This window comes from Desulfosporosinus meridiei DSM 13257, assembly GCF_000231385.2.
GTDB classification, from domain to species: Bacteria; Bacillota; Desulfitobacteriia; order Desulfitobacteriales; family Desulfitobacteriaceae; genus Desulfosporosinus; species Desulfosporosinus meridiei.
Window position 1 is genome coordinate 1 of record NC_018515.1, and the last position, 57,671, is coordinate 57,671.

53 protein-coding genes, 5 tRNA genes and 1 other RNA gene (1 of these 59 running past the window's edge) are annotated in these 57,671 nt (G+C 40.0%); 53 read left to right on the forward strand and 6 right to left on the reverse strand.

The features are described 5' to 3' along the window. Positions 1-103 precede the first annotated feature (103 nt). A complete protein-coding gene (gene rpmH / locus DESMER_RS22750) occupies positions 104-238 on the reverse strand; it encodes a 50S ribosomal protein L34 (protein ID WP_007777819.1) in 135 nt (44 codons plus the stop codon). A gap of 360 nt (positions 239-598) precedes the next feature. Between rpmH and dnaA the strand changes: the two genes are divergently transcribed. The 15 genes from dnaA to DESMER_RS00075 all read left to right on the forward strand — a co-directional run bounded on the left by dnaA (position 599) and on the right by DESMER_RS00075 (position 14,312). After that, positions 599-1,960 (forward strand): chromosomal replication initiator protein DnaA, encoded by a 1,362-nt coding sequence (gene dnaA, locus DESMER_RS00005; RefSeq protein WP_014901041.1) that lies wholly within the window; start codon positions 599-601, stop codon positions 1,958-1,960. 441 nt (positions 1,961-2,401) lie between these two features. Beyond that, positions 2,402-3,505 (forward strand): DNA polymerase III subunit beta, encoded by a 1,104-nt coding sequence (gene dnaN, locus DESMER_RS00010; RefSeq protein ID WP_014901042.1) that lies wholly within the window; start codon positions 2,402-2,404, stop codon positions 3,503-3,505. An 8-nt stretch (positions 3,506-3,513) separates the two neighbouring features. Continuing rightward, positions 3,514-4,608 carry a DNA replication/repair protein RecF gene (gene recF, locus DESMER_RS00015; protein WP_014901043.1) on the forward strand — a complete coding sequence of 365 codons (1,095 nt, stop codon included), beginning with the start codon at positions 3,514-3,516 and terminating at the stop codon, positions 4,606-4,608. Continuing rightward, the gene (gene remB, locus DESMER_RS00020) at positions 4,609-4,869 is read left to right on the forward strand and encodes an extracellular matrix regulator RemB (RefSeq protein ID WP_014901044.1); all 261 of its coding nucleotides are present in this window, start codon (positions 4,609-4,611) and stop codon (positions 4,867-4,869) included. 146 nt (positions 4,870-5,015) lie between these two features. Further along, positions 5,016-6,950 (forward strand): DNA topoisomerase (ATP-hydrolyzing) subunit B, encoded by a 1,935-nt coding sequence (gyrB, locus tag DESMER_RS00025; RefSeq protein ID WP_014901045.1) that lies wholly within the window; start codon positions 5,016-5,018, stop codon positions 6,948-6,950. Between the two features lie 14 nt (positions 6,951-6,964). Beyond that, complete coding sequence (gene gyrA, locus DESMER_RS00030) at positions 6,965-9,445, forward strand: DNA gyrase subunit A (RefSeq protein ID WP_014901046.1); 2,481 nt, start codon at positions 6,965-6,967, stop codon at positions 9,443-9,445. 106 nt (positions 9,446-9,551) lie between these two features. Then, the gene (gene pdxS / locus DESMER_RS00035) at positions 9,552-10,436 is read left to right on the forward strand and encodes a pyridoxal 5'-phosphate synthase lyase subunit PdxS (RefSeq protein ID WP_014901047.1); all 885 of its coding nucleotides are present in this window, start codon (positions 9,552-9,554) and stop codon (positions 10,434-10,436) included. Positions 10,437-10,438: 2 nt separating this feature from the next. Then, positions 10,439-11,017: a pyridoxal 5'-phosphate synthase glutaminase subunit PdxT gene (pdxT, locus tag DESMER_RS00040; RefSeq protein ID WP_014901048.1), complete on the forward strand. Its 579-nt coding sequence runs from the start codon at positions 10,439-10,441 to the stop codon at positions 11,015-11,017. A gap of 253 nt (positions 11,018-11,270) precedes the next feature. Beyond that, complete coding sequence (serS, locus tag DESMER_RS00045; RefSeq protein ID WP_014901049.1) at positions 11,271-12,536, forward strand: serine--tRNA ligase; 1,266 nt, start codon at positions 11,271-11,273, stop codon at positions 12,534-12,536. 123 nt (positions 12,537-12,659) lie between these two features. Further along, positions 12,660-12,749: transfer RNA gene (locus DESMER_RS00050), tRNA-Ser, on the forward strand. A 34-nt stretch (positions 12,750-12,783) separates the two neighbouring features. After that, positions 12,784-12,860, forward strand: a tRNA-Arg gene (locus tag DESMER_RS00055). A gap of 70 nt (positions 12,861-12,930) precedes the next feature. Then, positions 12,931-13,008: transfer RNA gene (locus DESMER_RS00060), tRNA-Arg, on the forward strand. A gap of 15 nt (positions 13,009-13,023) precedes the next feature. Continuing rightward, positions 13,024-13,470 carry a tRNA adenosine(34) deaminase TadA gene (gene tadA, locus DESMER_RS00065; protein WP_014901050.1) on the forward strand — a complete coding sequence of 149 codons (447 nt, stop codon included), beginning with the start codon at positions 13,024-13,026 and terminating at the stop codon, positions 13,468-13,470. 40 nt (positions 13,471-13,510) lie between these two features. Further along, positions 13,511-13,601, forward strand: a tRNA-Ser gene (locus tag DESMER_RS00070). Between the two features lie 189 nt (positions 13,602-13,790). Then, on the forward strand, positions 13,791-14,312 hold the full coding sequence (locus DESMER_RS00075; protein ID WP_014901051.1) for a hypothetical protein: 522 nt from the start codon (positions 13,791-13,793) through the stop codon (positions 14,310-14,312). A gap of 158 nt (positions 14,313-14,470) precedes the next feature. Here DESMER_RS00075 and speD read toward each other — a convergent pair whose 3' ends face one another. Further along, on the reverse strand, positions 14,471-15,283 hold the full coding sequence (gene speD / locus DESMER_RS00080) for an adenosylmethionine decarboxylase (RefSeq protein WP_014901052.1): 813 nt from the start codon (positions 15,281-15,283) through the stop codon (positions 14,471-14,473). A 213-nt stretch (positions 15,284-15,496) separates the two neighbouring features. Here speD and DESMER_RS00085 point away from each other — a divergent pair. The 17 genes from DESMER_RS00085 (at position 15,497) to rsmI (ending at position 33,388) form a co-directional block, all read left to right on the forward strand. Next, positions 15,497-15,588: transfer RNA gene (locus DESMER_RS00085), tRNA-Ser, on the forward strand. Between the two features lie 166 nt (positions 15,589-15,754). Then, positions 15,755-16,020, forward strand: an RNA gene (gene ffs / locus DESMER_RS22755) — signal recognition particle sRNA large type. Between the two features lie 98 nt (positions 16,021-16,118). After that, entirely contained in the window at positions 16,119-17,783 is a 1,665-nt protein-coding gene (dnaX, locus tag DESMER_RS00090) for a DNA polymerase III subunit gamma/tau (protein WP_014901053.1), read from the forward strand. 94 nt (positions 17,784-17,877) lie between these two features. Further along, positions 17,878-18,204 (forward strand): YbaB/EbfC family nucleoid-associated protein, encoded by a 327-nt coding sequence (locus DESMER_RS00095; protein WP_014901054.1) that lies wholly within the window; start codon positions 17,878-17,880, stop codon positions 18,202-18,204. 7 nt (positions 18,205-18,211) lie between these two features. Next, positions 18,212-18,808 carry a recombination mediator RecR gene (gene recR / locus DESMER_RS00100; protein ID WP_014901055.1) on the forward strand — a complete coding sequence of 199 codons (597 nt, stop codon included), beginning with the start codon at positions 18,212-18,214 and terminating at the stop codon, positions 18,806-18,808. 710 nt (positions 18,809-19,518) lie between these two features. After that, complete coding sequence (gene nifJ / locus DESMER_RS00105; protein ID WP_014901056.1) at positions 19,519-23,049, forward strand: pyruvate:ferredoxin (flavodoxin) oxidoreductase; 3,531 nt, start codon at positions 19,519-19,521, stop codon at positions 23,047-23,049. Positions 23,050-23,182: 133 nt separating this feature from the next. After that, entirely contained in the window at positions 23,183-23,437 is a 255-nt protein-coding gene (locus tag DESMER_RS00110; RefSeq protein ID WP_014901057.1) for a pro-sigmaK processing inhibitor BofA family protein, read from the forward strand. Between the two features lie 214 nt (positions 23,438-23,651). Further along, positions 23,652-25,223, forward strand: a complete 1,572-nt coding sequence (locus tag DESMER_RS00115) for a spore germination protein (protein WP_014901058.1) — start codon at positions 23,652-23,654, stop codon at positions 25,221-25,223. Positions 25,224-25,225: 2 nt separating this feature from the next. Further along, entirely contained in the window at positions 25,226-26,317 is a 1,092-nt protein-coding gene (locus DESMER_RS00120; protein ID WP_042333203.1) for a GerAB/ArcD/ProY family transporter, read from the forward strand. Positions 26,318-26,321: 4 nt separating this feature from the next. Beyond that, positions 26,322-27,416, forward strand: coding sequence for a GerAB/ArcD/ProY family transporter (locus DESMER_RS00125; protein WP_014901060.1), 1,095 nt, complete (start codon positions 26,322-26,324; stop codon positions 27,414-27,416). After that, complete coding sequence (locus DESMER_RS00130; RefSeq protein ID WP_042333205.1) at positions 27,413-28,639, forward strand: Ger(x)C family spore germination protein; 1,227 nt, start codon at positions 27,413-27,415, stop codon at positions 28,637-28,639. The genes DESMER_RS00125 and DESMER_RS00130 overlap by 4 nt, the downstream gene beginning before the upstream one ends. 29 nt (positions 28,640-28,668) lie before the next feature. Further along, positions 28,669-28,923 carry a sigma factor G inhibitor Gin gene (locus DESMER_RS00135; protein WP_014901062.1) on the forward strand — a complete coding sequence of 85 codons (255 nt, stop codon included), beginning with the start codon at positions 28,669-28,671 and terminating at the stop codon, positions 28,921-28,923. 151 nt (positions 28,924-29,074) lie between these two features. Next, on the forward strand, positions 29,075-30,493 hold the full coding sequence (locus DESMER_RS00140) for an aminotransferase class I/II-fold pyridoxal phosphate-dependent enzyme (RefSeq protein WP_014901063.1): 1,419 nt from the start codon (positions 29,075-29,077) through the stop codon (positions 30,491-30,493). A 28-nt stretch (positions 30,494-30,521) separates the two neighbouring features. After that, positions 30,522-31,400, forward strand: coding sequence for a hypothetical protein (locus DESMER_RS00145; RefSeq protein ID WP_014901064.1), 879 nt, complete (start codon positions 30,522-30,524; stop codon positions 31,398-31,400). Then, on the forward strand, positions 31,393-32,205 hold the full coding sequence (locus DESMER_RS00150) for a PSP1 domain-containing protein (RefSeq protein WP_014901065.1): 813 nt from the start codon (positions 31,393-31,395) through the stop codon (positions 32,203-32,205). Before DESMER_RS00145 ends, DESMER_RS00150 begins: the two co-directional genes overlap by 8 nt. After that, complete coding sequence (locus tag DESMER_RS00155; protein ID WP_014901066.1) at positions 32,202-32,507, forward strand: initiation-control protein YabA; 306 nt, start codon at positions 32,202-32,204, stop codon at positions 32,505-32,507. Before DESMER_RS00150 ends, DESMER_RS00155 begins: the two co-directional genes overlap by 4 nt. A 35-nt stretch (positions 32,508-32,542) precedes the next feature. Further along, positions 32,543-33,388 carry a 16S rRNA (cytidine(1402)-2'-O)-methyltransferase gene (rsmI, locus tag DESMER_RS00160; RefSeq protein ID WP_014901067.1) on the forward strand — a complete coding sequence of 282 codons (846 nt, stop codon included), beginning with the start codon at positions 32,543-32,545 and terminating at the stop codon, positions 33,386-33,388. Between the two features lie 94 nt (positions 33,389-33,482). Here the strand turns inward: rsmI and DESMER_RS00165 are convergent, their stop codons facing one another. Beyond that, on the reverse strand, positions 33,483-33,761 hold the full coding sequence (locus tag DESMER_RS00165; RefSeq protein ID WP_034599323.1) for an AbrB/MazE/SpoVT family DNA-binding domain-containing protein: 279 nt from the start codon (positions 33,759-33,761) through the stop codon (positions 33,483-33,485). Positions 33,762-33,987: 226 nt separating this feature from the next. Between DESMER_RS00165 and metG the strand changes: the two genes are divergently transcribed. The 9 genes from metG to DESMER_RS00210 all read left to right on the forward strand — a co-directional run bounded on the left by metG (position 33,988) and on the right by DESMER_RS00210 (position 43,387). Further along, positions 33,988-35,937, forward strand: coding sequence for a methionine--tRNA ligase (gene metG / locus DESMER_RS00170; RefSeq protein WP_014901069.1), 1,950 nt, complete (start codon positions 33,988-33,990; stop codon positions 35,935-35,937). Beyond that, positions 35,934-36,710, forward strand: a complete 777-nt coding sequence (locus DESMER_RS00175) for a TatD family hydrolase (RefSeq protein WP_014901070.1) — start codon at positions 35,934-35,936, stop codon at positions 36,708-36,710. Before metG ends, DESMER_RS00175 begins: the two co-directional genes overlap by 4 nt. Before the next feature lie 52 nt (positions 36,711-36,762). Next, positions 36,763-37,722 carry a 3D domain-containing protein gene (locus tag DESMER_RS00180; RefSeq protein ID WP_014901071.1) on the forward strand — a complete coding sequence of 320 codons (960 nt, stop codon included), beginning with the start codon at positions 36,763-36,765 and terminating at the stop codon, positions 37,720-37,722. 73 nt (positions 37,723-37,795) lie between these two features. Further along, positions 37,796-38,971, forward strand: a complete 1,176-nt coding sequence (locus DESMER_RS00185) for a resuscitation-promoting factor (RefSeq protein ID WP_014901072.1) — start codon at positions 37,796-37,798, stop codon at positions 38,969-38,971. A gap of 163 nt (positions 38,972-39,134) precedes the next feature. Further along, positions 39,135-39,842, forward strand: a complete 708-nt coding sequence (locus tag DESMER_RS00190; protein ID WP_014901073.1) for an N-acetylmuramoyl-L-alanine amidase family protein — start codon at positions 39,135-39,137, stop codon at positions 39,840-39,842. Between the two features lie 108 nt (positions 39,843-39,950). Next, positions 39,951-41,117 carry a glycosyl hydrolase family 18 protein gene (locus DESMER_RS00195; RefSeq protein WP_014901074.1) on the forward strand — a complete coding sequence of 389 codons (1,167 nt, stop codon included), beginning with the start codon at positions 39,951-39,953 and terminating at the stop codon, positions 41,115-41,117. A gap of 100 nt (positions 41,118-41,217) precedes the next feature. After that, a complete protein-coding gene (gene rnmV / locus DESMER_RS00200; RefSeq protein WP_014901075.1) occupies positions 41,218-41,766 on the forward strand; it encodes a ribonuclease M5 in 549 nt (182 codons plus the stop codon). After that, on the forward strand, positions 41,750-42,574 hold the full coding sequence (rsmA, locus tag DESMER_RS00205; protein WP_014901076.1) for a 16S rRNA (adenine(1518)-N(6)/adenine(1519)-N(6))-dimethyltransferase RsmA: 825 nt from the start codon (positions 41,750-41,752) through the stop codon (positions 42,572-42,574). Before rnmV ends, rsmA begins: the two co-directional genes overlap by 17 nt. A gap of 219 nt (positions 42,575-42,793) precedes the next feature. Beyond that, positions 42,794-43,387 carry a hypothetical protein gene (locus DESMER_RS00210; RefSeq protein WP_014901077.1) on the forward strand — a complete coding sequence of 198 codons (594 nt, stop codon included), beginning with the start codon at positions 42,794-42,796 and terminating at the stop codon, positions 43,385-43,387. Between the two features lie 6 nt (positions 43,388-43,393). On the opposite strand, the gene DESMER_RS00215 is transcribed toward DESMER_RS00210, so the two are convergent. Beyond that, positions 43,394-44,260 (reverse strand): glycosyltransferase family 2 protein, encoded by an 867-nt coding sequence (locus DESMER_RS00215; protein ID WP_014901078.1) that lies wholly within the window; start codon positions 44,258-44,260, stop codon positions 43,394-43,396. Between the two features lie 167 nt (positions 44,261-44,427). Here DESMER_RS00215 and yabG point away from each other — a divergent pair, with 167 nt between their 5' ends. Beyond that, positions 44,428-45,273 carry a sporulation peptidase YabG gene (yabG, locus tag DESMER_RS00220; protein ID WP_014901079.1) on the forward strand — a complete coding sequence of 282 codons (846 nt, stop codon included), beginning with the start codon at positions 44,428-44,430 and terminating at the stop codon, positions 45,271-45,273. An 81-nt stretch (positions 45,274-45,354) separates the two neighbouring features. On the opposite strand, the gene DESMER_RS00225 is transcribed toward yabG, so the two are convergent. After that, positions 45,355-45,693 carry a L,D-transpeptidase gene (locus DESMER_RS00225; protein ID WP_014901080.1) on the reverse strand — a complete coding sequence of 113 codons (339 nt, stop codon included), beginning with the start codon at positions 45,691-45,693 and terminating at the stop codon, positions 45,355-45,357. Positions 45,694-45,820: 127 nt separating this feature from the next. Here DESMER_RS00225 and DESMER_RS00230 point away from each other — a divergent pair, with 127 nt between their 5' ends. From DESMER_RS00230 to DESMER_RS00265, 8 genes are all read left to right on the forward strand, one after another. Continuing rightward, positions 45,821-46,621 (forward strand): cyanophycinase, encoded by an 801-nt coding sequence (locus DESMER_RS00230; RefSeq protein WP_014901081.1) that lies wholly within the window; start codon positions 45,821-45,823, stop codon positions 46,619-46,621. Between the two features lie 96 nt (positions 46,622-46,717). Next, positions 46,718-49,375, forward strand: a complete 2,658-nt coding sequence (cphA, locus tag DESMER_RS00235) for a cyanophycin synthetase (RefSeq protein WP_014901082.1) — start codon at positions 46,718-46,720, stop codon at positions 49,373-49,375. A gap of 171 nt (positions 49,376-49,546) precedes the next feature. Continuing rightward, positions 49,547-50,398: a 4-(cytidine 5'-diphospho)-2-C-methyl-D-erythritol kinase gene (gene ispE, locus DESMER_RS00240; protein ID WP_014901084.1), complete on the forward strand. Its 852-nt coding sequence runs from the start codon at positions 49,547-49,549 to the stop codon at positions 50,396-50,398. Positions 50,399-50,427: 29 nt separating this feature from the next. Continuing rightward, positions 50,428-51,126 (forward strand): GntR family transcriptional regulator, encoded by a 699-nt coding sequence (locus DESMER_RS00245; protein WP_014901085.1) that lies wholly within the window; start codon positions 50,428-50,430, stop codon positions 51,124-51,126. A 2-nt stretch (positions 51,127-51,128) separates the two neighbouring features. Continuing rightward, complete coding sequence (gene purR / locus DESMER_RS00250) at positions 51,129-51,944, forward strand: pur operon repressor (RefSeq protein WP_014901086.1); 816 nt, start codon at positions 51,129-51,131, stop codon at positions 51,942-51,944. 121 nt (positions 51,945-52,065) lie between these two features. Beyond that, entirely contained in the window at positions 52,066-52,320 is a 255-nt protein-coding gene (gene spoVG / locus DESMER_RS00255; protein WP_007777981.1) for a septation regulator SpoVG, read from the forward strand. 292 nt (positions 52,321-52,612) lie between these two features. After that, complete coding sequence (gene glmU, locus DESMER_RS00260) at positions 52,613-53,974, forward strand: bifunctional UDP-N-acetylglucosamine diphosphorylase/glucosamine-1-phosphate N-acetyltransferase GlmU (RefSeq protein WP_014901087.1); 1,362 nt, start codon at positions 52,613-52,615, stop codon at positions 53,972-53,974. Positions 53,975-53,989: 15 nt separating this feature from the next. Beyond that, on the forward strand, positions 53,990-54,928 hold the full coding sequence (locus tag DESMER_RS00265) for a ribose-phosphate diphosphokinase (protein ID WP_014901088.1): 939 nt from the start codon (positions 53,990-53,992) through the stop codon (positions 54,926-54,928). A gap of 60 nt (positions 54,929-54,988) precedes the next feature. Here DESMER_RS00265 and DESMER_RS00270 read toward each other — a convergent pair whose 3' ends face one another. Then, complete coding sequence (locus DESMER_RS00270; RefSeq protein WP_014901089.1) at positions 54,989-55,717, reverse strand: PRC-barrel domain-containing protein; 729 nt, start codon at positions 55,715-55,717, stop codon at positions 54,989-54,991. Between the two features lie 90 nt (positions 55,718-55,807). Between DESMER_RS00270 and pth the strand changes: the two genes are divergently transcribed. The 3 genes from pth to mfd form a co-directional block, all read left to right on the forward strand. Then, positions 55,808-56,365: an aminoacyl-tRNA hydrolase gene (gene pth / locus DESMER_RS00275; RefSeq protein WP_014901090.1), complete on the forward strand. Its 558-nt coding sequence runs from the start codon at positions 55,808-55,810 to the stop codon at positions 56,363-56,365. 59 nt (positions 56,366-56,424) lie between these two features. After that, on the forward strand, positions 56,425-56,601 hold the full coding sequence (locus DESMER_RS23875) for a hypothetical protein (protein WP_014901091.1): 177 nt from the start codon (positions 56,425-56,427) through the stop codon (positions 56,599-56,601). Positions 56,602-56,789: 188 nt separating this feature from the next. Next, positions 56,790-57,671, forward strand: the 5' portion of a protein-coding gene (mfd, locus tag DESMER_RS00280; protein ID WP_042333211.1) for a transcription-repair coupling factor. It continues 2,661 nt past the right edge of the window; the window shows 882 of its 3,543 coding nt (coding positions 1-882); its start codon is at positions 56,790-56,792; its stop codon lies off the right edge, out of view.

Consider the following 57,671-nt stretch of genomic DNA (forward strand, 5'->3'; position numbering starts at 1 on the left):
TGGGAAGGGACCGCCGACTTATGTATGGACGCTTACCCCATAGATACTTCACATCAGAAAACTATTCTTTCTAATGTAAAAAAAAGGCCACATTAATGCGGCCTTAAACTGATAATTTCTTCCGACCCTTTAAACGACGGCGCTTTATTACATTTCGCCCCGTTGGCGTACTCATACGGCTTAAAAAACCGTGAACACGCTTATGACGCCGATTCTTCGGTTGGTAGGTTCTCTTCAATTTAACGACACCTCCTTTATTTCAAACGAAAAACATTTCGAAGACAATCAAACTTACTTAGAGATTATACTCTAATAAAATTTAATCTGTCAAGCAAAGGACTTTGACCGTGTGTGGATAACTTGGATCCAAAAAAGGTTATCCACTGTGAATAATTTTTCAAACGGCAAATATTCCTGTTGATAACCCTTGGGAAACTTGATATTATATTTTTACAATACCTGACGACAACAACAAATCGTGTTTAAGGTTATTCACAACACGTAATTTGTTTAAGTTATCCACAAATGTGTATAAGTTTGTGTATAACTTTTTTATTGTCATTATTTTTTTTCATTTTTAGACAAGGGAGGTCCGTCAATGCCACCACAGTCGAACTCACTCCAATTATTGTGGCAGGAAACGCTAGAAAAACTAAAAAACGAACTTTCTAAGCCTAGTTTTGAAACATGGTTGAGTTCTACACGACTTCTTAATATTGATGGAGATACACTTGTCATTAGTGTCCCCAATGAATTCGCAAAAGACTGGTTAGAAAGTCGTTATGCACCAATGATTCGATCATCAGTTCAATCAGTTTTAGGTCATTCTGTCAGTCTGCGCTTTATTTTGTCTACCTCAGAGGATATCTACAGTGATAGTACGACGGCGGGCGATCCTGTTTCTACCGAAATTACTAAACAAAGCGAGCCAGTAGCTAATTCGCTAAATACTAAATATACCTTTGATACATTTGTCATCGGAAACAGTAACCGATTCGCTCATGCGGCCTCACTAGCTGTGGCTGAATCACCCGCAAAATCCTATAATCCACTCTTTATTTATGGTGGTGTGGGTTTAGGGAAAACCCACCTTATGCATGCAATAGGCCATCATGTACTTCAAAGATCTCCCAATACTAAAGTAATTTATGTCTCTAGTGAAAAGTTTACAAACGAATTAATTGATTCCATTAGAGACGAGAACCCTGAAGAATTTCGCAATCACTATCGAAATGTAGACATCCTGCTAATTGATGATATTCAATTTCTAGCAGGTAAAGAACGAACTCAAGAAGAGTTTTTTCATACATTTAATGCCCTTCATGAAGCAAATAAACAAATAATTATTTCATCGGACAGACCTCCTAAGGAGATTCCAACATTAGAGGATCGTCTACGTTCTAGATTTGAATGGGGTCTAATTACTGATATTCAAGCACCTGATTTAGAAACTAGAATAGCTATACTCAGAAAAAAGGCGAAGATGGAAAATCTCCAAGTACCTAATGAAGTAATGGTTTATATTGCAGATAAGATTCGTTCAAACATACGTGAATTAGAAGGAGCACTAATTAGAGTAATGGCTTTCGCTTCATTAAGCTCAATCCCTATAACCCCAGAGGTGGCTGTAGAAGCATTAAAAGATATCATCCCAGCGAATAATACCAAGCAGATTACAATTGACACTATCCAAGAATCCGTTGCAAGATTTTATAACTTATCACCAACTGACTTTAAAGCAAAAAAAAGAACCCGAGCTGTTGCATTTCCCAGGCAAATTGCGATGTACCTATCGCGGCAACTTACGGATTTTTCTTTACCTAAAATAGGTGATGAATTTGGCGGAAGAGATCATACAACTGTCATGCATGCTCATGATAAAATTTCTCAAGCTTTAATAGCTGATCCTTTACTTGAGAAAAAAATAAGTGAAATCATTCAACGCATTCAATCAGATTAAATGCTCTTAATTAAATCAAGATTTAATTAGGGTTATAGATGATCTAAAAGGTGGATAACCTGTTAATAAAATTGGTATATAATTTTGCATGTGGACACGTGGATAATATTATCTGGTTGTCCACAACTTTTTCAACATACCTTTTATCAGCAATTTGAACCCCTCAGTAAACTTATACACATGTTGACAAGTAATACTACTACAACTACTAACTATTATCTTATTATTAATAACCAAGGTTTAGAACTAAAAGAATACGGAAGCTCTAAAGATTTTTTATTAAGGTTTTTTGTACTAGTCAGAAGGTAAAAAGCCAACCAGCGCATAAAAAACTTTCTTTAACTAATAAAATAAACACTTGAAGAATCTTACTAGGTGTCTCTTGAAGTTAAGTTAACTACAAGACATCAGCACAAAAAATTATAGGAGGATTCGATTCATATGAAAATCTTCTGTTCAAAAGATGGACTGCTTTCTGGTGTAAATGCTGTACAACGGGCTGTTTCTAATAAAAACCCATTGCCAGTCTTACAAGGAATATTAATACAGGCCGAAAACCAGTCTTTACAATTTGCAGCAACTGATCTTGAAATGGGGATTCGCTGTGATGTTCCAGCCCAAATTATTGAGGAAGGGACAATGGTCGTTCCTGCTAAATTGTTTACAGAAGTCGTTCGAAAATTACCAGATACAACAATCACGTTAGAAGAACGTGATCAAAAAATAATTATAAGTTATTACCAATCTGAAATAGTTTTGAATGGATACGATCCAGAAGAATTCCCTTTACTTCCAGATCTGATTGAACCCTTATCATTTACATTGCCTACAGTAATATTTAAAAACATGATTAGACAAACAATATTCTCATGTGCTGCAGAAGAGAACAGACCAGTCTTTAATGGCATATTACTTCAAATTGAAGGATCAAATATTCGATTAGTAGCCACAGATACTCATAGATTAGCTTATGTAATTTCAGAAATAACAAATACAGGGGATTCAAGATTTAGTGGTATTATTCCCTCTAAAACTCTTTCTGAAATTTATCGATTACTAAGGGATGAAGATGAGGTTTTAACAATAAGCCATAGCAATAATCAGGTAGTTTTTCAATTTGGGACAATCTTTCTCATATCAAGACTGATAGAAGGGCAATTTCCTAACTATAAACAAGTTATTCCACAGGCATGTGAAACTAAGGTATATTTATCAGTTAGAGAATTTCTTGATGCAGTAGAAAGAGCTTCTTTATTATCTCGCGATAAGAGTTCAGCTAATATTGTCAGGATAAATGTTGTAGATAATGAATTAAGGATTGATCAGACTTCAGAATTAGGTAAGATATCCGAGCAAATAGGCATTGAAATGGATGGGAAAGAGGTAAGAATTGCTTTTAATGCAAAATTCCTAATCGATGCTCTGAAAGTAATAGATAGTGAGCAGATATTATTTGAGTTATCCGGACCATTTAGTCCAGGCGTAATGCGTCCTATGGATAATCCAAATTATATTTATCTTGTTTTACCTGTAAGAACTTCTTAATTTAAATTATGATGATCAACAGCATAAGACTACAAAATTTCCGTAATTATGTGGATGAAATTATCCATTTTATGCCTGGTACAAATATCTTAATTGGTGACAATGGACAAGGAAAAACAAATATCATTGAAGGAATTTATTATTTACTAACTGGAAAGTCATATAGAGTACATAGAGAACAAGAACTTTTACGTTGGGAACAAAGTGATTTTCATATTTATGGACAATTTCTTATGAATCGTCATAAAGTTTCCCTAGAAAGTCATTATAAAGATAAGAAGAAGATGGTAAAAATTAACCAGGTGGCCTGTCAGCGTCTATCAGATTTTGTAGGCACTATTAACGTTATCTTCTTTTCTCCGGATGACCTTGTAATGATTAAAGGTGGTCCGGCGGAAAGAAGAAGGTTTTTAGACTTACATATTGCCCAAATGCGCCCGGGCCATGTTAGCATTCTTAATGCCTATAATAAGGCACTTCAGCAAAAGAATGCTTTATTGAAATCATATAATGACAAAAGCTTTAAATACTCACAATTACAGCTTTGGAATCAACAGATTATTGAATTAGGGAAAAAAATAATTCTTAATAGAGCTGATTTAACGGAACGTTTACAAGGTGCCGTTGAACCTATATTTCGAAATTTATCATCAGAAAAAGAAACTATAAAAATTATGTACTATGCCTTAGGCAAAAGCTCTGTTTCTGAGGCCATTTCGGAATTTGCAAATTTGCTCAATGAAAAGTTAGATCAAGAGATAGAACGTCAAATGATTCTAATTGGACCTCATCGTGACGATTTACAAATTTTTTTAAATGATAAACCAGGAAGACTTTATGCATCTCAAGGTCAACAACGTTCATTAGTGCTTAGTTTAAAGCTTGCAGAACTTGAACTAATGAGACAAGAAAAAGGGGAATACCCCCTTCTTTTACTTGATGACGTCTTGTCTGAATTAGACCGTTTTAGGAGAGACTACTTAATAAAATTTATTGAGTCTTCAAAAATACAAACCCTGATTACTATGACAAGTGCAGATAATCACCTAGACTTAGGTACAGTTTATTTCGTAGAAAAAGGGCATATAAGGAGGGAAGCTTAATTGTATATACATCTTGGAGGAGATGTTTTGCTTAAGACTGATAGAATAGTAGCAATCATTGATTTAGAAATGACAAAATTAAGTCATGTCAATCAGATCTTTTTAGATAAAGTTCACAAAGATAATAGAAAAATAAATTATATTTCAGAAAAAGGTAGAGAAAAGACCTTAGTTGTAACAATGACTGACTTATATTTTTCTCCAATATCTTCAATCACATTATTAAAGCGTTCTTTTACTGAGGTTGGAAAGGACAATTAACAAGCAAACTTTAGCTTTAGATAGCTTTAAATTGATACCACTTTAATTTTAGTGTACAATAATAAGGTTGAAGGCATTTTTTGGCATATGGATTAAGCAAAAAATGCAACTATAAAGTCAAGTTTTCTATATAGGAGGAAACAGCTTTGCAAGAAAACAAAGAGCAACTAGTTCAAACTATTAGTGACAATTATAATGCGGGGCAAATCGAAGTGCTTGAAGGTTTAGAAGCTGTTCGTAAACGTCCTGGAATGTATATTGGTACCACAGGTCCTCGTGGTCTTCATCATCTTGTTTACGAAATTGTTGATAATAGCATTGATGAAGCCTTAGCTGGCTTTTGTAATGAAATTGATGTCATAATTCATCAAGACAACAGTATTACAGTAGTTGATAATGGGAGAGGAATTCCCGTCGATATCCATCCTAAAACAGGTAAACCGGGTGTTGAACTTGCATTGACAGTGTTACATGCCGGAGGAAAATTCGGGGGAAGCGAAAGTGCCTATAAAGTTTCCGGGGGTCTGCATGGAGTAGGTTTAAGTGTCGTTAATGCTTTATCAAAGTGGTTGGTTGTAGAAGTTTCCAAAGGTGGACATGTTTATCATCAGGAATACTCAATTGGTAAACCAACAACCAAACTGATAAATGTTGGAGAAACCAATAAAAGTGGTACTAAAATATCTTTTATGCCTGATTCGGAGATCTTCGAAGAGACAGTATATGATTTTAATATTTTGGCCCACCGCCTTAGAGAACTGTCATTTTTAAATAAGAGTGTAACAATTAATTTAACGGATGAGAGAACTGACGTTAAAGAGACATTTTTACATACAGGTGGTATTCAAGACTTTGTTCGTTATCTTAATAAAAACAAGGACTGCCTACATCCTCAACCAATATTTATTGAAACCTTAAAAGATAGTGTTCAAGTCGAAGTTTGTATGCAATATAATGATGGTTATGCCGAAAATTTGTTTTCTTATGCCAATAATATTAATACCCAAGAAGGTGGAACCCATGAGGCTGGTTTTAAGTCTGCATTAACACGAGTAGTTAATGATTACGCAAGAAAAAACAATATGATTAAAGCCGGTGATTCCAACCTTACGGGAGACGACATAAGAGAAGGATTGACAGCAGTTATATCTGTCAAAGTACCTGATCCACAATTTGAAGGGCAAACTAAAACAAAACTTGGAAATAGTGAAATTCGTGGAATTGTAGATTCTGCCACGGGCGAAGGGTTATCGACTTTCCTAGAGGAGAATCCCTCAATTGCCAGAAAATTTATTGATAAGTCTGTTCAAGCTGCCCGAGCACGTGACGCTGCTCGTAAAGCAAGAGAGTTAACTCGTCGAAAGAGTGCCTTAGAAGGAACTTCTCTTCCCGGCAAACTTGCTGATTGCTCTTGGAAGGAACCGGATTTATGTGAAATGTATATTGTCGAAGGAGATAGCGCTGGGGGTTCAGCAAAACAAGGTAGGGATCGTCGCTTTCAAGCTATTTTGCCATTACGAGGAAAAATTATTAACGTCGAAAAGGCCAGGCTTGATAAAATATTAGGAAATACTGAAATTCGAGCTATGATTACCGCTATGGGTACTGGAATATCCGATGATTTTGATATTGAAAAGGCTCGTTACCACAAATTAATTATTATGACCGATGCTGACGTCGATGGTGCTCACATTCGGACCTTACTATTAACCTTCTTTTACCGTTACATGAAACCCTTAATCGAAAATAATTTTGTATATATTGCTCAACCCCCTCTTTACAAGGTTAAAAAGGGCAAAGATATTCAATATGTCTATACTGAACCTGAATTAACAAAGGTTCTTGAAAAAATAGGTCGGGATAAAGTGGAAATTCAACGCTATAAAGGTTTAGGAGAAATGAATCCTGAACAATTATGGGAAACCACCATGGATCCTGCCAAAAGAACTATTCTAAGAGTGACTATGGAAGACGCTATGAGAACGGAAGAAATGTTCTCGGTGTTAATGGGTGATAAAGTGGAACCCCGTCGTGACTTCATAAATCGCTATGCTAAAGATGTTCGTAATCTAGATGCTTAAAGGAGTGCTCAATCATGGCTGATGAAATATTGGATGGGAAAGTCGTTCCCGTTGAAATTGCGGATGAAATGCGAAAATCATTTATCGATTATTCGATGAGTGTTATCGTTAGCCGTGCTTTGCCCGATGTTCGTGATGGGCTCAAACCTGTGCATCGAAGAATTCTATATACACTTCATGAATTGGGTTTGACCCCTAATAAACCTTATAGTAAATCTGCACGTCTTGTCGGTGATTGCATGGGAAAATTTCATCCTCATGGGGATTCATCGATTTATGATGCAGTTGTACGTTTAGAACAAGATTTTGCAAGCCGCTATCCACTTGTCGACGGACATGGTAATTTTGGATCAATAGATGGAGACTCAGCTGCAGCAATGCGTTATACCGAGCTTCGTATGGCAAAGCTTTCCACTTATATGTTAGAAGATATTGATAAAGACACGATTGATTTCACTCCAAATTATGATGAGAAACAAGATGAACCTACTGTATTACCTGCCAAATTTCCAAATCTTTTAGTTAATGGGTCTTCAGGAATTGCCGTTGGTATGGCAACAAATATTCCGCCTCACAATTTAGGAGAAGTTGTTAATGCTACTGTTGCCTTACTTGATGATCCAAATTTATCGATTGATGACCTAATAAAATATATTCAGGGACCTGACTTTCCAACAGGTGGAACTATTATGGGTCATGAAGGAATCAGATCTGCTTATTTAACAGGAAGAGGTTCAGTTAAAATTCGAGCTAAAGCGCAGATTGAGCAGATGGAGAAGGCTGGAAAGACTCGAATTGTCGTCACAGAAATTCCGTTTATGGTTAATAAAGCTCGAATGATTGAGAAAATAGCTGAGCTTGTTAGAGATAAAAAAATTGATGGGATTACTGATCTAAGAGATGAATCTGATCGATCTGGTCTGAGGGTCGTTATTGAATTAAGACGGGATGTTAATCCCAAAGTTATTTTGAATCAACTTTATAAACATACTCAGTTGGAAGATACATTTGGAGTAAATATGTTGGCATTAGTCAATGGACAGCCACGGACACTTACTCTTAAAGATATGATTTATCATTTCATCGAACATCAAAAAGATGTTGTCGTCCGAAGAACAAGGTACGAGCTTAATAAAGCCGAGGCTGAAGCTCATATTATTGAAGGATTGAGAATAGCTCTTGATCATATTGATGAGGTTATTGAAACTATTCGTTCTTCACCTGATGAATCAAGGGCAAGAGAAAACTTATCACTCCGTTTTGGTTTAAGTGATAAACAGGCTCAAGCAATTGTAGATATGAGATTGAAGCGTCTAACCGGACTTGAACGAGATAAATTAGAAAATCAATATAAAGAATTGATGGATACAATTGCCTATCTCAAATCAGTCCTTGCTTCGGAGGCAAAGGTTATTGGGATTATTAAAGAAAAACTCGAAGAGATTAAGAATAAATTTGGAGATCCCCGACGAACCCAAATAACACTTGATGTCAGTAAAATGGACATTGAAGATCTGATTGCTGTTGAAGATGTTGTTATTACGGTTACTCATTATGGCTATATTAAAAGGTTGCCTTTAAGTACGTATAAGAGTCAGAACCGAGGGGGTAAAGGTGTTCATGGGATGGCTACGAAAGAAGAAGACTTTGTAGAACATCTATTTACTACCACTACTCATCATTATATTCTTTTCTTTACATCACAAGGTAAGGTTTATCGATTAAAGGCTCATGAGATTCCTGAAGCAAGTCGAACCGGTAAGGGAACTGCCATTATAAATCTCCTAAATCTAGAACAAAATGAAATGATAACTGCAGTCATGGCCATCAAAGAGTACAGTCCTGATTATTTCCTGATTACTGCTACTAAAAAAGGGATTATGAAGAAGACTGCTCTTCAGGAATATGATTCATCACGAAAAGATGGGTTGATTGCTTTAACTCTAGACGAAGGGGATGAGCTCATAGGGGTTAAATTAACCCAAGGATTAGACGATATTCTTTTAGCTACAAAAAATGGAATAGCAATTCGTTTTCCTGAATCCGATGTGCGTTATATGGGGCGTACAGCGCGAGGGGTTAAAGGAATAACGCTTGCGGCTAACGATTTAGTTGTAGGTATGGACGTAATTGGTGATGAGGGTGAACTCCTAACCATGAGTGAAAACGGATTCGCCAAACGAACTAATCTCAAAGAGTTCCGTGTTCAAGGACGTGGCGGCAGAGGGGTTATTGTCATGAAATTGAATTCCAAAACCGGTACACTTGTTGGGCTCAAAGTAGTACAAGTAGAAGATGAACTTATGGTAATAACCAATAATGGAATTATGCTCAGAATTCCTGTTTCCAGCATTTCCAATCAAGGTCGTTCTGCACAAGGAGTTATGGCCATGCGAACCGGTGAAAGTACTGTAGTTGCTATTGCCAAAGTCTTGATGAAAGATGATGAGGAACTTGTAGAAAGCAATAATGAGGATTCAGAAGAAGAAGTCTAAAATTGACAAAATTTGCGCAAGGTGTTACCATGTCTGAGATTCATAGAATGGCGTTTTTATACATACACTAATATTTAATATTTTATCTTGAGGAGGAACAAATATAATGACTGACATCGGTTCGTTTAAAGTGAAAACAGGACTTGCGGAAATGCTTAAAGGGGGAGTTATTATGGATGTAACAACCCCAGAACAGGCTATTATTGCAGAAGAGGCTGGAGCATGTGCTGTCATGGCTCTAGAGCGCGTTCCTTCAGATATTCGTGCAGAAGGCGGAGTTGCACGAATGGCAGATCCATCAATAATTCAGAGCATTATGGCTGTAGTGTCTATTCCAGTCATGGCTAAGGCAAGAATTGGTCATTTTGTTGAAGCTCGGATTTTAGAAGCCTTAGGCGCTGATTATATTGATGAGTCTGAAGTGCTAACACCTGCAGATGATTCTTATCATATTAATAAGCATGATTTTAAAGTTCCTTTTGTTTGTGGATGTCGGAATCTAGGGGAAGCATTACGCCGTATTGGCGAAGGTGCCGCCATGATTCGTACGAAGGGTGAGCCTGGAACAGGTAACGTTATTGAGGCAGTTCGACATATGCGAACTGTTATGAGTGAAATACGTGCCTTAACCTTAACTCCCAAAGAGGAGCTTATGTCTGCAGCTAAAAATATGGGTGCACCCTATGATTTAGTTCTTTATGTTGCAGAACACGGCAAGCTACCTGTCGTTAATTTTGCTGCAGGAGGAATAGCAACACCGGCAGATGCAGCATTGATGATGCATTTAGGAGTAGATGGTATTTTTGTAGGATCTGGTATTTTTAAATCCGGTGACCCAAAAGCACGAGCCAAAGCTATTGTAATGGCAACAACACATTACAAAGATGCAAAATTGCTTGCAGAGATTTCTAAGGATTTAGGACAACCTATGTCTGGAATTGAAATATCAACCTTGACTGAATCTCAGAGAATGCAAGAACGGGGTTGGTAAGAATGAAAAAGCGTGTTGGCGTATTAGCACTACAAGGTGCTTTTCGCGAGCACCGGCAGGTTTTGGAAAAATTGGGCTGCGATGTTGTTGAGGTGCGTAAGACAAGTGATCTTGATGGAATACAAGGGCTTATCATTCCAGGTGGAGAAAGTACTACTATAGGTAAACTCCTGAGAATTGATGAGATGGGCGATAAGATTAAGGAACTTGGCGCTAAAGATATGCCTATTTTCGGAACTTGCGCAGGTATGATTTTACTTAGCAAAACTATTGTCGACAGTGAACAATATAGTTTGAATCTTATGGATACGGTAGTGGAACGTAATGCCTTTGGCAGACAAATAGCAAGTTTTGAAACGGATCTCCAAGTACCTGCGTTAGGGGTTAATCCTTTACGTGCTGTTTTTATACGGGCACCTTATCTTAAGGAAGTTGCTCCAAATGTAGGTATATTAGCGGAGTATGACGGCAAAATTGTATTTGTGAGACAAGGAAATTTGTTAGCCAGCGCATTTCATCCGGAACTTACCTCAGATTATAGAGTTCATCAATACTTTTTGAAAATGATTGATGAGCACTAAGTATAACTTGTGGATCCTTATAGCCAGTCATGGCTACTGAAGATTGGACAATCCACACTGCAGGAGTATACGTTTTGGGTTGCAGTGTGGCGATAAGCTCGTCCACTTATCGTCATGGCCATCGCTTTCAAGTAGGTTAATATGTGCGGAGACAGTGTCTGCAAGTAAGGGCTAATTCGCGCGAAGACAGTGTCTTCGTGTGTGTGTGTGGGCGCTAGCCAAGTCTTCTATAAGGCATGGGAGGGTGTTTTGTTTGTTAGATCTTAAGTATGTACGTAATAACCCTGAAGTGGTAAAAGAAGCTCTACAGAAGCGAAATGTCTCAATTAGTCTCGATCACTTCTTACAACAAGAAGAAGAAAGAAGAAAACTTTTATTTGAAGTTGAAACGTTGAAAGCTCGTCGTAATTCTGTTTCTGAAGAAGTTGGTCGTCTTAAGAAAAAGGGTGAAGATGCTGATGCCCTCGTATTAGAGATGCGAGAAGTAGGTCAAACTATCAAAGAACTGGAAGAAAAATCAGCCGGCATTGTAGGAGAGATGGAAAAGGTTCTCTATGAGATTCCAAACATTCCCCATACTTCTGTGCCAATTGGTTCAGATGAGAGTGCCAATGTTCAAGTTCGCACTTGGGGAACCCCTCGAGAATTTGATTTTGAACCCAAGGCTCACTTTGAACTTGGTGAAAAGCTAGATGTTTTTGATTTTATTAGAGCAGCAAAAGTCACGGGTGCTCGCTTCACATTTTACAAAGGCTTGGGTGCAAAGTTAGAGAGATCCTTAATTTCTTTTATGCTTGATCGCCATACTTCAAAGGGTTATACAGAAATACTTCCTCCCTATATTGTTAATCGTGCTTCCATGACAGGAACCGGCCAATTGCCTAAATTTGAGGATGACGCCTTTAAAGTTGTAGGAACGGACTATTTTCTAATTCCTACTGCAGAGGTTCCTGTGACAAATCTATATCGTGATGAAATACTGGATGGTAGTCAATTTCCGATCCATCATTGTGCTTATAGTTCATGTTTTCGCTCAGAGGCCGGTTCAGCAGGAAGGGATACAAGAGGACTTATTAGGCAACACCAATTCAATAAGGTAGAACTAGTCAAATTCTCACTTCCGGAAAAATCTTATGACGAACTTGAACTATTAACTAGGGATGCGGAAGGTATTCTTCAAGATTTGGAACTTCCTTATCGTGTCATGGCATTATCCTCAGGAGATCTCGGTTTTTCTTCGGCGAAAACCTATGATTTAGAAGTTTGGTTGCCCAGCTTTAATACCTATAGAGAAATATCCTCTTGTAGCAATTTTGAAGATTTCCAAGCACGACGAGCTAATATTCGTTTTCGCAGAGGGCCTAAAGATAAACCTGAGTTTGTTCATACCTTAAATGGTAGTGGATTAGCGATTGGAAGAACAGTGGCAGCTATTATGGAAAATTATCAAGATAAAGACGGTAGAGTCCGTATTCCTAAAGTCTTACAACCCTATATGGGTGTTGAATATATTGGTTAATAGTAATTGAAGAAAAGTTTTTACTGTTTATTGTACTAAATCTCAAATTTCCAGTAAATAATAGTAATTAGTAGTTGAAACTTTACAAAATATATGGTATGCTTTTATTCGGTTGTTTCACTTGGAGGGGTGTTCGAGTGGTTTAAGGACCCGGTCTTGAAAACCGGTGACTTCGTAAGGGGTCCGTGGGTTCGAATCCCACCCCCTCCGCCATTAATTTAAAGTGAATGACTATGATTATTAATTTGCGCTTGTAGTTCAGCTGGATAGAGCGTCAGACTTCGAATCTGAATGTCGGGGGTTCGAATCCCTCCGAGCGCACCAATTATTGTTTAAACAGGTTCGATATTCGAAGGTCGTATATCGAACTTTTTACTCTTTCATCAAAACTAATGGCCTTGTAGCTCAGGGGATAGAGCGGGGGTTTCCTAAACCCTGTCTTGCGGAGGTTCGATTCCTCCCAGGGTCACCAAAAATTGAGGTAACTATGCTTCATCAAGATTGGATGCGTCTTGCTCTGGTTCAAGCAGAGAAGGCTTTAGAACTAGGGGAAGTTCCGATTGGAGCCATTATCGTTAAGGACAGACAAATAATTGCCTCGGCGTTTAACGAAAAAGAACTGAGGCAGGATCCTACTGCCCACGCTGAAGTCTTAGTGATCCAACGTGCGGCTGAGAAGTTAGGTTCTTGGCGTCTGTCAGACGCCACGTTGTATGTAACCCTAGAACCTTGTCCAATGTGTGCAGGAGCCATCGTACAGGCCCGCTTAAAGCAACTTGTTTATGGGGCTGCAGATTTAAAAGGTGGAGCAACGGGTTCTGTGTTGAATGTCTTGAATACAACCCTATGGAATCATAAGGTTGATGTTGTAGCAGGGATTTTAGAAGATGATTGTTCGAATATCTTAAAATCATTTTTTAAACGATTACGGTGAAATTCTTATCAGAAATGGTAGAATTCATATAATTATATACGGAGGAGTATCGAAGTGGTCATAACGAGAGCGACTCGAAATCGTTTGACGGTGTGAGCCGTCCGTGGGTTCGAATCCCACCTCCTCCGCCATTACATAACTATGATAAGTGCTTTTGCGGTTCGCCGTAAAGGCACTTTTTTAACAAGAAAGGTATAAGAACAGAGAACATAATAAAATAGTAAAATTTTATAGCCGGATTTTTTATTTTTTTGTAATAGGAAATGTCTAGGGGAGGAAAACTAGATGAGATAATCTTAACATAATGAGAGGTGAAACACGTGAAGAAGGTTACGGACAGATTTTGGTTAGGTGTCTTATCGGGTCTAGGGGGTAACGCTGCCAAAATAGCTGTTGAAGAGGTTGCTAACAGATTGGGTATTTCGAGTAGCAAAGGTTACACAACGGCAGCAGGTATTTTTCTTAAGAAGCCTGACGTAAAATCCCCTTTAGGGAAAGCAGTGGGTATTATTGCTGATAATATGGTTGCTATGGGTCTTGGAGTAACTTGCATATATTGGGCTACTCTAATGGGTAAAGATAAAAGTTTTATTAAAGGGGCGGGGTTGGGTGCGGCAGAATGGGGGGTTCTATATGGAGTTGCTTCTAGGTTGGGTGCAACTTCTATATTTCCGGTAAAACCCAATGATGCTTTGGCCACATTCATATCCCATATGGTCTTTGGCATCGTAAAAATGGCTATTGCAGTTAACTTAGGTGATAAACGTTTATTCAAGCCAGGGAATTTGACATTGGAGATCGAGGAGCCTGAAAAATTCAAATTTAAATATCTAAGTATCTAAGTATTTAAATATATAGACTATAATTATCTCAGAATAAAGGCCATAGGGTATTATTAACAGAGGTAACGATAGTGTCCACAGGGGACACTATCGAGCCAACATATCTTATACTAAACTCTTATGAAAGACGCTAGGGTTAAAATAACTATTCAATAGTCTTAAACTCGTGGAATATTTCGTCCATAAAATATTTCAGCCATTTCTTTAGTTAAACGCTGTTTGATTCTCTTCTTTTCATTGGGAGAGAGTTCGTTTTTTGCTGTGCCAAATAAGTAATTATCTAGATTAAAGTCTTTTAGAATCATTTTGGTATGGAAAATATTTTCTTGATAGACATTCACGTCAATCATTTGATAGAGTTCTTTCTTTTCCTTGGCTATATAGTTTTGAATGGAATTAATCTTATGATCAATAAAAAACTTCCTGCCTTCGAGATCCCGGGTAAATCCCCTAATTCTGTAGTCAATGATGGCAATATCTGAGGAAAAACTAGTTAATAGATAATTAAGAGCTGTAAGAGGAGAAATCTTTCCACATGTAGAGACATCAATGTCTGCTCTAAAGGTACTAATACCTTTATTAGGGTGACTTTCTGGATAGGTATGAACTGTAATATGACTTTTATCAAGGTGAGCTACTACTGCTGAAGGAAATGATTTATTGGGATCGGTTGAAGTTTTTTTAATTAGACTGGTATCTTGTTCTTCTGAGACAAGCATAGTAACGCTTGCCCCTTGAGGGTCATAGTCTTGTTTGGCAATATTAAGAATATGTGCACCAATTATATTTGATACTTCTGTAAGAATCCTTGCTAGACGGTCTGAATTATATTCTTCATCAATGTATTGAATATATTCTTGCCTATGTTCAGATGTTTTTGCATAACAAATATCATACATGTTAAAACTGAGAGTTTTGGTGAGATTATTAAATCCGTATAATTTAAGTTCCCTTAGTTGTTTAATCTCCATTTTGTCCTCCATAACTTATTGAACATAACACACAGACATACTTTACGATTTTAAAGGAGAAAATATTCAAATATCACCAAATATCAAAAGAAAGTACTAAAATACATATATTTACAGACATTTAGGGATTGACGTGCTTGTCTATTTGCGATATAATCTCTCTTGTTCACTAAATTCCTCAAAACGCATATGTTTTGATGAAGGAACACCATTGGAGAGGTGGCTGAGTGGTCGAAGGCGCCCGCCTGGAAAGCGGGTACATTGGGCAACCGGTGTCGAGGGTTCAAATCCCTCTCTCTCCGCCATTGTGCTAACAAGCCAAAGCATCTGACTTGGGCTTTTTTACTTCTATGCCTTAAAATTTTTAGCGGTACCATCGATGACTATTATGAGTCAGCTAAGGAGGCACCGATTGTCTCCTGAAGGCTTGGCGCTAGCCAAGTTTTCTATATTTTGCTATAATTGATTTAGCCGTACTAGACGGGGAGGTAGCGGTTCCCTGTAACTTGCAGCCCGCTCTAGCAAGGTGGAATTCCTGCGAAAGGGTCACGCTTGTGAAGCAGTCTTTGATTGGCGGCGATGATATTTTGGTCTTACGCAACAGAACACTCCGAACCGTGTCAGATCTTGACGGAAGCAGCACTAAGGAGAACGTTTTGTGTGCCGTAGGGTTGCCTGAATTGAGTCTGCTGATCAAGGTAACGTTCGGAAGCGATGATTCAATCAAAGGTGTACGGCTATTTATATGAAATAAAGGTGGTCATGTACCATCTTTTTTGATACTATTCAAAAGTATAACTTTGACATATACACTCTATTTATTGAGGGTGAAGACATGGCTTATTTAGCACTTTATCGTGAATGGCGCCCGAAATTGTTTAGAGATATAGTCGGACAAGAACATATCTCTAAGACGCTGCTTAATGCTCTAAAACAAGATAAAATTGCGCATGCCTACTTATTTAGTGGGCCAAGAGGTACGGGTAAAACGACTGCAGCGAAAATTTTAGCCAAGGCATTGAATTGCGAACAACGTGATGGTCAGGAACCTTGTAATAAATGCTCTTCCTGTATTAGTATTGATCAGGGCTTAGCCATGGAAGTTTTCGAGATTGATGCAGCCTCTAATCGTGGTATTAATGAAATTCGAGATTTACGCGAAAATATTAAGTTAAGTTCAATTCAAGGTAAACATAAGGTTTATATAATTGATGAAGTACATATGCTGACGACAGAGGCCTTTAATGCTTTACTTAAAACTTTGGAAGAACCTCCTCCGAAGGTTGTTTTTATTCTAGCAACCACCGAAGTTCAGAAAATCCCTTTAACAATCTTATCCCGGGTCCAACGTTTTGAATTCCATCGAATTTCAATTGAAGGTATTCAAAAGAGATTGACTGAGGTCTGTACTTTTTTAAAGCGGGAAGTTAATCCCAATGCACTGGTAGTTATTGCTCAGAAATCTGAGGGAGGACTTCGAGATGCGTTAAGTATCTTAGATCAATGTCTTCTTCAAGAGGGTTCAATAGGGGTAGAAGAAGTATATTTGGTTCTAGGTATGGTTGGTGAAACCTATAGTTCAAAATTAGTCGATGAACTTGCTTCGGATGATTATGCTAAGTGCATAAATTTTTTATCTGATGGTATTCAACAAGGGCGAGATCCTCGGCAAATTATTAGAGAACTCTTAGATTATTTACGTCAAATGCTGTTAACTGCCGCAACCGGCGAAACTCCTATGGTTGCACCACATATTCAAGAGCGGTTAATTAAACAGAGTAAACAAATTGGAATCTCTCGCATTTTGAAATGGATTTCGATACTTTTACAAGGAGAAGGTCAGCTTAAATACGCTTCTAATGCCAGATTAGCCGCGGAACTATTATTGGTGCAAACTATTTATGGAACTCAACATCAACAGTTAAATGGGCAAGAAGAGGTTTTACAAAGACTGTCTGCCCTCGAACAACAGATCCAAGGGGTATCTCCTCTCAATAAAGTTCCTCGTGAAGTGAAGTCACCTAAAATACCGAATACAGGTGTCTTAAATACTCTAAACAATGTAGTAAAAACAGAAGTAGTAGAGAACACTAGTAGTCTGGGGGAACAAGCATCCGATAGTAATTCTAAATTAACAATTAAAAGTATTCAAGATCGTTGGAATGATGTAATGGAGCAGGTCAAAAAACGCAAAAAGTCAACTCAAGCCTTTTTGATGGAAGGAAGACCTGTTCAACTTAAAGGTAATAATTTAGTAATTATTTTTCGAGAAGGATGTTCCTTTCATAAAGATAAAGTAAATCAGGCAGAAAATCGTAAGACTGTCGAAGAAGTCCTTAACCTGATGTTTGGTACAACATTGACATTACAAAATATCATGGAAAATGAATTCAAAACCATAGATGATCAGGATAACCAAGAGTTAAAAAACCAAGAACAGATTCTAATAGATAAAGCAAAAGACCTGTTTGGTTCTGATCTAATAGAGGTAAGAGAATAGATTTTTTCATAAAGCAACATTTTATTAATACACAGTGATTAATTATTTATTAACTTAAAGATTGGAAGTGTTTAAATTGGCAGGTTTTAAAGGTATGGGTGGCGGCATGGGTGGCAATATGAACCAGATGTTGAAGCAAGCTCAAAAAATGCAAGAAGAAATGGCTAGAATGCAAGAAGAGCTTCAGACCAGAACAGTAGATGCATCTTCCGGGGGCGGAATGGTTCAAGTTGTAGTGAGTGGGAAAATGGAATTAGTAGATTTAAAAATCAAACCGGAAGCTGTAGATCCTGAAGATGTAGAAATGCTTGAGGATTTGGTAAAAGCGGCCTTAAACGAAGGATTACGGAAAGCTCAAGAGATGACTAGCAATGAGATGGGTAAATTGACGGGCGGTTTAAAAATCCCCGGATTATTCTAGGTGTTCTATGGATTTCTTAAAATACCCCCAGCCTTTAGCGGAACTAATTAGCTCCTTATCTCGTTTACCTGGGATTGGACCCAAAACAGCAGGGAGGCTGGCTTTTTACCTTCTTCAACAACCACAAGTTTCGGAGGATCTAGCAAAGGCTATTGTTGTTGCGAACAGGGATATTCGGAAATGTTCGATTTGCTCAAATTTTACTGATCATGATCCTTGCGCAATTTGTAAAAATATGCAAAGAGATCTAACTGCTTTATGTGTCGTCGAGCATCCAAGAGATGTAGTATCGTTAGAAAAAACCGGGGAATTTAAAGGAATTTATCATGTACTCCATGGTGTACTCTCTCCAATGGATGGGATTGGACCGGAGCAATTGACAATTAATCAACTTTTAAGACGTTTAGAAGGAATTAAGGAAGTCGTTATGGCAATGAATCCCACTGTGGAAGGGGAAGCAACCGCTCTGTATTTGGCTCGATTGTTGAAACCAATGGGGATCAAAGTATCACGAATAGCTCACGGGTTACCTGTTGGCGGAGACTTAGAATATGCAGATGAAATAACTATTGCCCGTGCTCTAGAGGGCAGGAGAGATTTATAAGATCTTCTTTTCATAGAATAGCAATTAACAAATAACTGTTTACCTAAGCAGAATAATATTTAAAAATCTCGCAAGAAGCCACTTTTAAACGACGATACTCTCCAGTGGAGAGTATCGCCGAGGCGCAAGGTTGGTAAGATTACGCGGGTGCCGAGGATGAGTATCGCCGAGCGCAAGGTTGATAATATTACTTACTCGCCGAGGATGAGTATCACGCTATACACCGTTGTTAGATTTATTAAGGACACTCAGAACTCATTATAATTATAGACAGCAATGCTATATAAATAGAAGTCCTTTAGACTATATAGCAGCGATTAAGAATAGGATCAATACATTCTTAATAATTTGAATATTATAATTAATCATATTTCTGTATCATGGGTTGAAACAAAACAAATTTAATTGTGAAAAACAAAACATGTCATATATAGATTTTATTATTGACCGGTATATGAATTAAAGATATACTGTGACAAAGGGGACTATTCAGGCATGACCTGAATTTGTTCCCTCACCCTTTTTTTACACCAGTTTCGTAAAAATTCAATCTTTTCAAGGCCTGATTTCAATTATGTAATTAATTAATTACTTAATTAAGTAAGAAAGTTACTTAATTAATTTAAATAATTGAAAGAGGGATCGCCATAAGAAGAGTACCTAACCTATGATTCCAAAAAATTAAATTAATCACATGAGGAGGAAAAATTATGGCTAAAATGAAAACTATGGATGGGAATGAGGCAGCCGCTCACGCATCGTATGCTTTTACAGAAGTTGCAACTATTTTCCCCATCACCCCTTCATCAACCATGGCTGAATTAGTTGACGAGTGGGCGGCCCACGGACGAAAAAACATTTTCGGACAAACTGTGAAAGTTGTTGAGATGCAATCTGAGGCCGGTGCTGCAGGTGCAGTTCATGGCTCCCTACAGGCTGGGGCTCTGACCACTACATATACCGCTTCACAAGGATTACTCTTAATGATCCCTAATATGTACAAAATTGCTGGAGAATTACTTCCGAGTGTATTCCATGTCAGTGCTCGTGCCTTAGCAACTCATGCACTCTCTATTTTCGGAGATCATCAGGACGTTATGTCAGTACGTGCAACAGGTTTTGCAGAACTTTCTTCTCACAATGTACAGGAAGCCTTAGATTTAGGCTTTATAGCTCATCTTGCAACTGTAAAGTCCAGAGTTCCGTTCCTTCATTTCTTTGATGGATTCCGTACTTCTCATGAAATTCAAAAAATTGAAGTTCCAGAGTACGAAGAGGTTGGTCAACTCTTAGATATGGACGAAGTTCAGGCTTTTCGTGACAGAGCATTAAATCCTGAGCGCCCTGTTCTACGTGGAACAGCGCAAAACCCAGATATTTACTTCCAAGGTCGGGAAGCTTCAAACCGTTTTTATGACGCCATTCCTGACATTGTTGAACATTATATGCAAGAGTACAAAAAGCTGACAGGTAGAGAATACCATCCATTCCAATACTATGGCGCAGATGATGCTGAATATGTCATCATAGCCATGGGTTCCATTTGCGATACTATTGAGGAAACTATCGACTACTTAATGGCTAAAGGAGAAAAGGTTGGCGTTGTAAAAGTTCATTTATACCGTCCATTCTCCAGTGAATACTTCTTTAAAGCATTGCCAAAAACTGTTAAGAAAATTGCCGTACTTGATCGTACAAAAGAGCCCGGCTCTTTAGGCGAACCATTATATCTTGATGTTAATGAACTTTTCTATACCAGTGATCTCAAACCTGTTATTGTTGGAGGGCGTTATGGTTTAGGTTCTAAAGATACCACCCCTTCCCAAGTACTGGCTGTCTATAAAAACCTCAAATTGGAACAACCTAAGAATGGCTTCACCATCGGTATCATTGATGATGTAACTAATACATCCTTACCGGAAGACGAAATCATCGATACTGCGCCAGAAGGGACTATTTCCTGTAAATTCTGGGGTCTGGGTGCTGATGGTACAGTTGGAGCCAATAAACAAGCAATTAAGATTATTGGAGATCATACCAAGCTTTATGCCCAAGCATACTTCCAATACGACAGTAAAAAATCTGGCGGAATTACAGTTTCTCATCTTCGCTTTGGCAAAAAACAGATTAAATCCCCTTACTATGTGACAGGAACTAATTACATTGCATGTCACAACCAAACTTACGTTTACCAATATGACCTCTTAAAAGGCCTTAAACAAGGCGGAAGCTTTGTTTTGAATTGCCAGTGGACACCGGAAGAGTTGGATCAAAAACTACCTGCATCCATGAAAAAAGCTTTAGCAAAGAATAAGGTTAACCTCTATATCATTGATGCTGTATCAATTGCACGAAAAATCGGACTTGGAAACCGTATTAATATGATTATGCAAGCCGCTTTCTTTAAGCTTGCTAATGTTATTCCTGTTGAAGAAGCTGTCGATTATCTCAAAGCATCTGTGGTAAAAACCTATGGCAAGAAAGGTCAAAATATTGTTGACATGAATACTGCCGCGATTGACATGGGTGTAACATCCCTCGTCAAGGTTGATATTCCAGCTGTTTGGGAAAATGCAGACAATGCCCAGGCTGAGGCTGCTGCAGCAGTTGATGAACCGGATTTTGTCAAAAACATTCTACGCCCGATGAACGCATTAGAGGGAGATAGTCTTCCTGTCAGCACCTTCATAGGTCGTGAAGATGGAACTTTCCCTGTAGGAACCACCAGCTTTGAAAAGCGTGGTATTGGTGTAATCGTACCGGAATGGCAAATTGATAATTGTATCCAATGTAATCAATGCTCTTATGTTTGCCCTCATGCAGCAATTCGCCCCTTCTTATTTAATGAAGAAGAAGCAAAAAGTGCTCCGGAAACCTTTGTAGGTAAGAAAGCTATTGGTAAGGAAGCAGCTGGCTTGCAATTCCGTGTTCAAGTAAGTGCTTTAGATTGTACCGGTTGTGGAAACTGTGCGGAAGTTTGCCCGGCTAAAGTAAAGGCTTTGGTTATGAAACCTGCCGCAGAGCAAACTGAGCAACAAGTTGCCAACTGGGAATATGCTGTTACCCTGAAGAATAAGAGTAAGCTTTTTGATGTAACAACAGTTAAAGGTAGTCAATTTGCACAACCCTTACTAGAGTTCAATGGTGCTTGTCCGGGATGTGGAGAGACTGCTTACGTTAAACTCATTACCCAATTATATGGAGATCGTATGATGATTTCCAATGCAACCGGTTGTAGTTCGATTTGGGGTGGAAGTGCTCCAGCGGTTCCCTATACTACGAATGAGGACGGTAAAGGTCCTAGCTGGGCTAATTCCTTATTTGAAGATAACGCTGAATTCGGTTATGGTATGTATTTAGGCGTTCGTCAGAACCGCGAAAAGCTGTTTGACTTAATTACTGAAGCCTTAGAAATGGATATTAGTGCAGATCTAAAAGAAGCATTCCAAGATTGGCTGGCCGGTTGGGATGATGCTGATGCCTCTAAAGCTGCCGCAGCTAAGATTCTCGCAGGATTGAGCGGATACACAGGAGATAATAAGGTTATTGCAGAAATTCTGGCGAAGAAGGATCATCTTATTAAGAAATCCCAATGGATTCTCGGTGGAGACGGCTGGGCTTATGATATCGGATTTGGTGGCTTAGACCATGTCCTAGCCTCGGGTGACGATGTAAATATCTTTGTTATGGATACTGAAGTTTATTCAAATACTGGTGGCCAGTCTTCAAAGTCCACACCAAGAGCAGCTGTAGCTAAATTTGCTGCTGCAGGTAAGAAAATTCGTAAGAAAGACCTAGGCATGATCGCTATGAGTTATGGATATGTCTATGTTGCGCAGATTGCTTTAGGAGCTAACATGGCTCAAACCATTAAAGTAATTAAAGAAGCCGAAGCTTACAAAGGACCTTCCTTGATTATTGCTTACGCTCCTTGTATTAACCATGGACTTAAATCTGGAATGACTAAGAGTGTACAGGAACAAAAGAAAGCAGTTGATGCTGGTTACTGGCATCTCTATCACTTCAATCCCGACTTGATTGATCAAGGCAAGAATCCGTTTAGCCTAGATTCGAAAGAGCCAAGTGCATCCTTCCGTGACTTTATCATGGGCGAGGTTCGCTACTCATCCCTCTTGAACACCTTCCCTGAAAGCGCTGAAGAACTCTTTGTAGGTGCGGAGAAGTATGCGAAGGTTCGCTATGAGTCATATAAACGTTTGGCTGAACAAAAGTGGGATTAATTCATAACAGTAAATTCTAAATTAACAACAATGAAAGAAAAGAGAGTAGGTTATTAGCCTGCTCTCTTTTTTGTGTTCTACTTTGCTCTTATAAGCATATGCTTAAATATGCTTTAGGCAAAGGAGGATTTCCATGACCTTTGTTTTTTTGGGATTATTTGCAATATTATTGGCATTAATTGTGCGTTCGTCTTTGGGACAACCTAGAGTCTTTCTTAAAGTACTAATACATGTTTTGGGAGGAGTTGTGGGGCTCTGGCTTTTAAACTTACTGTTAACTGTAATCGGCTTGGATATTCCAATTAACCTGTTTACGATCTTGCTGGTAGGGCTATTAGGTTTCCCGGGAGTATTAGCTTTAACGGTCTTACAACTGCTGGGGATATAGCAGGAAATAGTAGACTCAAAATCACCTAACTGTGGAGAACAAAGAAGAAACTGCCGTGTAAATGCGCAGTTTCTTCTTTGTTTTACCAAAAAAGTCTAATTCCAAAGTTTTTATTTTAGTAAGGGGTTAGGATTTAGGTATAAGTCAGGAGATATAACTACGAGCGAATAATCAACCCATTACAGGACAAAATATGCTGAATGGGAGGGATTTCATGTCAAGCTGGATGAAGATGCTTAAAGATCTTACAATACGACCAAAGGGAGAACGAAAAATACGGAAATCTCCTTCTTTTTCATTTGAAGAGGATATGAATAAACCTCTATCAGGGCAGGCCGTAAAAGAAATCCTATCAAAAAGCAGTGATATTGTCTTTCGAGAGTTTAGTTTTCCCGGAAAAAGTCGTATCCCTTGTATGTTAGTAGTAGTTGACGGTCTTGTTGATAAAAATATACTTGATCAATTTGTTTTAAAACCTCTTATGGTGGATTTAATTGATCACCCAGAGCTAGAGCGGGTCACACTATCTAATGTTATTGAAATCACAATTCAAAGTTTCCTCCCTGGCATAGAAATTAAGAAGATATCGAAAATGGAAGAGGCTGTAAGTACAATATTATCTGGCGACGCAGTTATCTTTTTTGGAGAATCTACTGAGGCAATTTCTATTGGGGCCAGGGGATGGGCTAATCGCGGCGTCAATGAGCCTATTGCGGAATCTATTGTAAAGGGGCCACATGAAGGCTTTACCGAGACCCTTCGAATTAATACCTCTCTTATACGGCGGAAGATTAAACACCCTTCATTGAGGATTATCTCCCTAAAACTAGGGGATATATCAAACACCGAACTTGTAGTAACTTATATTGAGAAAATAGCAAACAAGGATATTGTTTCTGAGGTATTACTGAGGTTAAGCAAAATTAAGATGGATAGTGTGATAGATGTGGGATATATAGAGGAAATGATTGAAGACTTTCCCTATTCGCCCTTCCCCCAGATTGCTTATACTGAACGGCCGGATGTGTTAGCTGGCAAGCTCTTAGAGGGGAAGGTAGGAATAATTCTTGACGGAACACCTATAGTCCTAGTTGTACCGGCAATACTAGTAGAGTTCCTAAATGTTAATGAGGATTATTATCAAAGAGCTATGACAGCAATTCTTTCACGTTTTGTACGTTATGTTGGAGCCTTTGTAGCTGTTGTAGCTCCGAGTACTTATATTGCGGTTACAACATTTCATCAAGAAATTATCCCGACGGATTTATTAATGAGTATATCCGCAGGCCGGCAGGGAGTACCTTTTCCCGCCTTATTAGAGGCCTTAACAATGACCATAGTATTAGAAATATTACAGGAAGCCGGCCTAAGATTACCCAAACCAATCGGACAAACGATTGGAATTGTAGGGGCACTTATTATTGGGGACGCAGCAGTAAATGCAGGCTTGGTCAGTCCTCTGATGGTCATTATCATTGGTTTGACAGCTGTTGCGAGTTATGCTATCCCCTATTACGACCTTAGTTTAGCTGTGCGGCTCTTACGATTTCCTCTGATGATATTGGCTGGCATTCTTGGTTTCTTTGGCGTAGCAGTTGGCCTTTATGCTATCTTGATCCACTTATTAGGACTTCGGTCATTTGGAGTGCCGTATACAAGTCCTATTGCTCCTCTACGTGTACGGGCCTTGTTACAGGATACTTTCGTTAGGGCCCCATGGTGGGCATTGAAGCGCCGACCTCAATTGATTGATGTTCAAGAACCCCGCTCAAAGGGGAAAGGGTGACAATGGAAAGAATTTCAGCACATCAATTCACAACTTTAGGAGCAGCGATATTGTTAGGAACCACATTTCTTCCCGTGGCCTCCATAGTTGCTTTAGTCGGGGGGAGAGATGGCTGGATGAGCGTTATGCCGGGATTTGCACTAGGAATTCCTTACAGTCTGATGGTATTGTCTCTTATGAAGTATTATCCTCGCAAAAATTTATTACAGATATCTGAAGAGGCCTTTGGAAGGTGGATCGGAAAACTAATAGGGATAATTTATTTATTATGTGCCATCTACCTCGGGGGTTTATTGCTGGGACAAGTTGGGGATATCTATCAAACATCAATTATGCCTCAAACTCCTCTATGGATTTTTTTCTTAGGTGGGATCATCCTTGTTCTATACCTAACCAGATCGGGAATTGAAGTTTTTGCACGCTTTTCTGAGATAACCTTCCCTCTTATCGTGGTGGCAATACTTTTAAACGTTGGACTGTCTATTCCACGAATTGAGCAAGGAGAGCTTCTGCCAATCCTAGGGGAGGGATTAATGCCTATCTTTAAGGGCTCATTGAAAGTTATTCCTTTTGTAATGACTTATATACTCTTTTTAGCCGGAATTATTGCTTATTTGCCTACGGATAAGAAAGCAATTGGTCAATTGAAAACCGGAGCTTGGAAAGTCATTTTCTGGGCAGGCATGCTTGACACCCTTATAGCACTGATCCAAATGCTTGTTTTTGGGCCAGCAGAGACTATTCGTCTGGTATACGGACTACTGGCATTAGGGAAAATGGTTGAAGTAAGTCGGACAGTTTCGGGAGTGGAATCCTTATTTCTGGGTGTTTGGTTTGCTGCTGCAGTCATAAAGATAGGATCACTTCTTTTTGTAGCAATATGGGGTTTGGAAAGTGTTTTTGGTATGAAAGGTGTAAGATGGAAACATTTAACGGCTGTCGTATTTCTGGGAATTGCCTTTAAAAATGTCAGAGCGCCTTCTTTAATTACTGAAATTGGGCTTGTTGATGAATACCTAATTATGCCTTTTGTATCTCTTTGGATACCGGTTCTCTGGGGAGTTACGCGCTGGAAGAGGGGAGCTGGAAACTGAAGAAATGGAAAGAATATCCTCACATCAATTTACTATACTAGGAGCAGCAGTACTTATGGGGACGACCTTTCTCCCCATAGCCTCGCTGACAACTGGGGTCGCCGACCGGGATGGTTGGATGTCTGTGTTGCCTGGCTTTGCCCTAGGTATCCCATTTGGCTTGATGATCTTGTCGTTGTACAAAAAGTACCCTCAAAAGGACTTACTACAGATGACAGAAATCTTACTGGGAAAATGGGTTAGCAAAATAATTGGTGTACTTTATATATTAATTGTGAGTTACTTTGGTGGTTTATTGTTAGGACAAATCGGAGATATTTATGAATCATCGATTATGCCACGAACCCCAATTGAGATGTTTTACCTGGGGGGGCTGTTACTAGTTTTATACTTAGCCAGATCGGGCATTGAAGTTTTCACGCGTTTTACCGAAGTGGTCTTTCCTTTGGTTGTAATTGCCTTAGTGTTGAATATTGGACTTTCCATACCACGTATAGAACAAGGAGAACTAATGCCGATTTTAGGTCAAGGAGTAGCCCCAATTATTTTGGCTGGTTTCAAAGTAACTCCGTTTGTAATGGAATACATTCTGTTTTTTGCTGGAATTTTACCTTTTTTACCAACCGATAAGCAAGAGTTTACTCGTTTGAAAAAGGGGGTATGGTTAACAGTTTTTTTAGTAGGTTTTGTGAATACCTTAGTTGTCTTAATGCAGATAGTCATATTTGGACCTTCTGAAACTGTTAACTTAGTCTATGGTTTACTTGTATTAGGGAAAATGGTAGAGGTAAGTCGAACAATTTCCGGAGTTGAATCCTTGTTTTTGGGAGCATGGTTTGGGGCATTGGTAATAAAGATTTGTGCCTTCTTTTTTGTTGTTCTTTGGAGCTTAGAAAGTCTATTTAGGCTTAAAGGAACTAAGAGTCATTTGGTTATCGGGATGATATTTATGGGGGTTGCCCTCAGTAATAAGCGAGGGCCTGGCTTAATTGTAGAAATTGGACTTGTTGATAATTATCTTATTTTTCCTTTTGCAAGTCTATGGATACTCACGATATGGACGTTTTCTCACTGGAAGAAGAAAGCGGGTGTCTCATGAAAAGTAGCAGAGAAAAGTATATGGCCGGACTAATGATAATCTGTCTGTTTATAATTTTATCAATATCGGGATGTTGGGGAAAGCGAGAAGTAGAAGATTTAGCCCCTCTGATGGGAATAGGATTTGATCTGGGGAAAAAGCCAGGAACATATCTTGTTACACAACAATATGCAAAGACGAAAAAGGGAGGTAATAGCGGGGCGGAAACTGAAGAACGGACTTTAGGTGCGGAAGCCTCAAGTGTCAGAGAAGCCTTTGACATAGTATCTAAAGCAGCTTATCGAACCCCCTTTATGGGCTCATTAAAGGTAATCGTCATTGGAGAGGATGTGGCAAAAGCTGGCGGCTTTAACAATATGTTAGATTTTGCTCAGCGTTTCGCAGAATTTCGCCGTTCAATGTATCTGGTTATTGCTCGAGGCAAGGCTGAAGACGTGTTAAATTTAAAGCTGCGCTCCGAGCAACTGCCGGCATTATATATTAGAAGTATTATTGAAGGAGGACATGACCTATCAGCCTTTCCCATGGTACGCTTAGGACATTACCTTACAGTTTTGGGCACTAAAAGCACTGCCCCTATCCTGCCGGTTGTCGAAGCAGTTAAGGATGGAGAAGGGATTCACTATAAAGCAGAAAAAAGTGATGAGGCCGGAGAGATTCGAGTTGAAGGAGCAGGAGTTTTGAATGGAGATCAATTAGTTGATTTTCTAAATGATGAAGAAACAAAAGGGTATATGTGGCTGGAAGATGATGTATTCAACCGATTGATTAATACTGTGGATCTCAAGGAAAGCACCGTGAAGTTTAGTGGTCAAGTCCTGAAATCTAATACAAGGTATAAAGTTAAAACAGATGGCGGAAATTTTGGTCTAACCTATCAAATAAGAACGAGCATTGCTATTGATGAAGTTTTAGGGCTGGAACGACAACTGTCCGGGACGGATTGGGTAGAACTAGTTAAAGAGGCAGAAGCTAGCTTTGCTGAAGTAATTCAGAAGGAATGCGAGAGTGCCATTAAAAAACAAAGAGAATTAGGTTTTGATTTTCTAGGGATTGGAAGGCATATTGAGCAAAGAAACCCTAAGTATTGGAAGAATATAAAAGAACGTTGGAAGCAAGAAGTTTCCGATTTTCCAGTTTCCTTTGACATAAAAGTAACAGTTCATAATACCGGAATGTCCAGCAGCAGTGCGACTAATTCAGAAGGAGAGGGGCAAGACTAGGGTTAGAAGTAACTAGGAGGAATTAAATAATGTCTAAGCCTACAATCACTGCTCAGCCCTCTTCAGAAGTGACTGATAACAATTCAAGTATTTTACAAAACGGGGGCAAAATTTTGCCCGTGTGTTATAGGTGTACGAAGGTTCCGAAAGAAGGATTATATGATGGCTTTAGAATACAAGGAATGTTTTTTTGTTCGGAATGTCAACAGGAGTTGTTCTCAGCAGAGCCGGGGTCACCAGAATATCAGGAGTTTATGTTCTTAATAAAAGGGATTTTTTATTAGATCATAATCTAGAATTTAAAAATTAATATTCAAGTTAAATAAACAGGAGTTGCCATTTGGATGAAATATTTCCTAATCCATGTTAAACTAAGACTGTACCCTGTCAAAATTGTATTCGTACATTTATGGATAAATGGAGGGTTTTTGTTACGTGGGTGAACTTGGAGAGGGATTGAGCCATTATCACAAACAAGGATACTGCTCTTTCCATACTCCTGGACATAAAGGTCGACAGGAGTTTTTTAATGGCTACGACTTTTTGAGTTTCGATTTAACTGAACTTCCGGGTCTGGATATGCTGCATTCTCCAAGTGGAATTATTGCTCTGGCACAAAAACAAGCAGCGAAGATTTTTGGAGCGGAGGAAACTTTTTTTCTTGTTAATGGTGGGACAGCCGGCAATCAGGCAATGTTTCTGGCATTAAAAGACACTGCGGATAAACCCATTGTAGTGGAGAGAAGTTCTCATCGTTCTGTAATGTCAGGCCTGGTGCTAAGTGGGTTAAAGCCGGATTATCTAATCCCACGAGTTCATCCAGAGTTTAATCTTCCTTTAGGGTTGGAGCTTAGGAAGCAGCATATTAGGTGGGAAGAGGTTATTGGTTGTCACGTCACGTACCCAAGTTATTATGGAACAACTTTTAATCTGGAAGGTTTATTGGCTGAAAGATCACAATTAGGTTATAATAAACCGATTCTTGTTGATCAGGCTCATGGCTCACATTATCTCAGTGAGTTATTTCCTCGAAGTGCCTTAAAACTGGGTGCTGATCTTGTCTTGAATAGTTGTCATAAAACCCTAAGTTCTTTGACTCAGTCGGCAATGTTACATATTCAGGGATCAAGAGTAAGCCGCCCTCGATTAAAACAAAGTTTAGAACTCTTACAATCTTCAAGTCCGAGCTATTTGCTTGTCTCTTCTTTAGAACGAGCAGCAGAGTTCGCTTTGGATGAGTGGCGATGGGAGAATCTTAAAGAAGAAGTAGATAATCTTCATAAAAAATTAGATAATTGTTATCGAATTCTTAATCCTAAAGATGCCGGAACTTTTGGTATTCATTCAGTTGATTGGTCAAAGATTGTCATAAACACAAATCCTTTGGGTATTCCTGCGCCTGACTGTGTGAAATACCTTAGAGAAACCTTTGGTATTGAACCAGAATTATGGGACGAAGAGAACATTCTATTTTTATTAGGGATTGGCAACACTCCTCAGGATATTCAATGGCTTACCAAAGGACTAGAAAATTTAAAAGATTTTGCACCTTCACTAGCCCCAGCAACTAAGGTACTGAAACATGAAGGGGGATTAATTCCGCCATTACCTACTTCAATTCTCTCCCCCAGAGAAGCTTTCTTTGCCTCTAAACGTAAAATTCCTCTTATGGAGAGTTTGGGTCATGTTGTCGGAGAAACTATCTCACTCTATCCACCAGGAATTCCTGTCATTGTAATGGGCGAAGAAATAACTTATGAAGTTCTAAAAACGCTGCTTGCTTCCGAAGGAAAAAAATGGCAAGGATGGGATGGGTTCCGGGATCAGACAATTTGGATAGTTGAGGAGGATTAAGGATGAAGATGGGGAGTAATAAGATTTCATGAAACTACAGTTGGCTCTATTAGAAAAAGCGGCCCTGGAAAACAGATTGGCTCATCTCTTATTGTTTCATGGAGGAAGTAAAGTTCACCAGCGAGAGGTAGCTCTTCGCTTGGCGCAAATTTTGAACTGCCATAACAGTACATCTGAAGGGCCATGCAATGTGTGTCCAACTTGCCGTAAGATCCTTAGTGGGAACCATCCTGAAGTTTCATGGTTGAAAGCACAAAAAGCGGTTATTGGGATTGAACAAGTTCTTTTATGGCAAGAAAGGTTATACCTTAAGCACTACGAAGGGGACTATAAGATATCTATCGTAGAACAGGCAGACCTGTTAACATTACCGGCGGCAAATTCCTTGTTAAAGGTTATTGAAGAGCCACCTGAGCGCACTTTAATTATATTGTGTGCTGAGAATGCCGAAGGAATTTTGCCTACAATACAAAGCCGTGCCCAATTGGTGTTTTTTCCTAATCTCTCCGAAGAAAAATGGGTAAGTAGCTTAGGTGAGGTTAACGACTTGGAAGCAGCTCAGGCTTTTCGCTTAAGCGGAAAAAATCATAATCTGGCAACTGAAATAGTGCAATATGGTGTACAGCAAATCAAAGACTGGTTAGAGAAGTTTCGCACGGCGGTGGAAGAGAGAAACTTTTTGAAACTATTTCCGCTTTTTCCAATCGACAAGAACCAAGCCCTTCTATATTTACAGGTTATGGCTGTACAAGCTGAGGAAGGGATTAAGAATAACACCATTCGTCCGTTGGAATTATTAGAGATCGGTAAAGCGATCGATGTACTACGACAACAAGCTAATCCCAGATTAGTGATTGAGGTGTTAGCATTAGAATTATTTCAACAAGGAGGGGTTCGCAGTGATTGAGGTCGTAGGGGTTCGCTTTAAACACGCAGGGAAAATATATTATTTTGCCCCAGGAGATCTTACACTTGCTGTATCAGATAAGGTAATTGTTGAAACAGCAAGAGGTATCGAATTTGGAGAATTAGTAATTCCATCTCGTCTGGTTGCAGATGAAGAAGTAGTACTCCCTTTAAAGCAGGTTATGCGTAAGGCGACATTGGCAGATGAATTATTTGTAGAGCAAAATAGACTTAAAGAAAAGGATGCTTTTCAAATATGCCTAAAGAAAATATCCGAACATCATTTACCAATGAAACTGGTAGATGTGGAGTATACCTTTGATGGAAATAAGATTATATTCTCCTTCACAGCAGAAGGACGAGTTGACTTCAGAGAACTAGTAAAGGATCTAGCCGCCATATTTAGGACGAGAATAGAACTTCGCCAAATTGGAGTTCGGGATGAGGCAAAAATGCTAGGAGGAGTTGGCTCCTGCGGACGGATTCTTTGTTGTACCTCATTCTTAGGCGATTTTGAGCCTGTCTCGATTCGTATGGCTAAGGACCAAAAGCTTTCCCTAAATCCAACTAAGATTTCTGGGATCTGCGGTCGTCTTATGTGTTGCTTAAAATATGAAAATGGTTGTTACAGACCTGAGGATAAAGAACATTGTGGGCGACAAAATCCTCAAGCGGGACATAAGACAATTGAAATCCAGGATGAATCAAACCCTCGAGTCGAAAGTGTTTATTCACCCAAAACGGAGGGAAAACAGCAACGTAACAGGAAAGGGGAAAAGCCCAAAGAAAAGAGTGAAAAAGTATGAGCCAACTGACGCAGGCACTTACAGAAGTGGAAGAAAAATTGCGCTCCTTATTAGAAGAGGTAAACCGTTTGAAGCCCTATGTGCAAGCGTTAGAAGATGAAAATACTAAGTTAAGGCGGGAATGTACTCTTCCGGAGAAAGAAACAGAACGTGTTATTGCTAACGCCGAGCACATTCAAGGGGTTGCCCATGACAATCTTGTCCGTCTGTATCAAGAAGGGTTTCACGTTTGTCACCTTCACTTCGGGCAGCCTTTAGAGGGCGATTGTTTGTTTTGTATGGGCTTTTTACGGAAAGACTAGAGATAGAGAACTTAAATATACAAGGAGCCAAAGGTATGTTATCTAAAGGCACATTGTATGTATGTGCAACTCCGATAGGAAATTTAGGAGATATCACCCTGCGGGTATTGGATACACTTCGGGAAGTAGATCTTATTGCTGCGGAGGATACACGTCATTCAAGAAAACTATTACAACATTATCAGATTAATACTCGCATGATAAGTTATCATGCTCATAACGAAAAGAAGCAATCTGTCGAATTAGTAGAAAAGCTCAAAGGTGGCCAGGCAATTGCACTGATCTCAGATGCGGGTCTACCTGGTATTTCCGATCCAGGAATAGAGGTTATCAACCTTTGTCTTGCCGAAAATATTCCTGTTGATGTCTTGCCGGGACCTAATGCGGCTCTGACTGCTTTGGTTCTATCGGGAATGCCTACGGAACACTTTGCCTTCCATGGCTTTCTGCCTTCTTCAAATACAGCAAGGAAACAGAGTCTGGAGCAATTAGCCAATCTGCCGCTGACACAGATCTTTTATGAGGCACCACACCGTTTGGTAGCTACTCTTCAAGGAATGTCAGAGTTTTTTGGGGATCGACAGGCAGCGGTAGTCCGTGAGTTAACAAAGTTACATCAGCAAGTGCATAAAGGGACTACTCTAGAACTCAAAGATGCTTTTGAGGAGACTGAACCTCGAGGTGAATGTTGCATAATAATTGCACCCTACATCCCCATAAAACCCGTCGGAGGCCCCGTTGAATGGTGTTTAGAGGTTAAAGCACGAATAGATCAAGGATTGAGTAAGAAAGAGGCTATGAAGGAAGTAGCAAAGCTATATGGGGTAAGGAAATCCGATGTTTATCAGGCGCTCTTGACTGACGAAACAATAGATAGTTAATGAAAGCCGGATCTTCAATCTAGCATAAAAAAGAAGGCCTTAAGGCCTTCGAATTTTGAGCTTATGCTAGTTGATTGTCTATGTATAGGCTAACCTAAACAGCTTTTGAACTTGATTCAGAATTAGCGGCCACGTTTTCTCCCATAGCAACTGCACATTCTCGGCAAACATTTTTGCCATGGAAAAGTTGGATATCGCTTGCATTACCACAAAATACACAAGCTGGCTCATACTTTTTGAGGATGATTTTTTCTTGATCTACATAGATTTCCAGGGCGTCTTTTTCGTCAATACCTAAAGTGCGGCGAAGCTCTATCGGTAATACAATACGACCAAGTTCATCTACTTTTCTTACGATTCCAGTTGATTTCATCATTTTTCCCCCACTCCTTTGCAACAACATTCGACACAAAACTACAGACTTATGATACCAATCGTTCCATATAAAGTCAACCCATTTTTTTAAAGTTTTTACTGGTATTATTAGCCTGTACAAGTAATTCCTTACTTTACATATTAATTCTTAATCATGGGCAGACTTGACAAATATTAAATTTTATATTATTAATTCAAAAAGATATTTGAGAGGGAGACTTAGCGTGAAATACTATATAACAACCCCAATTTTTTATCCTAATTCTAGTCCGCATATTGGGACAGCCTATACAACGGTTGCTGCAGATGCCTTAGCTCGTTATCATAGATTGCAAGGGAATCAAGTCTACTTTTTAACTGGAACCGATGAGAATGCCCAGAAAATCGTTCGTACTGCAGAAGCAAACAATACTGATACAAAAAGCTACGTTGATGGGGTCGTGGAACGGTTTAAAGATTTATGGAGAGCTTTAGATATTTCCAATGACGACTTTATCCGGACAACGGAGGAGCGCCATCAAAAAGTTGTTCAACAAATCTTCACCAAATTATACGAACAAGGAGATATCTACAAGTCAGAGTATTCGGGCTGGTATTGTACCCCTTGTGAAACGTTCTGGATGGAAAATAAATTAAATGAAGGGAAGTGCCCCAATGCCGATTGTGGAAGAGATGTTGAATTACTGAAAGAAGAAAGCTATTTCTTTCGTCTTTCTAAATATCAAGGAGCCTTGCTAGACTATATTAATACACATTCTGATTTTATCCAACCGGTTTCGAGGCGGAACGAGATGGTTAAGTTTATTGAAGGTGGTTTAGAGGATCTTTGCGTTTCGCGCACTACATTTCAATGGGGAATTAAAGTACCCTTTGATCCCAAGCACGTGGTATATGTCTGGCTTGATGCCTTAATTAATTATATTTCTGCCTTAGGTTACCCTGACGGGGAAAACTATAAAAACTATTGGCCAGCTGATGTTCATATAATGGGAAAAGATATTGTGCGGTTTCATGCGATTATTTGGCCAATTATTTTAATGGCAATTGATGTTCCGCTGCCTAAAGTAATATATGGACATGGATGGTATTTAACTAAAGATGGTGGAAAAATTTCTAAATCCCGAGGCAATGTCCAAGACTCCTTTGCCTTGATCCAGAGATATGGGTCAGATGCCATTCGTTATTTCTTGCTGCGTGAGATGCAAGTAGGAACAGATGGGACATACTCGGAGGATAATGTGGTAGAACGGCTAAACAGCGATTTAGCAAACGATTTCGGGAATTTTATATCTCGAAGTCTGGCCATGGTTGTTAAGTTTAGAGATGGAATAGTCCCTCCTTCCGGTCAAGAACAAGCTCTGGAACTGGAATTAAAGGCTTTAAGTACTGAGGTCAAAAAAGCCGTGGATAAAAGCTTAAGGAAATGTGATCCTGCAAGTGCACTGGAAGAAATATGGCGGTTTGTCGCAAGATGCAATAAGTATGTTGATGAGACAGCTCCCTGGTCTCTAGCTAAACAAGAGGATCAGAGGGAACGCTTAGACACGGTTCTTTACACCTTTGTAGAATGTATTAGGATCATGGCAATTCTGACAGCTCCGTTTATGCCTGGTATACCCTCTAAGATTTGCGGGTTGCTTGGCAAAGATGAAAGACTCATCAAATGGGAAGAAGCAGATCAATGGGGTATTCTTGAAGAGGGGATCAAGGTACAAAAGGGAGAACCTCTCTTTCCAAGAATTGATATGACTGAATATTTAACACCAGAGGAGACGAAAACGGTGGATGAAAAACAGAACGCTCCCATAGAAAGTTTAGAAATGCCTGTTCTTGGATTTGAACCGATTAAAGAAGAAATCAGTATTGATGAATTTGCTAAAATTGATTTGCGTGTAGGAAAAGTCGTAAGTGCGGAAAAAGTAGAAAAAACAGATAAGCTGATGAAGTTAGAAGTTGAAATAGCAGGAGAAGTTCGTACAATAGTCTCCGGTATTGCCAAACATTATTCGGCAGAGGATCTAATCAATCAGTATGTCGTTGTAGTTGCTAATCTAAAACCTACCAAGCTAAGAGGAATTACGTCCCAGGGGATGATATTAGCAGCCTCACAAGGAGAAGTCTTGGAAGTGCTTACGGTCAACAAGAGACTTCCCGGAGGGGCGCGGGTAAAATGATTTGGGATACACATGCGCATATCGATGATCCCAGCTATGCTGAAGATTTTCAGGAAGTTTTACTTCGAATTCAGTCAGCTCAAATTTCAAGGATAACAAATGTTGGTTATGATTTGCCTTCCTCGGAAAGATCTGTAAGATTAACCGAGGACTACAATTTTATCTACGCAGCGATTGGAATACATCCTCATAACGCTCAAGATGTTAAAGTGGATACCTGGAATAGGCTGTTAGAGCTTGCTAAGCAGCCAAAAGTTCTGGCTTGGGGTGAAATTGGTCTGGATTACTACCGGGATTTATCTCCACGGCCTATTCAAAAAGAGGTATTTATTCAACAGATAAAGCTCGCTAATGAAATTGGGTTGCCGATTGTCATCCATAATCGCGATGCCCACCAGGATGTCTTAGAAATCGTTAGGGCTAATCCTCCAAAGTATGGGGGAGTATTTCACTGTTACTCAGGATCCTGGGAAATGGCGGATATTCTTTTGAAGTTAGGATTTTATTTGTCTTTTGCTGGGCCCATTACGTATAAAAACGCGCGCCATACCGTCGAGGTTGCCAAGCGCATCCCCTTAGATAGAATGTTGGTAGAAACAGATTCCCCCTATTTAACCCCGGAGCCACGCCGGGGAAAACGTAACGAACCCACCTATGTTCGAGAAATTGTGCGGAAATTATCAGAAATAAAAAATTTGAGCTTTGAGGATGTAGCATTTGCAACTATGCAAAATGCGGAAACGATCTTTAGACTAAAAGAACCTTCATTTTAGAAGGTTCTTTTTTTTGTAAAAACTTCATACGCTTTTTGTAAGGAGGGGTAAAATGTATTCTTTGCCGATTACTACTTATTCCGATTATTGGCGTAAAACAAAGGCATTGAGCGTATACTTTGGGAGTTTAGCAGTATTAGCCGCAGGTACCAGGTATTCATCACTATATGAAGCGGATAGCGGGAAGACGCTTAAACCATCAGTACAATTAGTTGATTCCATAAGTTTAAAAAGTGTAAGAACGAATGACTTCACTGAAGGTACTCAAACAGTTAAAAAAGGTAGTGAGAGTTTAGTTAAGCAAGGATTGAATAAACCTAGGCAAATTAGCCGGGGATTCCAAGGCCTCAGCCCGCAGGAACCTAGTGAAATTGATCAATCGGCATCGCGAAGCTTGAATTTGCAATCAGGTGATATAGAGTCAAGGACGAGTAAAATAGCAATAGTTGATATGGAGTTGCCCTTTAAAACCGAATTTGTTGAATCCGAGAAAATTCCACCGGGAACTAGCCAGATCCAGGTAAAAGGGGAAAATGGCACTAGACGTCAAGTTATCAAGACCTTTGAGATCGATGGACAACCTGTAGATCAGCAAATTCAATCATTCTATGAACTTAAAAAGCCAAAGAATGAAGTCGTTCTCCGAAACACTCAACCCATTCCGAAGAAAAAGGTTATTATTGACAACTCAAAGCTTGAAGCTGGCAAGTTAGAGTTGGATTTGAGTAAGTTGAGTATTGCTAAAACTTTAAACGTTGAAGCAACTGCCTATACATTTACGGGAAATAATACAGCAACAGGTATTAAACCGAGAGAAGGGTTGATTGCAGTCGATCCTAGAGTAATAGCTATGGGAAGCCAGGTTTATGTTGAAGGGTACGGATATGCAATAGCTGCGGATACCGGCGGAAATATTCGTGGCAATAAAATTGATGTCTTTTTCTCAACGCTAAGACAATGTATTGATTGGGGCCGAAAGCCCGTAAGAATACATATTTTAAATACCAAATAATGTAAAAATATTTTGACAAGTGACCACCTATGCCTTAAAATGAAGTTGTTATCAGTGATTTTGGAGGGATTTAATGTTTCAGAAGAATCCAACTCAGGTAGTAACCTTAGTTCGGAAATCTCGTATTGCTCAGATTGCAGTTGCTTTGGTCGGTATCCTACTGGTTGCAGGCATAACGGTTTTATACAATGTGAAGACTATCAATGCCAATATAGATGGGAAACAGGTTTGTATCAGAACTCTTTATGGGACAGTAGGCCAGGCACTTGAGCATTCGTCGAAAATTGAGTTTTATCCAGAAGATATTGTGAGTCCTTCAATAGATACTAAAGTTACCAATGGGATGGCAGTTAATGTACAAAGTAGCGTTCCAGTTAATCTCTCAGTTGATGGTCAGATTTTTAACACCCGAACAGCTAAAGAAACAGTAGGTGAAGCTCTTAGCGAGTTATCAGAACGTTATAAGCTTGAGATCAAAGATGTGGATGAAGTCAATGTTGCATTATCGGAATCAGTAACTGATAACATGGATATCCAAGTATTGAGATCAATCCCTATTAAAGTTAGTGCTGACGGAAAAAAAATAGATACTTATATTGCACCACGAACTGTGGCTGACGCTCTCAACAAGCTTGGTATAACCTTAGGGGCAGAAGATAGAATTTCTTTAGCTCTTGACCATATGTTGGAACCTAATGACCAACTGAATGTGGTTCGGGTTACCCATCCTATTGAGACCGTAAAAAGTGAGATCCCCTATCAAATAGTTGCCCAACCTGCTGATTATCCTCTTGGCTTACCGGATAGACTAGTCAGTCGGGGCTCTAACGGTCTTCAAGAACAGACAGTAAGACTGACACTTGAGGATGGAAAAGAAGTAGATCGTCAAATACTCAACCAACGGGTTGTGAAACCTCCCACAAACCAAGTTGTTTCCCGTGGTACACAGACGACAATTTCGAGGGGGGGTAATACCATTAGCTTTAAACGTGCTTATGTCATGAAAGCGTCTGCCTATTGTATGCCCGGAGGGAGAACTGCTACCGGTGCATCGGTAGGTAAAGGAATTATTGCAGTTGACCCTAGAGTGATTCCTCTAGGAAAGTCAGTTTATGTTGAAGGATATGGTTATGCCCAAGCTCTTGATACCGGAGGAGCAATTCGTGGAGAGCGTGTCGACCTTTATATGGATTCTAAACAAGCTGCTTTATCATGGGGAGTTCGAACCGTCACAGTATATGTTCAATAAATTCAGCCCTTTTATAAAACTTTAAGCCGTTACTTAAACTTAAATAAAATGGAAAGAAGCCTTAGGTCAAGCCAAGGCTTCTTTTTTGTTGAGAACAGAAAGTATATCTTTATTTATCAGCACATAATCATTAAAAAGAATCGCTAATTGGGGGAGTGCTAAAATGCGATGGCCGAAGGTTATTATTGGAACAAAGCTAGCTATTTTACTTGTTATTGGTGTTATGAGTACACTAATACTCTCGGTATTTTGGCAAGGCTCAGCAGCAGTAATTAATCAATTTGAAAACCGTTATGTAGTAATGCTTGATCCTGGGCACGGAGGGTATGATCCTGGAGCAGTTTCATCTCAAGGTGTCTATGAAAAAGCCATTAATCTTAAGATTGCCCAGAAAGTTAAGGAGATGTTGCAACCAAGTGGTATAGAAGTTTTCCTTACACGGGAGGAAGATCTTGATTATGTTCCGGATGGAGTTAAAGGAAAGACGACCAAGAAGCAAATTGATTTAAATCATCGTATTGAAATGGCAAAAGAAGAGAAGGCGGATATATTTGTAAGCCTACATGTCAATGCAACTAAAACAGGTCAAAATTCCGGTGCAGAAACTTTTTTTCATTATAAATCAGAATCTGGAAAAAGATTGGCGGAATTAATCCAACAAGAAATGATTAAAATAAATGGGATGAATCGTAGGGTTGCAAAACCTGGAGATTTTTATATTATCAAAAATACTAGTATGCCCGCTGTAATTGTAGAGGTAGGTTATCTTTCTAGTGCTAAAGAACAGAAGAAGTTGCAACAGACTTGGTATCAAGAACAACTATCTAGAGCAATTGCCAAAGGTATTTCTAATTATTTTGATCTTCCATAATTAGCTTGAATAGGATATTAACGTACAATCCTTATATACATAACCTCTTTTTGAAGCGGGGAAGATAAAGTCAGTTACCGAATCTAGATTAAGGAGTTGAAGTGAAGCATGAAACGGTTTCTGACTTTATTAGCGAGTAGTGCCTTGGTTTTAAGCCTTTCTTTGGCGGGATGTACAAATGTTCAACCACCGGCTGCTCCGGAAGCCCCTGAGCAAACAACACAATTGCCGGAAGCCGAAGCAGGAGCAACACGTGATTCTGTATTAGGTCCCGAGAAGCGGGTAGTCATGGGTTTTTATACTGACCAGGAGGGACCTGTGCCCAGCTCAAAAGAATCTACATTAAAAAATGCAAAACTATTGGATGAAGTTGCGTTTTTTTGGTATTCCTTTGATGCAAACGGTAAAGTTATTCCGACTGGAGACATTGATCTGAAGTTAAAAGATCAAGTTCAGAAGAATGGCTCCAAAGCCTATGCCTTAGTGCATAACATGAAATTAAAAGGGACTGTCGGCTTTGATGAGAATTTAGCTCATAGTATGCTATCTAACCCTGGAAAAAGGTCTAACCTAGTTGCCAATTTAGTTAATCTGACAACGAAGGATAATTGGGATGGTATTTCTATTGACATTGAAAAAACCCCGCCCGGAGATCGTGACAATTTCTCGGCCTTTGTTGCAGAACTTAAAAAAGCCTTGCAAGCAAAGGACAAAGTTTTAAACATTTCTATTCCTGCAAAATTTGCAGATTATCCATCTGACCTTTGGTCGGGAGCTTATGATTATGCAGCAATCGGAAAATCTGCTGACCAAATCATTCTTATGACTTATGATGAGCATGGGCTGGGAACAACTCAAGGACCTGTGGCATCGGAAGGATGGGTTGATCGGGTTATTAAATTTGCAGTAGGAAAAATTCCTAAAGAAAAAATTGTAATGGGTCTGCCAGTTTACTCCTTTGACTGGGGAACCAATAAGCCAACAATGCCGGACTATCTGTCTTACGCCCAAACTGTTGAGAGGGCTAAGAAACATGGGGTAGAGATCCATACTGACCCAAATGCTAAAGTCCCGCAATTTACCTACACAGCAAATGGGATTCGTCACGAAGTTTACTTTGAGAATATCGCCAGCTTAAGAGCAAAAATGGATGATGCGCTTAAGTATAAACTACATGGTGTTGCCGTCTGGCGTTTAGGAATGGAAGATCCTCAGATTTGGGAACAGCTTCTGAAAACCTACGGAACGAACAAAGAGACCCAAGAAAAGAAATAATTCGAAAGAACTTGAGCCCCCACTTAAAAGTGGGGGCTTTTATTTGAGTATTTGAACATTCTCGGTTAAGATATAAGAGTTGAAAACGGAGGAATCAAGGATGATAAAGGAACTTATAGTTGTTGAAGGGAAAAATGACGCTCATGCAGTGCGCTTAGCCCTTGGTGAAGTGGATATAATATGGACTGATGGTTATGGGCTTACGAGAAAAAAACTTGAATACATCGCAGAAATGGCCAATCGACAAGGTGTAATTGTATTTACTGACCCAGATACTGTTGGGGAACAGATTCGCAATCGTATTCGTAGGCACGTGCCCAAGGCAAAGCATGTTTACTTAACCAGAAAAGTCGCAACAAAGCAAGGGGATATTGGGGTTGAGAACGCAGCCCTGGAGGAAATTCGACGTGCCTTTGCGCAGATCCGGCAAGAGCAGTTTGAAATTGGTCAGTTTAGTATAGATGATTTAATACTAGTTGGTCTTGCAGGAACCGGGCATGCTAAAGAATATCGCTTCGAACTTGGTCGTAAGTTAGGAATTGGAGATTGTAATGCAAAACAATTTCTCCATCGCTTAAACAGGTTTGGAATTTCTCGACAGGAGTTTTTTCAAGTACTGAAGGAGGTGCAACATGGAGAGCGCCGCTGAATATACTCAACGTCTGGTAAAGCATGGGGCACGAGCTTTGAAATCCATGGGCCAAAATTTTTTAATAAATGATGAAGTAATTGAAGAAATTGTTGCTGCAAGTGTATTACAAAAAGATACTCCTTTAGTTGAAATTGGGCCTGGCCTGGGAGTGTTAACTCGTAAATTAGCGCCAAAAGTTCCGAAAATGTGGGCAATAGAATTAGACCAACAGAAAATAAATCTTTTGTACAAAGAACTTAAGGAGCACTCTGTGGAAGTTGTGCACCAAGATGCCTTAAAGGTAAATTTAAGGGATTTATGGGGTGATAGAATGGGGTATTTGATAGGGAATTTACCCTACTACATCACCAGTCCACTAATTATGCATTTTTTAGAGCAAGCTGACCTTTTAAGTGGGATGACGATCATGGTTCAAAAAGAGGTTGCTGATCGGATTAATGCTCGGCCAGGCACTAAAATATATGGAATTTTATCTATTGCAGTCCAGATATCGGCTAATGTCACAAAAATCATGGATGTTTCAGCTAATTCTTTCTGGCCTGTTCCTAAAGTAGATTCTGCAGTAATTAGGTTAGACCTCCGCCCTTATCCAGGATTTGATGTTGATAAAAAAGACTTCTTCCGGGTTGTTAAAGCTGCCTTCAGCCAACGAAGAAAAACTCTAGGGAACTCATTGGCCGGTGGGTTAGGCCTAAAAAAGGAGGAAGTCATCGAACGCATGCAGTGTGCGGGGATTTCTGACGGTAGACGAGCAGAGTCACTGAGTATTGAGGAATTTATAGTATTAACTAAGTCCTTTATTTAAAAACAGAGATTAGTAGTCAAAGGGATGTATGGATATAGACAAGTAGGATTGAACAAAGCTCTCCGTGTGGAGGGCTTCTTTTTATTATTTATAAGCCAAAATAATTGATTTTGAGGGCATAAAACAGGAAAAAAATCCAAAACTATAAAAAGGTTGTAATTATTTTTTTCGGAATATCAATTAGATTAAGTTTTTACATACTGGAGGTTGAAGGGAATATTGGGAAAAGGTAAGCACCGCTCAATAAAATGGTCGAGCGTTATTGCTACGTCTGCCACTTCTGTGTTAGCGCTGACTGCATTAGTTACTGTATACCTAACAGTTGCAGCTTGGAAAGTTCAGCAAGGGACGACACGTCCTTATTTTGTACTCAAAGAGTCGCCAAAAGTGGAGATAAGCAATGAACTTAGCTTAGAATTAAAATTTAATAATGTAGGGGTACACCCGGCAGTTGATCTTTCTAGTGAGACTATCGTTTTCGATGAACAATTATCCGCAGAGCCGATTTATAATGATGAGTCATCAATTGTCAACGAGATACCTAAGGACGCTGCTTCAAGCCTGATAATGAATATACCAAGTGACGAAATGTACCTTAAACAATCTAATATTAATGCTCATTTCGTAGTGGTTGATTTATTGTACACAGATCCCATTTTAAATAAGTCTTATAATCAAACGATTTACATGAAGTGGAGCGGAGTGAATGAGGGAAAGATGCAACCAATTGTACACGTACAAGCTGATGAAAAGGAAGAGATTTTAGATTACTTTCAAAAGTATAATATTGATCCAAGATTAAGAAGGCCTTAAAGACAACTAGAAAGCTTCAGGTAGATTTGGCGGTGGCAGGGGAGATCCGGGGATAATTATATGCTGTTCAAAGAAAATTCCTTCAGACTTAAGGGACTGCTCCCAGTATTCAAGAAGATCAAAACGTCGTTCAGGATGATAGCCTAATAAAGTGTGTTTTCCCAAGGATCTAGAGGGAGGCTCATTTTTGACAAGGGATAATCCCATTAAGCAATCTCCGATAATGGTTTCAGCAATCAGTCGGGCATGACGACGATGTTTTCTGGGAGAATGAAGAGCTTCGTGGGGAATTGATGCAGCAACTTTAATAGTCAGGTTGTTTTTTTGGGCCCAGTATAGGGTGAGGGGTGGGATAGCTATTGCTTCGGGAGGAAGAGTACGCAGAGCTCGTTCGGAAAGTGCATGTGGTCCGTGTGTTGGGGTTGCGAGGCCAAGGCTTTTAAACAAATCCAGCTCACGGTTTAGTTTTGCCCTAAACCTTAAGACTAGATTGGCCAACTTTTGACGATGTGGAATATAAGGATAGCAATTTGTTAAGGCTACATCAACTCCTGACTCTATGGAATCAAGAAGTTTAACGAGATTCTCATAGATATCTCCAGACATATCCCCATCGACGAAGAGAGCGCCTTTAACACCTAAATGGCGTGCATAGAGTGCTCCAATTGCCCTCGGGATATCAATTCCCAGGGAGTCTGAGAAGTAGAGAGTGTGAATTCTAGCATCAGGAATTGAACGGACAAGTTCAAATGTCCGATCTGTACAGCCATTGAGTACTAATATGATATGACTGATAGGAAGACGCAGAATGGTGGTCAAGGCAGCCAAGATGCTCTTTTCTTCATTTTGGGCTGGAATGATGCCTGCGAACATCATGGAGACCCCCTTTTACGTAAATTGTTATAATTCTAATATATGCCGTTTTAGTTAGGTTCGACATAGGATATGGAGATATAGCAAATTTACTATCAACTATGATGAAACTCTAGCTAAGAGTTAAGATGGCCGATGTTAGAATTACCAAAGAGGGGGTCAGACTGATGATTCAGGTTGGGGATGTTGTAGCACGTCTATCACATCAGCAGGATGTCTATTTCCATGTTTATAAAATACAGGGCAACAATTTTAAAGGCAAAGGATCTAACTCTGTGATTCTTAAAGGACTTAATTTAAGGTTATTGGCAGATGCCCCCATCTCGGATCTTGTGTTGAAGAGTCCTGTAGAGGTTGCAAATTATGAACGGGAAGATCATAAAATGATTTATCAAAAGTTACACAAACTGACAAGTCAGAGAAAAGTAGAATTCGACGATCAAAAAGAATTCTTTGAAATACCTGGCCGAGTTTTGCAGCTTGATGGGGATCAGGAATATTTGCAGCAATGTATTAAGACCTATCGTCAAATGGGAATTGAGGCTAAAGGGATTTGCAAATCAGAAATAGAGCAACCGAGAGTAATACGCAAAATATTGCAAGAGAACCCTACGGATATATTAGTGTTGACAGGGCATGATGGGTTGATTTCAGGAAAAAAAGATTTTCATAGTATGGACAGCTACCGGAGTTCTCGTTATTTTGTGGAATCTGTTTTAGAAGCTCGGCGTTTTCAGCATAATAGAGATGCACTTGTTATCTTTGCAGGTGCCTGTCAATCAAATTATGAAGCGATTCTATCAGCAGGAGCAAATTTTGCTTCATCGCCTAAACGCATGCTAATTCACGCTTTCGATCCAGTATTTATTGTTGAGAGAATTGCATTTACCCCAACAGATCAAATTGTTTCTGTAAAGGATATTTTAACCCACACAATTACGGGAACAGACGGAGTAGGGGGGGTAGAAACAAGGGGACAGATGCGAAGGGGTTATCCGCGAAGCCCGTATTAAACAAATAAGGCTAGACACGGGGACGGTTCTTGTCTTAAGACGAGAGGACCGTCCCCGTGTCTAGCGTAACGCCCATCAATGTTATGCCTGTATGATTACGGGAGTTTCGGTTTCGATAATTTGGTAGAGCTCTTCTACGTCGTGATTGTACATACGAATACAACCTTTTGATACCGCTTGCCCAATGCTCATGGGGTTATTGGTGCCATGAATTCCATAGTAAGGGATAGATAGTCCCAGCCAGCGGGTGCCGAAGACTCCGCCGGGCTGCATTGTTTTGGTGGCGATATAGTAATTGCCTGGAGGAGTAGGGGTTGACTTCTTGCCGACTGCTATAGGATAGGAACGAATTCGTTGATTGTCTTTATAGAGTTCAAGCAATCGACTAGCTGTATAAATATAGATTTGATAGTTGGGCATAGAATAGAAGCCCCTTTCTTTAGGTAATATATTTCTTAACTCATGGTATGTTTATGATTTCTGAATGTTCGCTTGCATAATTAAACCCTTTTTAGGTGGAAAATAAGTCAGACTGGAGGGATCAGTTTTGACAGAACGTGTTGAAGGAAAACTGCTTATTATTGGTGGAGCAGAAGATAAGAAAAACGAGTGTAAAATTTTAAAGAGATTTGTTGAGGAATCAGGAGGTAGAGAAGCACGGATTACCGTATTGACCGCTGCGACGGAATATCCTCTTCAGGTGGGGACAGAGTATTATTCATTGTTTTTACAACTAGGGGCTAAGGAAGTTCAGGTTCTGGATGTTTCAGACCGTACACAAGCTAACAGACAAGGAATTGAAAAAGAATTTGAACAGTCGACAGGGATTTTCTTTACAGGGGGTGATCAACTAAGAATAACTGGATTGCTGGGTGGTACGTTGCTAGGACGTAAGCTTCAATTATTATATGAGAACGGGATCATTATTGCAGGAACAAGTGCAGGAGCATCTGTCATGTCCGATACAATGATTGTCGGTGGAGAAGCAGGAACCGCCAAGAAAAACACTTTATCTATGGCTCCGGGGCTGGGGCTCCTTCGTTCTGTAGTGGTAGATCAACATTTTGCCCAACGAGGGAGAATTGGCAGACTTTTATCGGCGATTTCTCAGAATCCCTATGTACTGGGAGTGGGTATTGACGAGGATACTGCCATTTTAGTTCAATCAGATGCCAGTTTTTCAGTGATAGGAAGCAATACAGTAACAGTCGTTGATGCATCAACTTCAACCACTACAAATGTTTCTGAAACCACCCCTGGCCAATCTCTGGTATTAAGCCCGATTGTAATGCATGTTTTATCTGAGGGCTATGGGTTTGATCTTAAGCAGCGAGTCTCTAAGCTTTGACCAATTGAAAGAATTATGAGGAATACCAAGAGAGAAAAAGGTTAAAACTAGTGGAGGATATTTAACCATTGCTTCTTAAGGAGGAACAATAATAAAATGGAGATTAGAGAAATCCATGCAGTCGAAGGGGCCAATGTGTACAGCCATCGCCCAATTATTCGAGCTATTGTGGATCTCCAAGAATGGACGGAACGGTTTACTGATGAACTGGGTGACTTTCGGCAGCGACTTGTTGAACAGCTACCCGGCTTAGAAGAGCACTACTGCTCTAGAGGCAAACGCGGAGGGTTCCTAGAGCGTCTACATGAGGGAACTCTTATCGGCCATGTCATTGAACATGTGACTATAGAACTATTAACTCAAGCCGGCCAAACAATTAAATATGGTAAAACTATGGCTGTATTAGATAAGCCTGGTTGGTATGAAATTATTTTTAATTACGAAGATAAAACCGGTGCCATTGAGGGTTTTAAATTAGGTTTTTTACTTGTTGATACCCTCTTAAAAGGAAACTCCTTTGATGTATTAAAGGCAGTAAATCAAATTAAATCCGAAATGGCTAAGTGCGAGTTAGGGGTCTCAACACAAGTAATTGTTAAGGCCTGTGAGGAACGAGGAATTCCAGTTTCTCGTCTCAATGAGGGAAGTTTATTGCAGTTAGGTTATGGCCGCAACCAAAGACGTATTCAAGCGACAATCACAGATGCAACGTCAAGCATAGGGGTGGATATCGCTTGTGACAAAGAAATGACCAAGAAAGTGCTTAGTGAGGGTGGAGTGCCTGTTCCATATGGTCTGATTGTGCGAACCGAAGAAGAAGCTGTAAAAGCATTTATTGATATGAATACTTCGGTTGTCATTAAACCCTTGAATGGTAATCAAGGGAAGGGAGTAACTCTTCAACTCACAAGCATAGCGGAGGTCAGAGCAGCGTTTAAGGTAGCTCAAACTTATGGCGAGTGGGTTATTATAGAGGAATATATAGAAGGAGAGCATTTCCGCTTAGTTGTTGTAGGCGAGCGGCTGATTGCGGCAGCCAAGAGAGTGCCGGCCCACGTGATTGGAGATGGGCAATCCACTATTGAAGAGTTAGTTGCCCAAACTAATTTGGATCCGCTGCGTGGAGATGATCATGAGAAGGTCTTAACGAAGATCAAAATTGATTCCGTCGTCCTTCTGAACTTAACTCTTAAAGACTTAACCATGGAATCTGTTCCGCTAAAGGGAGAAGTTGTCTACTTGAGGGACAGTGCAAATCTAAGCACCGGAGGGATTGCAGAAGATGTGACGGATCTTGTACATCCGGATAATGTAGAGATGGCGGTCTATGCCTCGAAGCTGGTAGGGTTAGATGTGGCTGGAATAGACTTAGTTATTGAGGATATTGAAGCTTCCTATCGCGAGAGAAGAGGCTGTATTATCGAGGTGAACGCAGCTCCGGGTATTCGAATGCATCATTTTCCAAGTAAAGGGAAAGCGCGAGATGTCGGTAAAGCTATTGTTGAACAAGTTATCCCCACCGGAAACGGACGCATCCCCATTGTTGCAATCAGTGGCACTAATGGCAAAACGACAACTACCCGCATGATTAGTAAGTTACTTACAGATCAAAAGCTATTTGTGGGAATGACATCAACTGATGGGATAGTTATTAATAAAAAAATGTGGGCAAGAGGAGACATGACCGGGCCGGATAGTGCTAAAGTCGTTTTGAGACATCCACAGGTTCAAGTAGCTGTATTAGAAACCGCAAGAGGAGGAATCCTCCGGTCAGGATTGGGTTATGATTATGCAGATGTTGCGGTAATTACTAATGTTTCAAGTGATCATCTTGGTCAATACGGAATAGAAACTCTTGAAGATATTGCTCATGTTAAGAGTCTAATTGCTGAAGTAGTTAAACCCCATAGCTACGTGGTTTTAAATGCTGATGATCCATACGTCGTCCAAATGGCACAGCGAACCAAGGGAAGGGTCATCTTCTTCAGCACGGAAAAAGATAATATTCATATTCGAAAACACCTGGCGAAAGGTGGAACAGCGGTCTTTGTACGCAGAGGTATGATACTTCTTTGTCAAGGCTCCCAGATTTTTCGCATTTGTTCCGTAAAACAAATTCCCGTCACATGGGATGGGAAGGCTAAACACAATATTCAAAATACCCTTGCAGCAATTGCTTCAGGATGGGCTCTGGGGATAAGTACTGCAGCTATTCGAGATTCTCTCCAAGGGTTTTCTTCAGACTCAGAACACAATCGTGGACGACTTAATCTATATAAGGTCGATGGTGTGGATGTATTTGTTGATTACGGACATAATGCAGCAGGTATTGCAGAAATTGCTAAAACCCTTAAACATTTTAAGAAGAAATCCCTCGTGGGCTGTATTACTGTTCCTGGAGATAGACCTGATGAGATGGTGAGAGAAGTAGGGCGGATTGCAGCAAAAGGGTTTCAACGACTGATTATTCGTGAGGATCAAGATCTACGGGGACGAAAACCCGGTGAAATTGCTCAAATTCTATATCATGAAGCTATAGCCAGTGGTATGGATACTAAGAACATAATGGTTGTACTCCCAGAGTTAGATGCCTTTTGTCGAGGGCTGGATAGTTGCTCGCCTGGGGACACATTTGTAATGTTCTTTGAGCATCTAGAGCCGATTGAGGAAGAAATTCGAAAGAGGCTTGAATTGCAGAAGGCTTTATCTTATGTTCCGGCACAGAACGATTGGGTTGTTGGTGGTGAGTTTTAAAAACTTAAAGTATTCAAAGGGTAGTTTTAGTAAAGAGTTTTGTAGGGGCGAGGATTATCTTCGCCCCTATTGTTCTATTAAGATTTTGCCTAATGAAGTGCTGGAACTCCAACCTGAAAATATGTATAATAGTAGGAAATGCTCTGGCAATGTTCGGAAGAGGTAATGTATATGGGAGAATCTTTTCTTACAATGTTCGCAAATGCGAAGATTAATTTAGCATTGGCCATAACTGGTGTCCGGGAAGATGGGTTCCATGATCTTCAGAGTGTTATGCAATCCATTGAATTACACGATATTGTTAAGGTTCGTCGTTATGGTGAAAAAATCGTATGTCGTTGTGGAAGATTAAGTGGTTCGGGAAATTTGGCCTATAAGGCAGCGATGGAGTTTTTAGAACAAGCTAAACTATCCGGTGGAATAGAGATTGAAATTGAAAAACACATTCCGATACAGGCTGGATTAGCTGGAGGGAGTGCTGATGCCGCAGCCACTCTTTGTTTATTAAATCGGCTTTATGATGAACCCTTAAGCACTGATGAGCTGCTTAAGCTGGCAGGTATATGTGGAGCGGATGTGGCCTTTTGTCTTCAAGGTGGAACCATGTGGGCAACGGGACGTGGTGAGCGGCTCGAGCCATTGCCTAAAGCTCCCAGAATAGATCTTGTCTTAATAAAGCCAGATTCAGGAGTGAATACGGGGGAGGCTTATCGACAGTTTGACTTATTAGGACAATCAGGTCAATTAAGCAAAATGGATTGGGAAAAGGCCTTAGAGGAAAAATCAGTACACAGAATTAGGGAACTTCTCTATAATGATCTGGAACCTGCCTCAATTCAACTAGTTCCCATTATTCAAGAATATAAGAAAATTTTAGTGGATTTGGGATGTTCGGGAGCCTTAATGTCTGGAAGCGGCTCGAGTGTATTTGGAATTGCCCAAGGAGAGAACCATGCGAGGCAAGTTGCATCCGAGTTGAGAAAAAGGGGTTTTAAACACGTTTGGGTGACAAATACTATCTAAAAATAATTCTTCTGAAAGGGGATATTAGGATGGGAAAACGATTATTGCCGGTGATACTAGACGGTTATAAACCATTACGGGAGATTGTTTTTGAGTCTATGAGGGATGCGATTTTAAGTGGCGTTCTTGAACCGGGAGAGAGGCTGATGGAGATTCAGTTAGCCGAAGAAATGGGGGTTAGCCGAACCCCGGTACGTGAAGCAATTCGGAAATTAGAATTGGAGAACTTTGTTGTCATGATTCCACGTAAGGGGGCCTATGTTGCCGGGGTTTCGTCAAAAGATGTCGCTGATGTTTTCGAAATACGTTCAGCTCTTGAAGGGCTGGCAGCAGGGCTGGCAGCAGAACGTATTACGGAAGATGAATTAGAACAAATGGAGCGAGTATTATTTTATCGAGCCAATGCCGAAGGCGAGATGGATTTAGAGCAGATTGTAAAGTCTGACACGGATTTTCATGCCTTGGTGTATAGTGCGAGCCGCAATGAACGATTAATTCAGATTTTAGCTAACTTGAGGGAACAAATCCAACGTTTTCGGGCCACTTCTTTAGCGGTACCAGGACGAAATAAGCTGGCTCTTGAGGAGCATAGAATGATTGTTGAAGCATTAAGAAAACATGATAGCGAAGAAGCCCAGTCATTAGCAATGGCGCATATAGTTACAGCAGAGAATGTCATGTTTGATGTACTCAGTATTAAGAATGAGCCGGACAAGGTGGATAAATAATCGTGGAGAAAATGAAAAGAGCGGAACGGATGGTGGCCATCACTCAAGTGCTGATGTTAAAGCCCAATGTCCTGACTCCTTTAGCCTTATTTGCAGAACAATTTCGAACAGCTAAGTCCACAATTAGTGAGGATTTAATGGCTGTCAAGGGGAGTTTGCAGCTCTCCGGGCATGGTCATCTTGAAACCATTCCAGGGGCTGCCGGAGGGGTGCGTTATATTCCGGAGATTTCCAAGGGAGAAGCAACTGCCGTGCTCAATTCCTTAGCAGAACGGTTGAATGATAAAGAGCGAATTTTAGCGGGTGGCTTTATTTACATGACGGATTTGTTGTTTAATCCATCTATTCTACGACCACTAGGGTTAATATTTGCAGGTGCCTTTCGACAAAAGAAGCCTGATGTAGTAGTAACTATCGAAACTAAAGGTATTCCCTTGGCCCTTGTCACAGCAGAGGCGCTGGGAGTGCCTATGGTGGTCATACGAAGCGGCAACAAGGTTACGGAAGGTTCCTCGGTCAGCATCAATTATGTTTCCGGGTCATCCCGACGTATTCAAACAATGTCCCTTTCTAGAAGAGCTTTAGAAGCACGACAACGAGTGCTGATTATTGATGATTTCATGAAAGCCGGCGGAACAGCGTTGGGAATCAAAAGTCTGATGGAAGAATTTCAAGCAGATGTTGTCGGTATTGGTATTTTGGTGGAAGCACAAATAACTTCAGAGCCAAAGCTTGTTGAAGGGTATCTGTCGTTGTTACAGCTTAAGGAGTTGAATCCTGACTCAGGAAAAACCACAGTTGTTCCTGTCTTTTTGTAAAAAAGATATAGGATATTTTTATAAATTAAAAGAAATTTTCCTGAATTTGAGGCAGGATTTTTTTACCATACAGAGAATATTATTATGAATAGGCCCGGAAGTGGAAGGGTGGTGATTCATAATGAATATTACCGATGTGCGGGTTCGGAAGATTAATACTGAAGGAAAAATGAAAGCAGTAGTCTCAGTAACCTTTGATAATGCTTTCGTTGTTCACGATGTCAAAGTTGTAGAAGGTATGAATGGGATTTTTGTAGCTATGCCAAGTCGTAAAACTCCTGAAGGGGAATTTCGTGATATCGCCCATCCCATTTCAGCTGTTGCCAGAGAAGTCATTCAGACTGCGGTTTTAAAAGCTTATCAAGAAGCCATTTGAATAGCTTATTTCAGATATTTTAGGCATGCTAAAGGGGACCTTGCAGTTGGGTCTCCTTTAGCGTGTCTAAATTTTTTATGATTGGGAATAATGGGGCTTTAATAGGAATTAAATGACCATAAGATAAAAAGGGTTGAGAAAATAAAAAAGGATTCTTGCTAAATTTGGCGAATAAGTTAGATTTGAGGTCTGCTACAAAAGTCTTAGTTGCACTTAAGCCATCTGAAAGTTATACTTTTACGGGTATATAAAATAAGTAGAGGTTAAACTAGAGCTGGAGGCGAATTAGATTATGTCTAATTTGGTAGCGGTGATTATGGCAGCAGGAAAAGGTACAAGAATGAAATCAAAGTTGCCGAAAGTTATGCATACATTGGCTGGAAAAACTCTTGTAGAACATGTCTTGGATATGGTGGGCAAAGTCGGGGTTAACCGCCCGCTGGTTATTGTAGGACATGGCCGGGAGAGTGTCGAAGCCTGTATAAATAATAGAGCGGAGATTGTCATTCAAACTGAACAACTTGGTACCGGACATGCAGTTCTGCAAGCGATGCCTTATGTAGAAGATGATCAGACGGTTCTTGTTTTAAGCGGTGATCAACCGTTGCTTAGATCCGAGACTTTAAATGCTCTGGTTGAATTGCATCAGGCTCAGGGGGCCAGTGCTACGGTTTTGACAGCCGTTATCGAGCAGCCTTTTGGATATGGCAGGATTATTAAAAAGGGTGTGGATCTTGTTAGGATTGTTGAAGAAAAAGATGCAAGTCCAGAGGAAAGGGAGATTAAGGAAATAAACACCGGGACCTACTGTTTTAAGGGATCGGCATTAAAAACTGCACTGTCAAAGATTACAACCCAGAATGCCCAAGGGGAATATTATCTAACGGAAGTATTTGATATTTTCCTTAAAAATCAAGAAAAAATATTAACCTATAGTACAACCAATTCCTATGAAGCCCTAGGCATTAATAGTCGTGGTCAATTAGCTGAGGCTGAGGCAATTGTACGTAAGAGCATCTTAGACTATTGGATGGCCGAGGGAGTTACAATTGTTGATCCGGTGTCTACATTTATTGGGATAGATGTAGAACTGGCTCAGGACGTGACAATATTGCCGTTTACACGATTATTAGGTAAAACTGTGATTGAAGAAGATGCTGTTATTGGGCCACAGACAACCATCGATAATTGTATCGTTGGATGTGGTGCCGCAGTAACTTACACGGTAGCTAGGGATTCGGAAATAGGTGAAGGTTGTAATATTGGTCCGTTCAGTTACTTGCGTCCAGGCACTAAGTTAGGACCTGCGGTCAAGATAGGGGACTTTGTCGAAATCAAAAATAGCTGGATTGAAGCTGGAGCCAAGGTGCCCCATTTAAGTTATATTGGGGATGCGCATGTTGGGAAATCTGCTAATATCGGAGCGGGAACAATTACTTGTAACTATGATGGGGTTAACAAACATCTCACCAAGATTGGAGATCATGCATTTATTGGCAGCAATACTAATTTAGTTGCGCCTGTCGAAGTGGGGGAATATGCAGTCACGGGTGCAGGGTCAACTGTTACTAAGGATGTACCGGCAAAGGCCTTGGTTGTTGAACGGAGCCAACAAGTTATCAAGGAACATTGGCATCGCGAAAAGATTAAATAGGGGGCAAAAAGAGGCATGGCAGCAAAGGAATTTAAAATTTTTTGTGGGAATGCTAATCGTCCATTGGCACAAGAAATTGTAGACTATCTGGGAGTACCACTCGGTCAAGCGAAAATTAAACGTTTCCAAGACGGAGAGACATGTTTAGCTATCGATGAAAGTGTCCGAGGGGCAGATATTTATGTTGTTCAGCCAACATGTTACCCGACAAACGACAATATTATGGAATTGCTGATTATGATCGATGCTATACGCAGGGCGTCAGCACGTCGAATTACGGCAGTTATGCCTTATTATGGTTATGCACGTCAAGAGCGAAAGACTAGGGCTCGTGACCCTATTACAGCAAAGTTGATGGCGAACCTTATAACAACCGCTGGAGCAGATCGTGTTGTCACTATGGACTTACATGCTCCTGCAATTCAAGGATTCTTTGATATTCCACTCGATCACTTGCCCGGTGTGCCTATTTTGGCAGAATACTTTAGGGAGAAGGGTCTGGAAAACCTCTGTGTGGTTTCTCCGGACTTAGGTGGCGTAACTCGGGCCAGAGATTTAGCTGAACGGATTGGTGCATCACTTGCTATTATCGATAAGAGACGACCGGAAGCAAATGTTTCGGAAATCATGCATGTCATCGGAGAGTTGAAAGGTAAAACGGTTATTATGATTGATGATATTATTGATACAGCCGGAACAATCACTCAAGGAGCTCAGGCTCTGGTTGAGCGGGGAGCGAAGGAAGTCTATGCCTGTTGTACTCATCCTGTATTGTCAGGACCTGCTGTGGAACGCTTGGCTAACTCGGTTATTCGTGAACTTGTCGTGACGAATACAATACCTTTAAGGGAGAAAGTAATTCCCCAAATTAAAGTCTTGTCAGTAGCTCCATTATTAGGGGAAGCTATAGTTCGGATTCATGAAGATCTCTCAGTGAGCAAACTTTTTAGTTAATAAGTTGGACCTATTGTCTGAGGAAATAGAGCAAAAGCATAAAAAGAGGCCCCCGGGGCTTTATCCCTGGGGGTCTTTGGGTGTAGGTATCTCTGAGACAGTTTCCTCCTCAATTGGCAGATCTGAGCCGGCTTGCGGAACAATGACCAGTTCTTTAGTATCGGGGAGCTGAGAGACAGATTTAACCTTATCTTTTTTAAAATAATGACTGATAGTATGAGTGGTGTCGGAGGCTAGGCTGGATGTTGTATGAATAAGATTTTTAAAGGAATTACTCAGGCCTTTGTCTGATACAGTAAGTGCATTTTCACTTCCTTTTTGACTTATAATAACATCATGGCCGATAGTGGTAATGTAATCTGCCGAAATAGACGCCTTGCCATTAAGAAAGCCCTCTAACTTGCCACCAGAAATCTCAATCTCTGTTATTTTACCGGTACTTGGATCTACATAATACTCTTCTGCTGTTCCAAGGGTTTTCCCGGTTTCTGTGACCATTTTTGTTCCGATGATGGTCAGCTTTTCCTTGACTAAATCTAATAACTCAGGCATACTTGAGGTTTTTTCAACGTGAGACTCCTTACTAATGGTAATCGCATCGTCGCCAACGCTGACGACTTTTGCATAGGGTATAATGCGTTGATCCTTAAAAAAGCCCTTAGGGTCTACGACAATTGCTGCAAGGGATTTTGTGCTTGCATTAAGAATTAAGCTTTTTACATAGCCTAGCTGCTGTCCTTCTTGGAGGGAAATAATGGGTAAGGATAGAAATTTTCTGCTGGGTTTCATAGTTCACCCCCTCTATTTAGTGTGAATTCGTTTCCTATTCTTAAAGAATGTATTCAAAGTGTGGCATGAATATGCTTTGGAGGAGATAAGATGAAGGTCATCATGGGCCTGGGAAATCCTGGCGTTCAATACGAAGAGACTCGTCATAACATCGGTTTTTTGTTGATTGATCTTATTGCAGAGGTTCATAATCTGCAATTTCGCTCTAAGTTCCAAGGATTAGTGGCAGAGGGGCAAATTGAGGGGGAACGATTATTTCTCTTAAAACCTCAAACATTTATGAATCTAAGCGGACGTTCTGTAGCTGAGCTTATTAAATTCTATAAAATTCCGCTGGATGATTTACTAATAGTACAAGATGATATGGATTTGCCTCTTGGTAAACTCCGTCTGCGTGATCAGGGTAGTGCGGGAGGACATAATGGGATTAAATCGATTCAGGGCGAACTAGGATCTGAAAAGTTATGGAGACTTAAATTGGGAGTAGGGCGTCCGCCGAAAGAGTGGGATCCTGCCCGATACGTCCTTGCTCCTTTTTCAGATGATGAATCGCAGATGTTGGATGATGTATTAGAAAGGGCTGAAAAAGCCAGCTATTTATGGATAAAAGAGGAATATAGCCGGGCTATGAATTTGTATCATCGGTAGGATCAAGTATAACCTCCTAACCTAGGGGTAATTCTACTAGCTAGGGGGTGAATTAGGGGATGAAAATCTTTAAGGTTTGTCATGCTTGTGATCGAATTATTGGTGAAATTGAATTAAACGACTTGACCAGCAATAACTCGGATCCTATAATGGATATTATTGGTAACGTAGCCTATACTCTTTGTACGGATTGTTTACGTGATATGGAAACTAAGCCGCGCAATGTATATCATTAATCTTAAATCCTAGATCATGTTTAACGACTAGGTAGAATAAAATGTTGATGAACGCAGCCGCAGCTATGATTGGCGTTAGGGCTGGTGAATGGGGGCCCTTGAGCGGGCGTTCATCTTTTTTGAATGTCGTAAAATGAATGAGTTATTAATAATAAACTTCTAGCTAAGTTTCTTTAATACCCGAAAGGATGGACATCTTGAATACTATTCATAACTATCTGCGACAGGGGCTCGATATTAAGGAGATTAATCAATCCTTAAGTCATAGAGAATGGCCCCAAATGATTTATGATTTAACAGGAAGTCAAAAGGCAGCGTTTGTCGCTCAGGTTTTTCAAAGATCGAGGCCGGGGTTGATTTTGACCTATTCAGAGGAGCAAGCTCAAAAGTGGGTCAATGATCTGCGGACGTGGTGTTCTGATCAGACTATTTTACATCTTCCAACTACGGAATGGCTTCCTTTCGAAATATTGGGGAGAAGCAAAGAAACTACTTCCGAAAGAATCCGCGTTTTAAACCAATTGTCACATGATCCAAAATGTACAGTAGTCGCTTCTGTCCTTGCTGTTGAACGTCGCTTGTTCCCTTCTTCACGGTGGAGAGAGTTTACTTTAACGTTTGAAATTAACCAGAGGTACAAATTGTCAGATATTCTTTCCTTACTTATTACCGGAGGATATGAACGAGTAGAGACTGTAGAAGGACAGGGGCAATTTGCCTTAAGGGGCGGGATCTTGGATATTGCCCCCTTAGATGGCTGGGCTGTACGAGTTGAGTTTTTTGATGATGAAGTGGATTCGATCCGAACCTTTGATTTAGGAACTCAAAAATCTACCGGCTCTATGAACAAGGTCTCAATTTCTCCTGCTATGGAATACATCATTACTAAGGAAGAGTTAGGAGAACTCCGTTATGCCATTCGGGCTGAGGCTCGCAAAGCCACTGGACGACTCCAGCGCTCAGGGCGAAGAGAAGTCGCTGAGCACCTACAAAACAAAGTTGATTTCTTAGTGGAACGCCTTGAACAAGGGATTCTGGATGAAAATGTTTATCCATTTTTAAGTTTAGTC

Bases quoted from the DNA above. Each gene is read 5' to 3' on its own strand.
- dnaA (WP_014901041.1), top strand. From the start codon at position 599: ATGCCACCACAGTCGAACTCACTCCAATTATTGTGGCAGGAAACGCTA.
- dnaN (WP_014901042.1), top strand. From the start codon at position 2,402: ATGAAAATCTTCTGTTCAAAAGATGGACTGCTTTCTGGTGTAAATGCT.
- recF (WP_014901043.1), top strand. From the start codon at position 3,514: ATGATGATCAACAGCATAAGACTACAAAATTTCCGTAATTATGTGGAT.
- gyrA (WP_014901046.1), top strand. From the start codon at position 6,965: ATGGCTGATGAAATATTGGATGGGAAAGTCGTTCCCGTTGAAATTGCG.
- pdxS (WP_014901047.1), top strand. From the start codon at position 9,552: ATGACTGACATCGGTTCGTTTAAAGTGAAAACAGGACTTGCGGAAATG.
- pdxT (WP_014901048.1), top strand. From the start codon at position 10,439: ATGAAAAAGCGTGTTGGCGTATTAGCACTACAAGGTGCTTTTCGCGAG.
- tadA (WP_014901050.1), top strand. From the start codon at position 13,024: ATGCTTCATCAAGATTGGATGCGTCTTGCTCTGGTTCAAGCAGAGAAG.
- speD (WP_014901052.1), bottom strand. From the start codon at position 15,283: ATGGAGATTAAACAACTAAGGGAACTTAAATTATACGGATTTAATAAT.
- dnaX (WP_014901053.1), top strand. From the start codon at position 16,119: ATGGCTTATTTAGCACTTTATCGTGAATGGCGCCCGAAATTGTTTAGA.
- DESMER_RS00095 (WP_014901054.1), top strand. From the start codon at position 17,878: ATGGGTGGCGGCATGGGTGGCAATATGAACCAGATGTTGAAGCAAGCT.
- recR (WP_014901055.1), top strand. From the start codon at position 18,212: ATGGATTTCTTAAAATACCCCCAGCCTTTAGCGGAACTAATTAGCTCC.
- nifJ (WP_014901056.1), top strand. From the start codon at position 19,519: ATGGCTAAAATGAAAACTATGGATGGGAATGAGGCAGCCGCTCACGCA.
- DESMER_RS00110 (WP_014901057.1), top strand. From the start codon at position 23,183: ATGACCTTTGTTTTTTTGGGATTATTTGCAATATTATTGGCATTAATT.
- DESMER_RS00115 (WP_014901058.1), top strand. From the start codon at position 23,652: ATGTCAAGCTGGATGAAGATGCTTAAAGATCTTACAATACGACCAAAG.
- DESMER_RS00120 (WP_042333203.1), top strand. From the start codon at position 25,226: ATGGAAAGAATTTCAGCACATCAATTCACAACTTTAGGAGCAGCGATA.
- DESMER_RS00125 (WP_014901060.1), top strand. From the start codon at position 26,322: ATGGAAAGAATATCCTCACATCAATTTACTATACTAGGAGCAGCAGTA.
- DESMER_RS00130 (WP_042333205.1), top strand. From the start codon at position 27,413: ATGAAAAGTAGCAGAGAAAAGTATATGGCCGGACTAATGATAATCTGT.
- DESMER_RS00135 (WP_014901062.1), top strand. From the start codon at position 28,669: ATGTCTAAGCCTACAATCACTGCTCAGCCCTCTTCAGAAGTGACTGAT.
- DESMER_RS00145 (WP_014901064.1), top strand. From the start codon at position 30,522: ATGAAACTACAGTTGGCTCTATTAGAAAAAGCGGCCCTGGAAAACAGA.
- DESMER_RS00155 (WP_014901066.1), top strand. From the start codon at position 32,202: ATGAGCCAACTGACGCAGGCACTTACAGAAGTGGAAGAAAAATTGCGC.
- rsmI (WP_014901067.1), top strand. From the start codon at position 32,543: ATGTTATCTAAAGGCACATTGTATGTATGTGCAACTCCGATAGGAAAT.
- DESMER_RS00165 (WP_034599323.1), bottom strand. From the start codon at position 33,761: ATGAAATCAACTGGAATCGTAAGAAAAGTAGATGAACTTGGTCGTATT.
- DESMER_RS00175 (WP_014901070.1), top strand. From the start codon at position 35,934: ATGATTTGGGATACACATGCGCATATCGATGATCCCAGCTATGCTGAA.
- DESMER_RS00180 (WP_014901071.1), top strand. From the start codon at position 36,763: ATGTATTCTTTGCCGATTACTACTTATTCCGATTATTGGCGTAAAACA.
- DESMER_RS00185 (WP_014901072.1), top strand. From the start codon at position 37,796: ATGTTTCAGAAGAATCCAACTCAGGTAGTAACCTTAGTTCGGAAATCT.
- DESMER_RS00190 (WP_014901073.1), top strand. From the start codon at position 39,135: ATGCGATGGCCGAAGGTTATTATTGGAACAAAGCTAGCTATTTTACTT.
- DESMER_RS00195 (WP_014901074.1), top strand. From the start codon at position 39,951: ATGAAACGGTTTCTGACTTTATTAGCGAGTAGTGCCTTGGTTTTAAGC.
- rnmV (WP_014901075.1), top strand. From the start codon at position 41,218: ATGATAAAGGAACTTATAGTTGTTGAAGGGAAAAATGACGCTCATGCA.
- rsmA (WP_014901076.1), top strand. From the start codon at position 41,750: ATGGAGAGCGCCGCTGAATATACTCAACGTCTGGTAAAGCATGGGGCA.
- DESMER_RS00215 (WP_014901078.1), bottom strand. From the start codon at position 44,260: ATGTTCGCAGGCATCATTCCAGCCCAAAATGAAGAAAAGAGCATCTTG.
- yabG (WP_014901079.1), top strand. From the start codon at position 44,428: ATGATTCAGGTTGGGGATGTTGTAGCACGTCTATCACATCAGCAGGAT.
- DESMER_RS00225 (WP_014901080.1), bottom strand. From the start codon at position 45,693: ATGCCCAACTATCAAATCTATATTTATACAGCTAGTCGATTGCTTGAA.
- cphA (WP_014901082.1), top strand. From the start codon at position 46,718: ATGGAGATTAGAGAAATCCATGCAGTCGAAGGGGCCAATGTGTACAGC.
- ispE (WP_014901084.1), top strand. From the start codon at position 49,547: ATGGGAGAATCTTTTCTTACAATGTTCGCAAATGCGAAGATTAATTTA.
- DESMER_RS00245 (WP_014901085.1), top strand. From the start codon at position 50,428: ATGGGAAAACGATTATTGCCGGTGATACTAGACGGTTATAAACCATTA.
- spoVG (WP_007777981.1), top strand. From the start codon at position 52,066: ATGAATATTACCGATGTGCGGGTTCGGAAGATTAATACTGAAGGAAAA.
- glmU (WP_014901087.1), top strand. From the start codon at position 52,613: ATGTCTAATTTGGTAGCGGTGATTATGGCAGCAGGAAAAGGTACAAGA.
- DESMER_RS00265 (WP_014901088.1), top strand. From the start codon at position 53,990: ATGGCAGCAAAGGAATTTAAAATTTTTTGTGGGAATGCTAATCGTCCA.
- DESMER_RS00270 (WP_014901089.1), bottom strand. From the start codon at position 55,717: ATGAAACCCAGCAGAAAATTTCTATCCTTACCCATTATTTCCCTCCAA.
- pth (WP_014901090.1), top strand. From the start codon at position 55,808: ATGAAGGTCATCATGGGCCTGGGAAATCCTGGCGTTCAATACGAAGAG.
- DESMER_RS23875 (WP_014901091.1), top strand. From the start codon at position 56,425: ATGAAAATCTTTAAGGTTTGTCATGCTTGTGATCGAATTATTGGTGAA.